Source organism: Vibrio sp. 2-Bac 85, assembly GCF_037546705.1.
Lineage (GTDB): Bacteria > Pseudomonadota > Gammaproteobacteria > Enterobacterales > Psychromonadaceae > Psychromonas.
Genome location: NZ_JALAAB010000013.1, coordinates 57,672 through 115,342, shown reverse-complemented (window position 1 = coordinate 115,342; position 57,671 = coordinate 57,672). Strand labels below are relative to the sequence as shown.

The 57,671-nt window shown below is 37.6% G+C and carries 44 protein-coding genes and 1 pseudogene (2 of these 45 cut by a window edge); 27 read left to right on the top strand and 18 right to left on the bottom strand.

The genetic code is table 11. The features are described from left to right. The 4 genes from MT390_RS13955 to MT390_RS13940 form a co-directional block, all read left to right on the top strand. On the top strand, positions 1 to 741 hold the 3' portion of the coding sequence (locus tag MT390_RS13955) for an alpha/beta fold hydrolase (protein WP_499441742.1). Its footprint begins 114 nt before the window's first position; only the last 741 of its 855 coding nucleotides appear in the window; its start codon lies beyond the left edge, outside the window; its stop codon occupies positions 739 to 741. A gap of 109 nt (positions 742 to 850) precedes the next feature. Continuing rightward, complete coding sequence (locus tag MT390_RS13950; protein WP_499441740.1) at positions 851 to 1,651, top strand: peroxiredoxin family protein; 801 nt, start codon at positions 851 to 853, stop codon at positions 1,649 to 1,651. Between the two features lie 271 nt (positions 1,652 to 1,922). Continuing rightward, complete coding sequence (locus tag MT390_RS13945; RefSeq protein WP_499441739.1) at positions 1,923 to 2,909, top strand: hypothetical protein; 987 nt, start codon at positions 1,923 to 1,925, stop codon at positions 2,907 to 2,909. 757 nt (positions 2,910 to 3,666) lie between these two features. Continuing rightward, entirely contained in the window at positions 3,667 to 3,918 is a 252-nt protein-coding gene (locus MT390_RS13940; protein WP_166372060.1) for a DUF2498 family protein, read from the top strand. Between the two features lie 231 nt (positions 3,919 to 4,149). Here MT390_RS13940 and MT390_RS13935 read toward each other — a convergent pair whose 3' ends face one another. After that, on the bottom strand, positions 4,150 to 4,401 hold the full coding sequence (locus tag MT390_RS13935) for a hypothetical protein (RefSeq protein ID WP_499441737.1): 252 nt from the start codon (positions 4,399 to 4,401) through the stop codon (positions 4,150 to 4,152). Positions 4,402 to 4,856: 455 nt separating this feature from the next. Between MT390_RS13935 and MT390_RS13930 the strand changes: the two genes are divergently transcribed. Beyond that, a complete protein-coding gene (locus MT390_RS13930) occupies positions 4,857 to 6,278 on the top strand; it encodes an MDR family MFS transporter (RefSeq protein ID WP_499441735.1) in 1,422 nt (473 codons plus the stop codon). A gap of 39 nt (positions 6,279 to 6,317) precedes the next feature. Here MT390_RS13930 and MT390_RS13925 read toward each other — a convergent pair whose 3' ends face one another. After that, positions 6,318 to 8,042, bottom strand: a complete 1,725-nt coding sequence (locus MT390_RS13925; protein ID WP_499441733.1) for a GGDEF domain-containing protein — start codon at positions 8,040 to 8,042, stop codon at positions 6,318 to 6,320. Between the two features lie 254 nt (positions 8,043 to 8,296). On the opposite strand from MT390_RS13925, the gene MT390_RS13920 reads away from it, so the two are divergent. Beyond that, on the top strand, positions 8,297 to 9,529 hold the full coding sequence (locus MT390_RS13920) for an Nramp family divalent metal transporter (protein ID WP_499441731.1): 1,233 nt from the start codon (positions 8,297 to 8,299) through the stop codon (positions 9,527 to 9,529). 169 nt (positions 9,530 to 9,698) lie between these two features. Here the strand turns inward: MT390_RS13920 and MT390_RS13915 are convergent, their stop codons facing one another. Further along, entirely contained in the window at positions 9,699 to 11,756 is a 2,058-nt protein-coding gene (locus tag MT390_RS13915; RefSeq protein ID WP_499441730.1) for a bifunctional 2',3'-cyclic-nucleotide 2'-phosphodiesterase/3'-nucleotidase, read from the bottom strand. A gap of 897 nt (positions 11,757 to 12,653) precedes the next feature. On the opposite strand from MT390_RS13915, the gene MT390_RS13910 reads away from it, so the two are divergent. From MT390_RS13910 to MT390_RS13900, 3 genes are all read left to right on the top strand, one after another. Continuing rightward, entirely contained in the window at positions 12,654 to 12,956 is a 303-nt protein-coding gene (locus MT390_RS13910; protein ID WP_499441728.1) for a hypothetical protein, read from the top strand. 59 nt (positions 12,957 to 13,015) lie between these two features. Next, complete coding sequence (locus tag MT390_RS13905) at positions 13,016 to 14,428, top strand: esterase-like activity of phytase family protein (protein WP_499441726.1); 1,413 nt, start codon at positions 13,016 to 13,018, stop codon at positions 14,426 to 14,428. A 1,071-nt stretch (positions 14,429 to 15,499) separates the two neighbouring features. Beyond that, a complete protein-coding gene (locus MT390_RS13900; RefSeq protein WP_499441725.1) occupies positions 15,500 to 16,210 on the top strand; it encodes a nitrate- and nitrite sensing domain-containing protein in 711 nt (236 codons plus the stop codon). Between the two features lie 49 nt (positions 16,211 to 16,259). Here the strand turns inward: MT390_RS13900 and MT390_RS13895 are convergent, their stop codons facing one another. From MT390_RS13895 to betI, 5 genes are all read right to left on the bottom strand, one after another. Then, entirely contained in the window at positions 16,260 to 16,739 is a 480-nt protein-coding gene (locus MT390_RS13895; protein ID WP_166372072.1) for a MarR family winged helix-turn-helix transcriptional regulator, read from the bottom strand. Positions 16,740 to 16,888: 149 nt separating this feature from the next. Next, entirely contained in the window at positions 16,889 to 18,106 is a 1,218-nt protein-coding gene (locus MT390_RS13890; RefSeq protein ID WP_499441723.1) for a BCCT family transporter, read from the bottom strand. Positions 18,107 to 18,375: 269 nt separating this feature from the next. Next, the gene (betA, locus tag MT390_RS13885) at positions 18,376 to 20,061 is read right to left on the bottom strand and encodes a choline dehydrogenase (RefSeq protein WP_499441721.1); all 1,686 of its coding nucleotides are present in this window, start codon (positions 20,059 to 20,061) and stop codon (positions 18,376 to 18,378) included. Positions 20,062 to 20,069: 8 nt separating this feature from the next. Then, a complete protein-coding gene (betB, locus tag MT390_RS13880) occupies positions 20,070 to 21,536 on the bottom strand; it encodes a betaine-aldehyde dehydrogenase (protein WP_166372075.1) in 1,467 nt (488 codons plus the stop codon). Beyond that, positions 21,524 to 22,132 carry a transcriptional regulator BetI gene (gene betI / locus MT390_RS13875; protein WP_499441719.1) on the bottom strand — a complete coding sequence of 203 codons (609 nt, stop codon included), beginning with the start codon at positions 22,130 to 22,132 and terminating at the stop codon, positions 21,524 to 21,526. Before betI ends, betB begins: the two co-directional genes overlap by 13 nt. Positions 22,133 to 22,860: 728 nt before the next feature. Between betI and glpT the strand changes: the two genes are divergently transcribed. After that, positions 22,861 to 24,231 (top strand): glycerol-3-phosphate transporter, encoded by a 1,371-nt coding sequence (gene glpT, locus MT390_RS13870; RefSeq protein ID WP_166372077.1) that lies wholly within the window; start codon positions 22,861 to 22,863, stop codon positions 24,229 to 24,231. Between the two features lie 377 nt (positions 24,232 to 24,608). Continuing rightward, entirely contained in the window at positions 24,609 to 25,688 is a 1,080-nt protein-coding gene (gene glpQ, locus MT390_RS13865) for a glycerophosphodiester phosphodiesterase (protein ID WP_499441718.1), read from the top strand. Positions 25,689 to 25,829: 141 nt separating this feature from the next. Here glpQ and MT390_RS13860 read toward each other — a convergent pair whose 3' ends face one another. From MT390_RS13860 to rhlB, 6 genes are all read right to left on the bottom strand, one after another. After that, on the bottom strand, positions 25,830 to 26,609 hold the full coding sequence (locus MT390_RS13860; protein ID WP_499441716.1) for a DeoR/GlpR family transcriptional regulator: 780 nt from the start codon (positions 26,607 to 26,609) through the stop codon (positions 25,830 to 25,832). A gap of 262 nt (positions 26,610 to 26,871) precedes the next feature. Then, the gene (glpK, locus tag MT390_RS13855; RefSeq protein ID WP_499441715.1) at positions 26,872 to 28,401 is read right to left on the bottom strand and encodes a glycerol kinase GlpK; all 1,530 of its coding nucleotides are present in this window, start codon (positions 28,399 to 28,401) and stop codon (positions 26,872 to 26,874) included. A 109-nt stretch (positions 28,402 to 28,510) separates the two neighbouring features. Further along, positions 28,511 to 29,329 carry an MIP/aquaporin family protein gene (locus MT390_RS13850; protein ID WP_499441713.1) on the bottom strand — a complete coding sequence of 273 codons (819 nt, stop codon included), beginning with the start codon at positions 29,327 to 29,329 and terminating at the stop codon, positions 28,511 to 28,513. Positions 29,330 to 29,998: 669 nt separating this feature from the next. Beyond that, positions 29,999 to 30,664, bottom strand: coding sequence for a DUF4136 domain-containing protein (locus MT390_RS13845; protein WP_499441711.1), 666 nt, complete (start codon positions 30,662 to 30,664; stop codon positions 29,999 to 30,001). 497 nt (positions 30,665 to 31,161) lie between these two features. Then, positions 31,162 to 32,076 carry a Ppx/GppA phosphatase family protein gene (locus MT390_RS13840; protein WP_499441709.1) on the bottom strand — a complete coding sequence of 305 codons (915 nt, stop codon included), beginning with the start codon at positions 32,074 to 32,076 and terminating at the stop codon, positions 31,162 to 31,164. 1 nt (position 32,077) lies between these two features. After that, positions 32,078 to 33,334, bottom strand: coding sequence for an ATP-dependent RNA helicase RhlB (gene rhlB / locus MT390_RS13835; protein WP_166372084.1), 1,257 nt, complete (start codon positions 33,332 to 33,334; stop codon positions 32,078 to 32,080). Between the two features lie 124 nt (positions 33,335 to 33,458). On the opposite strand from rhlB, the gene trxA reads away from it, so the two are divergent. The 7 genes and pseudogenes from trxA (at position 33,459) to polA (ending at position 43,363) form a co-directional block, all read left to right on the top strand. After that, complete coding sequence (trxA, locus tag MT390_RS13830; protein WP_025563658.1) at positions 33,459 to 33,785, top strand: thioredoxin TrxA; 327 nt, start codon at positions 33,459 to 33,461, stop codon at positions 33,783 to 33,785. A gap of 165 nt (positions 33,786 to 33,950) precedes the next feature. Next, the gene (gene rho, locus MT390_RS13825) at positions 33,951 to 35,219 is read left to right on the top strand and encodes a transcription termination factor Rho (protein ID WP_166372085.1); all 1,269 of its coding nucleotides are present in this window, start codon (positions 33,951 to 33,953) and stop codon (positions 35,217 to 35,219) included. A 248-nt stretch (positions 35,220 to 35,467) separates the two neighbouring features. After that, positions 35,468 to 36,907 (top strand): annotated as a pseudogene (ubiD, locus tag MT390_RS13820) (4-hydroxy-3-polyprenylbenzoate decarboxylase); the annotation flags it as partial. A gap of 147 nt (positions 36,908 to 37,054) precedes the next feature. Further along, entirely contained in the window at positions 37,055 to 37,750 is a 696-nt protein-coding gene (fre, locus tag MT390_RS13815) for an NAD(P)H-flavin reductase (RefSeq protein ID WP_166372087.1), read from the top strand. Between the two features lie 65 nt (positions 37,751 to 37,815). Further along, positions 37,816 to 39,000 (top strand): HDOD domain-containing protein, encoded by a 1,185-nt coding sequence (locus MT390_RS13810; RefSeq protein WP_499441707.1) that lies wholly within the window; start codon positions 37,816 to 37,818, stop codon positions 38,998 to 39,000. A gap of 73 nt (positions 39,001 to 39,073) precedes the next feature. After that, positions 39,074 to 40,183, top strand: coding sequence for a 1-acyl-sn-glycerol-3-phosphate acyltransferase (locus MT390_RS13805; protein ID WP_499441706.1), 1,110 nt, complete (start codon positions 39,074 to 39,076; stop codon positions 40,181 to 40,183). Positions 40,184 to 40,564: 381 nt separating this feature from the next. Continuing rightward, positions 40,565 to 43,363: a DNA polymerase I gene (polA, locus tag MT390_RS13800; RefSeq protein ID WP_499441704.1), complete on the top strand. Its 2,799-nt coding sequence runs from the start codon at positions 40,565 to 40,567 to the stop codon at positions 43,361 to 43,363. Between the two features lie 205 nt (positions 43,364 to 43,568). Here the strand turns inward: polA and MT390_RS13795 are convergent, their stop codons facing one another. The 3 genes from MT390_RS13795 to MT390_RS13785 all read right to left on the bottom strand — a co-directional run bounded on the left by MT390_RS13795 (position 43,569) and on the right by MT390_RS13785 (position 45,725). Further along, on the bottom strand, positions 43,569 to 44,039 hold the full coding sequence (locus tag MT390_RS13795) for a chemotaxis protein CheX (RefSeq protein WP_166372091.1): 471 nt from the start codon (positions 44,037 to 44,039) through the stop codon (positions 43,569 to 43,571). A gap of 48 nt (positions 44,040 to 44,087) precedes the next feature. Next, entirely contained in the window at positions 44,088 to 44,567 is a 480-nt protein-coding gene (locus MT390_RS13790; RefSeq protein WP_166372092.1) for a transcriptional repressor, read from the bottom strand. Positions 44,568 to 44,651: 84 nt separating this feature from the next. Then, positions 44,652 to 45,725 (bottom strand): helix-turn-helix domain-containing protein, encoded by a 1,074-nt coding sequence (locus MT390_RS13785; RefSeq protein WP_166372093.1) that lies wholly within the window; start codon positions 45,723 to 45,725, stop codon positions 44,652 to 44,654. Positions 45,726 to 45,883: 158 nt separating this feature from the next. On the opposite strand from MT390_RS13785, the gene MT390_RS13780 reads away from it, so the two are divergent. The 4 genes from MT390_RS13780 to MT390_RS13765 all read left to right on the top strand — a co-directional run bounded on the left by MT390_RS13780 (position 45,884) and on the right by MT390_RS13765 (position 50,662). Beyond that, the gene (locus tag MT390_RS13780) at positions 45,884 to 47,284 is read left to right on the top strand and encodes an ethanolamine ammonia-lyase subunit EutB (RefSeq protein ID WP_499441701.1); all 1,401 of its coding nucleotides are present in this window, start codon (positions 45,884 to 45,886) and stop codon (positions 47,282 to 47,284) included. Further along, positions 47,281 to 48,141 (top strand): ethanolamine ammonia-lyase subunit EutC, encoded by an 861-nt coding sequence (gene eutC / locus MT390_RS13775; RefSeq protein WP_499441699.1) that lies wholly within the window; start codon positions 47,281 to 47,283, stop codon positions 48,139 to 48,141. The genes MT390_RS13780 and eutC overlap by 4 nt, the downstream gene beginning before the upstream one ends. Before the next feature lie 29 nt (positions 48,142 to 48,170). After that, positions 48,171 to 49,562 carry an ethanolamine permease gene (eat, locus tag MT390_RS13770; RefSeq protein WP_499441697.1) on the top strand — a complete coding sequence of 464 codons (1,392 nt, stop codon included), beginning with the start codon at positions 48,171 to 48,173 and terminating at the stop codon, positions 49,560 to 49,562. Positions 49,563 to 49,894: 332 nt separating this feature from the next. Next, positions 49,895 to 50,662 (top strand): ferredoxin--NADP reductase, encoded by a 768-nt coding sequence (locus MT390_RS13765; RefSeq protein WP_499441695.1) that lies wholly within the window; start codon positions 49,895 to 49,897, stop codon positions 50,660 to 50,662. 151 nt (positions 50,663 to 50,813) lie between these two features. Here the strand turns inward: MT390_RS13765 and norR are convergent, their stop codons facing one another. Then, positions 50,814 to 52,370 carry a nitric oxide reductase transcriptional regulator NorR gene (gene norR / locus MT390_RS13760; protein ID WP_499441693.1) on the bottom strand — a complete coding sequence of 519 codons (1,557 nt, stop codon included), beginning with the start codon at positions 52,368 to 52,370 and terminating at the stop codon, positions 50,814 to 50,816. A gap of 193 nt (positions 52,371 to 52,563) precedes the next feature. On the opposite strand from norR, the gene norV reads away from it, so the two are divergent. The 5 genes from norV to MT390_RS13735 form a co-directional block, all read left to right on the top strand. After that, entirely contained in the window at positions 52,564 to 54,105 is a 1,542-nt protein-coding gene (norV, locus tag MT390_RS13755; protein WP_499441691.1) for an anaerobic nitric oxide reductase flavorubredoxin, read from the top strand. Next, on the top strand, positions 54,102 to 55,277 hold the full coding sequence (norW, locus tag MT390_RS13750; RefSeq protein ID WP_499441689.1) for an NADH:flavorubredoxin reductase NorW: 1,176 nt from the start codon (positions 54,102 to 54,104) through the stop codon (positions 55,275 to 55,277). The genes norV and norW overlap by 4 nt, the downstream gene beginning before the upstream one ends. Before the next feature lie 73 nt (positions 55,278 to 55,350). Further along, positions 55,351 to 55,686 (top strand): TehB family protein, encoded by a 336-nt coding sequence (locus tag MT390_RS13745; RefSeq protein WP_499441688.1) that lies wholly within the window; start codon positions 55,351 to 55,353, stop codon positions 55,684 to 55,686. Positions 55,687 to 55,914: 228 nt separating this feature from the next. Next, complete coding sequence (locus MT390_RS13740; RefSeq protein ID WP_499441686.1) at positions 55,915 to 57,405, top strand: RCC1 domain-containing protein; 1,491 nt, start codon at positions 55,915 to 55,917, stop codon at positions 57,403 to 57,405. Further along, positions 57,405 to 57,671: the 5' portion of a di-heme oxidoredictase family protein gene (locus MT390_RS13735; protein ID WP_499441684.1), read on the top strand. The gene runs 1,050 nt beyond the window's last position; the window shows 267 of its 1,317 coding nt (coding positions 1-267); its start codon is at positions 57,405 to 57,407; its stop codon lies beyond the right edge, outside the window. The genes MT390_RS13740 and MT390_RS13735 overlap by 1 nt, the downstream gene beginning before the upstream one ends.

Sequence of the window (57,671 nt, the reverse complement as noted above, 5' to 3'; positions counted from 1 at the left end):
GGTATTCCGGCGAATGCATTACTTTGGACTAAAACAATTGAAGCGTTATCAGCTCAAGGATACTTTGTTGTTGCTCCTGACTTGCCTGGTTTTGGTGAAACAAACGTTACTGATAACAGCCAGTATGGTATTCAAGCAAGTGCAAATTTACTCAATGACTGGATTGTTGTGCAAGGTTGGAAGGATATCTGGCTTGTCGCTCATGATATTGGTGGTGGTGTCGCTCAAGGTTTGATGGTAGCAAATGAAGCTGTCTTTCAAAAAGCAACAATATCCAACGCGATAACAGCAGATACGTGGCCAGTACCTGCAATGCAAGGTTTGATTGATGCGGCAAATGCACAGCAGTTTGAGATAGCAGCAGAAAGCGGAATGCTTGCAGAACAACTTGCCCCTTTGGTTCGTGCAACTTTTGTCAATCAACAACAGATAACTGATGAAGTATTGGAAACAGTATTTCTTGATTCAAAACTAAACACTGAAACGGGCCGTGTTAAATTTGCAAACCTGCTTCGTAGTTTAACTAAGGAAGATACGCTGGCGAACATGGAGGCTCTGAAAAAAGTAAACCTCCCCGTGCACCTTATCTGGGCGATGCAAGATCCAAATCAACCGTGGGAAGGTCCTGGTACAATCCTTTTAAATACATTTAAAAATGTGACGGTCGATAAAATCGAACAGGCGGGTCACTTCCTGCAAATTGATGCCGAAAAAGAGTACTTAACGTTACTACTTGGCTAGAGCTTTATAAAACTATGTTGTTAACGTTTAACTGGACGATAACTTCAATGATTTTATGTGGGAGTAAAGTATCACTCCCCATTGTTTATAATATTAGGACCATATAAATATGCTACTTTCTATCGTCAGTTTCGTTTTATTAAATATTGCATTGGTACATTACTTCTCTAAATTAAAACAGAATAAAGCAGCAAAGAATCCTGTTTTTCTTAATAGTGCAATGGCCATTAGCTCTTTATCGTCGGTGTGGACGATAAGTACACTTTTTACAACACCTACATCGGTGATTTCAACCGTTTTCATCATTCTCATCGCACTTTATGTATTATCAACCAGCGCGATGTTTACTTTTTTTCTTTCTACAGCAGAAACACCTATTGGCGATATTAAAATCGCGGTAGGCGATGATCTTTTAGCCTTTAACACTGAAAATTTTGACTCTAGCTCACTGGCAGGTAAGCGCACATTATTGAAATTCTATCGAGGTGCATGGTGCCCTTATTGTTCGGCAGAGTTGGTTATGTTTGAAGCGCTTAAACCTAAACTAGATAAATATAACATTCAAATAGTCGGTATTTCTAACGATACCGCTGAACAACAACAAAAGCACAAAATACGCGATAATATTAGCCACACTTTGGTGGCAGATCCTGAACTAAATATCATCCGACAATACGGCGTTGAACATCACAAAGCATTAGGCGCAACGTCGGAAAATCTGATTAGTATGTTTGGTATGTCTATGCCACTGCCTTGGAAAATGAAATATAAACCTATGTCTATTCCAACCTCGATATTAATCGATGACAGCGGGAAGATTGTATGGATTGACCAATCAGAGGATTATCGTTTACGCGCAAGTGAAGATGCGGTAATGGGTGCGATAAAAGCTAATTTTTCTAAAGGTTAATAACAAAAGTCATTAGCATATTAGCACGTATAATTATTGGAAAGGCACAATGAAAGACCTGACTCTCGGCTTTAGTTATTTTGCCCCAATATTCGTTAGAGTAAAAGCTCATACATATCCTATTAACAAACGGAGCTCATCCCTATTTAGTCGGTCAAGACGTTAAACAGTCGTGTGTTTTTAATCATTGACCAGTGGAAAGGGTGTGAAAATAGCGATAATATGAGAAAAATCATCGGTGAAACACGTCAATTTTTTAAAAGGAATTAACATGAGAAACAAATTGTTAGTGGTGGCGTCAACGCTAGTGCTTGCAGCATGTCAAACAACGGGAACGGACACTCAAAGCGGAAATGTTGAAGCAACAACTAGTTCGTCATTTAGCTTTTCTCAACCAGTAACAAAAATTGATGAAAGCCAGTGTAATGCGGCGGGATATGCAGCAATGCCGGGGCCTGAATTTTCATATATTGGGCAAGACAAATATTCAAAGCTCTATTTTAATGTAGCCTCAGACTCTTCAAATTATAAATATACCGACGCTGATTATGTACCGTTGATTGGCGCAAAATTTAAGTTCACTGGTATATTGGCCCCAAAAGAGTTTAAATCGCAAAATCCGTACAAAAAAGTAACCACCATTGACGACGTTTCGGTTGAATTTGAGTCAAACATAAAGAGCGCTATTATTACTGAATCTTGTCATGCTTATTGGTTTCGCGGCCATACTCACTATGGCTATGTAACAGGCGAGCAAGCGGGGACGCTTGAGAAGACAGATAAAACAAAAGTCACTGTAGAAGATTTTAAATTTGCCTACGGTCCTGATAATGTTAAAGCATATGAGCCCAAAGCAAAGATCGACGTCGACAAATTCGCGAAAACTGCGACTATCACAACTGAATATCAAGATTCGTTGATGCTACGCGCTTGGAGCGATAGCAATTTGTCTAAGATGCCGAAAGAAATTCAGATCTATACTGAAATTATGCTTTTAGACTGGGCTAATTTTGATAGAGCGATCAGTGACGATGGAAACAAAAGAACGCTAGTTCGAATTGATACAGACGTTAGAAACTGCGGTGGAATTATAGGCTGTCAGCTTTATGAAACGGTCGGAGTCTCTGTTCCGTTGAGTTATGTTAAGAAGAACAAAGACGGCTTCGAGGTCCAAGTATACGGACAACAAAAAAAGGTGATCAAGGTGCCTAAGTATCAAATCACATCGATGTTGGAAGCGATAAATAAAATTAAATAAGACTAGGGTCCGTAAGGGCCCTTTTCCTGTATAGGTAAATGAAGCTGTAGAGAATATTTAACAAGTAAGCGTGTGTCGCTTATTGCTGAGATCTAGGGAACACTACCGAAGTTTTTGCCATACATCCATTAATCTGAACTCCGCTCAATAGACTTATAACTCTAACTTTCTTCTGTCCAAAATCGAGTTAATGGTAGTAACGAGATGTTTCAAATCCAATCTGCATAATCTTGCTTTTTCTAATCAATTTTGGCAACGTAATGGTGCGGTAACAACGGTTAGCAATTAAGGTGAATTATTCAATCAAATATATTGTGGGTATAATCAGGGGTATGTTGATCACAGTTTTATATTAAGTTATTTAAAATCAATGCCTCGAGTTACGGTAGGCGGCATGATGTAGCCCAGTCTTAGTCTATTTTCTTTAATCATCTGGTGGCTTTTATTTAATGTAACCTTTTTGTTGTTTCGTTTGTTATGTAACTAATTGTATTTATTTTTCTTATTGGTTTTTTTCGAAGGTGCCTATCCCTCCCCTGTTCCATATCTTCAAAAATTTTACTCACTATTCAACTTTATTAGCTTTCTTAATTTATCTCCCAAAATTTATTAGTTTGAATTTCTAATTTATTAATATTCTTAAATTCGCATAATAATGGCAATCTCGATTATTTAACAGTTTGCTGCTTTAACTTGCGGTTTACCTGTGACTCTGGGTAATATATTACTCATAAGTATTCATTACAGGAATAAAGCAATGAGCAACGATAAACAAACAATTAATAGTGCTGACATTATTAAACTAGCCAATGCACAGTTACCAGAGCATGAAGATTTTATCGAAGGCATTAAGGTAGAAGCTGTGTCAGAACAACATGGTGTGATCACCTTTAAAGGGGAATCCTTTTTAGATGACGAGGGTCTACCAACAGCAAAAAGTATGACTGCATTCAACCTATACAAATGGCTCTGCCACCATTTCTCAAATAAATACACGTTAGTTGATTGAGAGCGTAATAACAAAATACTCCATTCTTCTTATCTTATGTGTCTACTTTTAGCAAAAAAATAAAGTAGGCAAATAAAAAGAACTAATCACAGAAATTTTCGCCATGAACTATTTGACAGGAGAAGGCCGTGGAGCAGATCTTTGTTTTTGCCTTTTTAACATTAATGAGGGCAGCGCTTATTGCTAATCCTCATTATTCCATTTTAAATATTTCTATTTAAATGCTCTGTGTTAATGCTGAGTAGGGCTGGTGCCATTGCGTACTAAATCTTGGCCTGTTTGAAAAACCTCTTCTGTAACCCAGCGTGAAAGCAGTAATTGATGCTTATCATCTAATACTGCGACGAAGCGGCGCCCGTCTTTATTATTTGTTGCTAATGCCACACCTTCGATGTTCGTAAGCCCTAGTCCACCGTTCTCAACGAGTTTTAAAAAATTTTCTAACTCTGTTAACGTTGAAATTATCTCTGCATTGTTATTCATATCGCTGTTCCTATTGTTATTCTTTTTGTTGCCAAATAAATTATTGTTGGAATGTTACGGTGTTTACTTTTTTAAGGCAATCTTTGGCTCAGAGAAGGGGCTTCTCTGCTATATAACTATTGATAATAATGCCTAGTTATAAAGTGAAATCTGCGTCATCCTTTTAGCCCTCTTAGGTTTTATAATTACTAAGCGAATTCTTTACACTGGGGGTTACTTTCACCTTAAGTTTAATTATGTCAGTTCTGTTGTGCTTATATCTGTAGCACTTTTACGATCAGAAATAGGTTGATGTGTCTTGGTAATCTGTCATTATTTAAGCTGTTAATTTTTAAACTGCTAATTTTTTGATTTGCTAACTATTATGCGAATCTAAGAAACGATTTGAAACTATTAATCATTAAAATAATGAGCGTCAACTTGAACCTATTATCTTCGTTATCTCTTCCAGTATCATGAATCAGCCTTTAACGCGACAAGCCTTTTTAGTGTTTTTTTCTGCGGTCTTTTTACCGATGTTTTTGGCTGCCGTGGATCAAACTATTTTGGCAACAGCGACACCTAGTATTGTCGGTGATCTTGGTCAGCTTCATTTATCTTCATGGATAGCGATTGGCTATCTACTTGCTACCGTGGCATCTGTTCCTATATATGGCTGGTTAGGAGACCGTTACGGGCGTCGTAATGTATTAGTCTGGGCATTGGGTATCTTTTGTATTGGTTCTATCGTTGGTGGGTTGGCTGAAAACATGTCGCATATGATCATCGGCCGTATTATTCAAGGTCTCGGTGGCGGTGGCTTGATGAGTCTTTCTCAAGCGCTGATCGGTGAACTCATTCCACCCAGACAGCGTGCTAAATACCAGGGTTATTTTGCCTCTATGTTTGCTTGTGCAAGTATTGGCGGACCGGTGATAGGTGGTTTAGTGGTCACCCATTATTCTTGGCATTGGTTATTTTGGGCGAACATTCCATTAGCTGCGATTGCCGCTTGGCGTTTAATGCGTTTAACATCTAAAGTGGATTTAGCACATCGCCATCGACCTATCGATTGGGTTGGGCTGATGACTTTTCCCATTTTATGTTGTTTATTTCTTTATTGGGTCTCGGTTGCAGGGCAAAGTTTTGAATGGTTATCTTTGAACAGTGCTTATTACCTTGTCCTCATTTTGTTATTAGCGGTTGTTTTTTATCGCAATCAAGTTCGCCATTCGACGCCATTTTTACCCAATGAGCTACTTAAAAATCGCGCTATCTATATTCCGTTAATCACTTCGATGTTGTTTGCTGCTTGTATGTTTGCATTGATTTTTTTCTTGCCTATTTATTTACAGTTAGGTTTAAAGACTAATGCTGCTACTTCGGGATTATTGTTATTACCGTTAACTGTTGGGCAAATTTCTGGCGCGTTGATCAGTGGACGTGTGATGGCTAAAACAGGTGTACCTAAATATATTCCAGTAGTGGGAATGAGCTTATCAACGGCTGGTTTTATTGCATTGGGAAGTATACCGCCTGAGCCTATGTTGATAGCAATACTAGGTATGTTTTGTGGGATTGGCTTTGGCACTGTTATGCCTACTACTCAATTAGTGATTCAAACTGTTGCTGGTAAAGCTAATATAGGCTCAGTGACTGCATTAGCGTCTTTGTCGCGTAATTTAGGTGCTGCGGTAGGTACTGCTTTATTTGGTGTTTTGATTTATACCTTGCTTCCAGAGTTTGATCATAATACCAGTATTGAGATGTTACGTAGTGGCCCACAGGAACCGATTATTAATGCATTTCAAACGGCTTTTTATGTTGCTGCTGTGATCACTACTTTGGCTGCGCTTAATGCTGCTCGTGCGCCTTTAATTTTACTCGCTAACGAATAAACATATGGAGTTCACTCAAAGCATTCAAGCAGCCTAAGGTTAATCAAAGGTAACTTGGTTTTTGCCGTTACCTTTGGAAACATACAAAAAGTTATCGATTCTTTTGAAGATTGAATCTTTATTATCTTGCTCTTTAATTTCAGTTAAACCGATGCTAAGCGTGACATTAGCCTTGTCTTGATAAGTCAGGCTTTCATTTATTATGATCCTGATTTTTTCAATCACGATTTTACTTTCTATCAAGGTTGTATTTGGGAAGATCACAATAAACTCTTCACCCCCTATTCTAAAAAGCATATCGTCATTTCTAATGCTGCACCTTAGCGTTTTGGTGATCGCTTTTAATACGCCATCTCCAAAGCTATGACCGTAAGTATCGTTTATCTCTTTAAAGTCGTCGGCATCAAAAATAGCTATGGAGAATGTTGTGCCATACCTTTTATATAAAGAGACTAATTCTTCAATTTTTTCATCGTAAGCTTTCCTATTTTTAACTTCGGTTAAGGGGTCGATATAGGATAGTTCTTTATTGATTCTAATTTGGTCATTTAACCTTGTTAACATACTGTTATAGCTATCGATTAGAATGCTGATATCTTTAATTGCCGATGTTTCATTTTCAATCATCTGATTGGTTTGAATCACCTTGGTGATAGAGGTGATTTTTGATGTTATTTCTCTCTCTTTAAACCACTCACAGAAAATTAACACCAGTAATACTAAAATAGTAATGAATAAAAAGGTACTCAGGTTATCGTTTAAACTTTTATCTAAAGGCTCCATAGGAAAAGACGTTTTGATAAATAATAAGGTGCCACTTTCATTGCCAAATAGTGAACTAGTCGCTGAGTAAAAGTTCATTGTATTTTCTGTTTTATCTACAAAACTTATTAATTCTTCATTCAATGGTATGATTTTTTGTAAGGCTTTATTTAAGCTGATGTCTCTGGTATCGACCTTGGCAAGATCAGCTAATCGTTGATCTTTTAGGGGAATGTTGATGTCTAATAAAAACTCATTGGTGATCTTTTTGCAATATTCATTATGCTCAAACTTAGAACTGAAATCTGTCGATTTTACGTTAATATCTTGAATAAAAAATTCAGTGGCTAGGTATAAATTAGTTTTGCTTGCGTCAGAGGTAAGGTAATGTAATTGCTTGTTTATTTCATTACTATAATCCAATGAAAAACCTATTTGAAGAATATATTTTCCATCATCGGATAATTTAATAAGGTATCTTTTGAGCCTTGAATCCATGTCGAGTTTAGGCGATGAGATATCAATGTTAATGGTTTTATTGAATATATCGTCAAATAGACTTTTGACGCTTTTGAATTGCCCCAGATTAAGCCCTATTTCTTTTTCATAAGAGGCTTTTTCAATAATGTACTCTTTATTGATCATGAATATTTCATACTGACCAAAATCTACATTTTTGTTTAATTCTCTTTCAATTTTTTTGAGGTCGAAGTCTTCTTTCTGGTTTTTATATAATTCGAATAACCGATCCAGTTTTGAAAGGTTTTCTGCTTCAGATTGAATGAATTGATACTCTAGTTTATCGAAGATTAATCTAAACTTTTCTCTTATTTCTAATGATTTGTTGTAGCTAGTATTTTTGAAGTTTGCAGAGGTGTTTTCATTAGATGAAGTATATTGGTAATAGAGACCAGAAAATATAACGATGAAAAGGCTGACGAAGACAAATACGTTAAAAGCTTTTAAGCTAGTTTTGTTACGGGTAGGGTCATATATCGGCATAATATTTCAAAATATTTGTCATTTTCATGATGATTTCACTTTATTGTATATTAATAAATGATATTACATGATTAGTTAACAAAATAAAGTAATTCACTATGAAATAGGTTACTAAGTAAACGCTTATGCCACTCTGCTCCTGAACCCACCAATTAGCGGGCTTTAAAGTTTTTAAAAATAGCAACTGACTCTTTTTTATTCGCATTAATTTCTGTATCTTAGCTGTCCATATTAATGCACATCTAGAGTTTTTCATGAATCAATCCGTATCAACCCTAAAATCACGTCTTAATGCTTTTGGCCCCGGTATATTAATGGCTACTGCTGCTATTGGTGGCTCTCATCTCGTTGCTTCTACACAAGCTGGTGCTATTTTTGGTTGGCAATTGTTATGGTTAATTGTTGCCGTTAACGTCCTTAAATATCCTTTCTTCCGGTTTGGTGTTGAATATACATTGGCCACAGGTAAAAGTTTAATCGAAGGTTATCAAAGTCGAGGCCCATGGTTTTTCTATAGCTTCATCGTACTCAATATAATCGCTGCGATAGTTAATACGGCAGGGGTGATTTTATTAACCGCTAGCCTGTTGCATTATGCCTTGCCCGTTAGTGTTTCTATTACTTTATTATGTTGGTTAATTTTAGCGGTCTGTTTAGTTATTTTATTACTTGGGCACTTTAAAGCGCTAGATAATGTCGCCAAAGTGATTATGGTGGTCCTGACTATTACTACAGTGATTGCTTTTATTATTGCCTTTAATAATGGTGCGATGGCACCTGCTGATTATGTTGGCCCATCTCCCTATGAATTAGTCATGCTAAGTTTTATGGTTGCGTTAATGGGGTGGATGCCAGCACCTATTGAAGTTTCTGCATTAAGCTCTTTATGGTTAAAGGAAAAGCAAACGCAACAGGTGATCACTAGAGAGCAAGGTTTACTCGACTTTAATGTAGGCTATTGGCTAACGGCTGGACTCGCGTTAGTCTTTTTTGGGTTAGGCGTATTAGTTCAATACGGACAAAGTAGTACGGTTGTATTAGGTGGTGTTGCATTTGCGAAACAACTTATTGATATGTATGCCATGACCATCGGTGAATGGGCACGTCCTTTAGTGTCTATTATTGCTTTCCTGTGTTTATTTGGTACGACCTTAACGGTACTTGATGGTTATGCTCGAACGCTTAATGAGTCTCATAAGTTGTTAGGTTTTAAGCAATCTAAGCATAGTTTGAATATTTGGTTATTATTGCAATCTTTTACAGGGATGGCGGTTATTTTATTCTTTAAATCATCGTTAGCCCCAATGCTAACCTTTGCTATGACACTGGCTTTTGTGACGACCCCTGTATTTGCTTGGCTTAATTTTAAGTTGGTTCGTTCTGAAGAAAGTATTAAACATGGTCCATTATTACGAAGCTTAAGTTGGTTAGGTTTATTGTATCTGGTTGGCTTTGCTGCCACCTTTGTTATCTGGAAAATGTTGTAACTTAATCTATTTTACTGGGCATTGGTTAGTGGGTAATGGTTAGTGCTTAGGGAATTAAAAAAGCTTGAAAGCAGACGCTTTCAAGCTTTTTGTTTGGCTCTTTTTACAGGCTAAAAATTGCCTGTTAAAGATTGGTTAGTAGTACACACTTTAATCTTGTTTAACTGTGTTATTTTATTGTAGGTGTTAAATCAATATTATAAACCGCAAATCCTAGTTCATCGCTATCAGCTCGTTTGGTTAATGAACGTTGTCCGTAGGTTGCAATAAAACTATCTGCTGTTTCACTATTTTGTGTTTCAAAACGAACATCTAATATCACTGAGGCATCAATATCTAGAAAATCCCAGTTATTATCTGCAGAAGGATTAACAGTTCCGTTAGCCTCTGTTTCAGAAGTTATGTAAGCCGCCAACACATCACGGTTAGTATCTGGTTGCTCCATCACCACATAATTACTACCTGTACCTGCAAACTTACCGCCGAATGCACGATAATTATTGGTCGCAATAATAAATTCTTGGGCTGCTAGCTCGTCGCCTGTGATTTCATTGTCTTGATCATCGGTATAGGTTAAATCAACAATACGTTGAGCATTAGGGTTAATAACGGCACAGTCACCATCAAATTTGCTGGCTTGAGTAACATCGACTTTGTAAGTGACTCCATCAATGACATCAAAGTTATAAGTACGGTGATCTTGCCAATTAATTAAGTATTGAGGTTCGGTACTATTTTTATCAATTTGATTAAACTGATTAACACTACACTCTAGCCAATCTTGTAATTGTGCGCCTGTCACTTTAAGTGCAACGACTGTATTTGGATAAAGGTATAAATCGGCTGCATTTTTGTAAGTTAGGTCGCCGCTCGGTACTTGAACATAAGAATCAGCATCTGAACCTGCACTATGTCGGCCACCTGCTTTAAAGGGAGCGGCAGCAGACAACACTGGTAATCCTTTGAGTGATTGGTTATCCGATGCTGCTACTTGATCTTTAACATATTGCATCTGTGCATTAGAAACAATCTGAACCGTTGGGTCGTCTTGTACCAAGGTTAAGTAACTGTACATATCACTATCAGCTTTACCGATTGGGGCATTTACAAAGTCTAAGGTTGCAGCGTGTTCGATAGCGACTGCATCTTGTATATCTTTATCTGCATCAACCACGGGTACGTTAATGTTTTCTTGATTGCGTGCATAGATTTGGCGTGACTCGGATGTGGCACTTTTTATTGTCCATTTTTGGTTGCTGTATGTTAAATCAAAATCGATAACGCCTAGGTTATCGCCCCATCGTCCAGGCATTACCGCAGGAATACCGTTAATTAATCCCTTTTTTATATCAACATTTGGGATATCGGCAAACTGTGCACTTGGGAAAACAGAATGGCTGTGGCCAAACATGATGGCGTCGATACCGTCAACGGTTGTTAACGCATAGGTGGCATTTTCTGCATTAACGTCGCTAGGGTTCTCACTTGATCCAATACCAGAGTGAGGAATCGCGATAATAATATCTGCGCCTGCCGCTTGCATTTCAGGGATAAATTTCTCAGCGGTTTCGACGATACCTTTAACGGTAACTTTTCCATCAAGATTTTGTTTATCCCACTGCAGGATTTGTGGTGGAACAAAACCAATATAACCAATATTAATACTACGTTCTTCACCATTGTTATCAGTTATTAGCGTTTTTTTAATTAAGTAAGGTGTGAATAAATTATCGCCTGCTTCTTTGTCATTCCAACAGTCTGCTTGACAGTAAACATTGGCGTTTATATAAGGGAAATTTGCACCGTTAATTGCTTTTTCAAGAAAACTTAGTCCGTAGTTGAATTCATGATTACCTATGTTGCCGACTTCGTAATCTAACAAATTCATCGCTTTATGCGTTGGATGAGTGGTGAACTCATTACCATCATTGAATTCACTTGCGATGTAGTCACCCATTGGGCTGCCCTGTAATAAATCTCCGTTATCAACAAGTAACGTATTATCAACCTCTGATCTAGCAATCTTGATCAAACTTGCTGTACGCGCAAGACCGATTGTGATGTCCATTTTTGTTTGGTAATAATCATAATCCATCACATTGGCATGAATATCTGATGTCTCAAGTACACGTAACTGGGCTGAAAAGGTGTCATCAGTATCGTTAGAGTTACAGCCTTGAAGACCGATTGCTGATGAAATTAACATGGCAAGAAGTGTTTTATTCAAAATATTGTTCCCTTATATTTATATTTAAGATCCGTTTTCAAAAAGTGGTTTAGCTTCAAGTCTGAGGCATCATTCTTCCAATTTTAATTGGCGATATGCATCACTACCGTTACAGGCTAAGGCGATATTATTAATCACGTTAGTTACACTTTTATGTTGGTGCTTATTTAGCCTAAGTAATCAAGACAACCTAAAGTGTGAGCTAGTTAATAGTAACGATGATTATTATTCTGAGGGTGTTATTCATTAACAAAATATGTTGTTTTTAGTGATTGCTGTACTTTTAAGGTTATGATTTTAAGGTGTTTTATTTTATTGAAATTGATGGGTGGAGTTTATTAGCCTATTTTTTTGAAGGCTTTAAAAGCATTGCTTAATTGTATTATTTAAAGTCTTTAGGCATTGGATAATGAATGAAAATAAGGAGTAGAAAGGATCAATAAATATTTTTAATTTACTTTTTTGAGCATTGTAAATACTAAGGGAGTTAGATATTAGAGGGCTATTTCTGCTTTGAACTTTAGGTCATTAAAGTATGACATAATAGCTGTTTTAAATAACACTTTTTAAGTCATCATGAACATTTTATTTTTTGTGTTTTTTATTAAAGCTTAGATTTAAATATTAAAAATTATTTTCAATGATCTGATCTCTGCAATATGAAATTATGACCGTATGTGATGAGAGTACTCATTTAGGGTGGGTAATTTTTGACGTTAATAATATCTATTTATATTAACTTTTACCTCGAATTAGGCTATTTTGCTGTATGCTATTTACTCTTATCCTTGATGTTTTCTATACAGATTCTACTTTTAAACCAATATAGGCATGTTATTAATGAATGTCATTTATTAGCAAAAGACTATCTTCATACTAATAATTAAAGAGGTGGGGATGAATGAAATGAAAAATACTGATAGCGTTAACGCACTCTCTTTTGTTTTTAAACATATCAAACACGTTCTTATTGCGTTGGTATTAATTGGTTTTTCTTTATTGTTATTGATTGGGTTGTTGCGGTTTATTGATCAAGAGATCACTTGGTTTATTTTTTATCCCGCAGTGATAGTCGCGATACTTTATGGTGGCATTGCCGCAGGCTTCATTACAACCTTACTGACTCCCTTCATGTTATTTTTTGCCTGGCCCTGGATCTCTACACACCCTTTCATTAATAGTATTTCTAACGTTCATTAAATCGTCATATTTATTGAGTACTTTTAGCGAATAAATAATAAATTGCTATAAGGTATCAAATGTTAATAAATAAAATTGGTTTAGTGAGTGTTGTTTCTGCATTAGTGTTATTTAGTGCTGCTAATCGTAGTGTAGCTGCGGATATGGATAGTATTTTAGATACCTTTCCTAAGCAGGGCAGTGATTTGCCCTATTCAGTGTTACGCGCAGACTTAAAAGATGCAAAAACGCTGCAGCCTTTTGAAATACGTAACGGTGGATATGGCTCAGCGATGACTTCTCATCCAACTCAAAAAAATCAATTTTATGCATTAACAGACCGCGGTCCTAATGCCAATCATCAAGGTGATTATGGTAAAGGGAAGAGTTTTCCCGTTGCTGATTACACTCCTCGTATTGGACTATTTGAAGTGAAATTGAATGGCGAAATTGTGCAGATAAAGGACATTTTATTAAAGCGTCCTGATGGCAGTGTCATTTCTGGTTTACCTAATAGCTCTGCGCTAGGAGGGACTGGTGAAACTCCTTATCATGCCGATGGAAGTCCCGTATTAGTGAATGACCAACTACCCTATAACGCTGCAACTAACCCTATTAAACTAGATGATTATGGATTAGATGGAGAGGGACTAGTGGCCTTGAAAGATGGAACATTTTGGGTGAGCGATGAATATGGTCCACATATTGTTCACTTTGACCGTGATGGCGAAGAGATTACACGTATTAATGCCTTTAAAGATGACACGCGTTCGTTGTTACATTTACCTGCTGTATTTCAACATCGTCGTGCTAATCGAGGCATGGAAGGTTTAGCGATCACACCGGATCAAACAACGCTGGTGGGTATTATGCAATCAAGCATGAAGAACCCTGATAAAGCTTCACAAAAGGGCGACCTTACTCGAATTGTTAGCGTCAATTTAACTAATGGTGAAACTGAACAATATCTTTATCGCCAAGAGAAAGCCGAAAATGCTAATTCAGAAATAGCGGCATTAACTGCCAATAAATTTTTAGTGGTTGAGCGAGATGGTAGCTTCCTTTTTGGTGGCCCTAAAAAAGCCAACCCTAATGCACAAAAGCAGGTATATCGAATTGATCTTACTTCTGGGACTGCGCTTTCTAGTGTGTCGTTATCCTCTTCTATGAAAGAAGATGAAAGCCATGGTTTACTGATTGATGGACTGACGTTAGAGCAATATGTGCAAAAGCATGGTTGGGATGCATTGGCGAAACAGGGCATTAAACCAGTCACCAAAAAATTGATCGTTGATATGGTCGAGGAGGTTGGTTATGCACACGATAAAATGGAAGGTTTGTGGGTCATTGATAATCAACATTTAGGCGTATTAAATGACGATGATTTTGCGACTTGGTCAACGGATGGAAAATTAGAGCAAAAGTATCTGGATAAAAACACCGTGGATGCTAACCGACTTTTCATTATTAAAAAGAATTTATTGGCAGAATAAAGCTTTATTCTTCAGGGGACTGTTGTAGCAGCTCCTTGAAGTAAAATCGCTATATACCTTTCAAGGTAATTAATTGTTCATCTTGAAAGGTATCTGCTTCATTATATTAATTTACCTATCAATTTACCTATCAATTTACCTATCAATTTACCTATCAATTTACCTATAAATCAATCAGCCTATTAATCTAATTATGCTTGCTGGTGAAAAACTTACTGTTAAAAAAGAGTATTACTGTACTACTTGCAATCGTAATAGTTAACTATTACCCAATCATGCCACTAATAATATCTTTTCTCTTCACAATAATTGTTTCTTGAATTCGAGTAATAATCGTCATTATATTAGTTAAGCACGCACTCATCTGATTCTTCATTTCAAAAAATGCACCATGGTATTGCACTTATTAATTCACAGCTCAGATGTTCTTTATTATTATCAGCAAGTTAAGTTTTGGTATGTTTTTTGTACCTAAATAATAATGATTAGAATTAATAAACAGGATTAATATTGAGCGAATAATATATCGACTGTTTTATTTACTTCTACAAAGGCTAATGCTGAAGATCATATTTATTCCATTAAGTATGTGTTCAAATATTGATTAGAAGCGATATATACCCGTTATCAATCGATATGCTTTATTCAGTCGTTAGCTTGGACAGCAAGGCAAGGCGTAACATGATGACCTATCGAGCGATTAACTACGTTAATCCTCTGCCGGTAGATGTAAAAACAAGTCTTTACATCTTAAATGGCTAGTCCTTATCGAATGTTGCAACGCTGAATTGCTTTTCGAGCTAACGACCCACAGGGCAAGTTGTGAGGCAAGCATCTTGAATGGTATTGGGTATAGGTTAACCAACAACAACGATCTGTTATTTAGAGGGATGGGCATAAGCCCAATGAAGTTGTTGAATAGCTAGAGGCAAAGTGAGGGCATGGATATGACAATCTATATCATTGTTTTATTACTGATGGTGTTGTGTTTGGTACTGTTACATCACTATAAAAATAAGCAAAAAAATATTACAAACACAGGGCCTAGCTAATATTACTTATTTAAAGTCGTTGATCGGAGCAGTACAAACTTATCGAGGTTTAAGCTCTGCTTGGTTAAACGGAGATCAAAGTAAAAAAGCGATGCTACTTACTTTTGAGCAACAAGCTAATAGTGATATTAAACACTTGCAACAATATATGCTATCCAATCAAGGTGGGCATTGGGATTCCTTTGTGGATCATTGGGGGCGTGTCAATCAGCCAGGTAATACTAATGATGCAGAGAACACCTTTAAACAACATACACAGATGATCGCTAACTTAATATACCTGTTGGAAGATGAAGCGGAGCATAAACATTTAAATGCTATGTCGTTAAAGCAATTAAGGCATATCGGGTTGGTGTGGAGAGAGTTGATAAGAGCAACTGAAACGATTGGGCAGTCTAGAGCCATTGGAGTCGGTGTTGCGACTAAAAAGCAGTGCTCTGATCTGGATAAAGTCCGTTTATCTTTTTTGCAGCAAAAAATGCAAAAAATAATCAATGATGTATTGCCAAAACTAGGTTCACTTGAGAGTGAAAAAGAACAGCATAAACTCTTATTAACGGCTGCGATATCAACAATATTGTGTTTAATGGAAGCAATTGAAAGTAAATTAATTGAAGCGGATAAAATAACCATCAGTCAGAAACAATATTTTACATTGGCTAGCAACAGCATCAAATCACTAGATGACATTTTCAAACATCAAATAGAACAAATAAAGCAGGTTATTTGACTAATATCGTACCTGTCTCTTTATTAAAGTTCTCTATTAAAGTGCTCCATTAAGATTCACCATCTTGGATAGTACCCACCAATAATACTGGTGCTGCATCCAGCTCAGTCGCATCCATCATTGATGCAATACGTTCTACTGCGGATAATAGTTGGCTTTGTTCCCACTCTTCAAGGTGCTGATAACGTTTAATGAAGTGTTCTTGCAAAGGTTGGGGTGACGAGCTGAGAACAATTTTTCCGGTTTCGCTTAATGATAAATGAACTTTACGTTTATCTGTTTTGCTACGCGTTCTGATCACGAAGTCGCGTGCTTCTAAGCGATCGATAATAGTGGTCACAGTGGCGGCACTGAGCGTTATTTCTTGGGCAATTTGTTTGGCAAGCGGCGCTTCTAGTTGAGCAATTTTTCTCATTACTAATAGCTGAGGTCCCGTTAACCCTGATTCTTTATTCAATTGACGAGAGTGAATACTGATCGCTCTGATCACTCGGCGTAAAGAAATTAATAATTGCTCGTGCTTTTCCATAAATTCAACCTTATTTTTTGCGTAGCATAACAAAAATAACCGTAACTCTCATATAAAAAAAGCAGAATAATGAAGGTCATTATTCTGCTTTTTTGATCATCTGCTTAATAATTAACGCAGAAGGTTAAACTTATAAAGTTCTGATGGTATTAATCCATTAACTCAATTTTAGTAAAGTCAATTTTGTTCTCTTTTGGAGAGCGTTCAATATCAGATACTTTACGGTAATGGCCTATCAAGATGTAACCAAAACAACCTAAAATTAAGCCAATTGCTAGCGCGCCTACCCATTGGATTTGTAAAAAATCTAATTTGAATAGTAAAGTTAAAGCGCTCAATAACGTAATGTTACCAACGATATAAGGAATTTTACCAAAGCGTTGTACGGTTAAGTTTAAGTTATCAGTGTATAAACGAACCAGTGAATCAAGTGAATTTATTACAAAGGTAATACCTACAATGACCATAGCTAAGTTATAAAATCCTGCTGTCGAGATTGCATTTGCACTGTAGTAGTAAAGTACAGTAAACCAAATCGCAATTGGGATAGAAGGGAATATCATCATTGCTGCTAGTACTTGATAAGTTCTCATACCACTTACAAAACGAGAGGTAAATTGACCAATCATGATGCTCCAAGCGAACCACCAGAAAAGGTAAAACTCATGGTAGTCATTAAGCGGTAAGACAAAATGATTTATATTAGCAAAGTAATCACCTATCAATCCAAAGGTAGTAAAGAACTCACCAACACTTGAGTTATCAGATAAGAAAGCGCCAGACCACATAATGAGGATTAGTGCAAAGAATAACCAGCTACTACCTAAACTTAAAATGCGTACATAACGAATACTTGTGCTTGAATATACAGCCGCTGCGATCGCTAAGAATACGATTAAGTAAAAGCTACCAACGATCGATTCACCATCACCAATACCTGGTAAATACCAAGGTAAGTTAGTTAATAGTAAGTATGCGGTAAAGGCACAGGTACCAATAATAACAACATTGTTAATAAACTTGATCAGCGGCACTTCGAAAAATTTAACTCTTGGCTCAATGACACAAAAGTAGAAACAAGTCACAAAGTAGAAAGCCCAAATCAAGAATGCCCAAAATCCAAACTCAATAGAGAGCGGATTAGTGAAGCCATATTCAGGACTTGTCGCTATATCCGCATAACCTGCAAACTCAGTGAGCGGGAACATGATCAAACCTACATCTAAACCAGAGGTAAATAAGATTGCGATAAAGGTAAATTTACGCACTGGCGTGACACCAATACATTGCATATTACCCCAACGATATAAGATAAAGGCAATGGCGGCAAAAACGAACAAAATGCCGGTTGATAACCAAAGAGTCATTATGTAGCCTCCCAGTGGATAGTGTTGATAAACATAGATAATTCCTTGTTTTATGTTTTAAAACGCTACGCCATTATTTTTAAGACAGTCTTGCCCTCAAACCTTAAGTATCGTATTGATAATGGATATCGGTCACGATAGTTAAACCCTGAAAAATAACGTAGTTTAATAGGTCATTTGCATTAATTGCTTAGGCTGACCTTTTACCTCGCTTTTGCCATCGTTTGTTGTAACGCATTTGATGACAAAAGATTAAAAGCTGGTGGCTATTAACTAGTTTTACGCTTTGGTGCGGTTAGTCGCTGACTAGTTTGCCAATCATCGGCTACGATTACTTTTGCCGTACTAGGCGCTAGTAATGTCTTCCCTAAAATAATATCTGCTGCTCGCTCTGCGACCATGATCGTTGGTGAGTTTAGGTTACCGTTAGGGATAGTTGGGAAAATCGATGAATCAACAACACGAAGTCCTTCGATGCCATGCACCTTAGTTTCTGAGTTAACTACTGCCATCTCATCTTCACCCATTTTGCATGAGCAAGAAGGATGGTAAGCACTTTCAACAGAGCTTCTGACAAACTCATCAATTTCTTCGTTTGTTTGTATTGTTAGTCCAGGTTGGATCTCTTCACCACGATATTCATCTAAACCCGGTTGATTAATAATTTCACGTGTTAAACGAACACAGGCTCTAAAGCCTTCAATATCATCTTGGTGTGATAAATAGTTGAATTGAATCTGTGGCGCTACATTGACATCACTTGAAACAACTTTGACTGCACCACGGCTTTTAGGCTTGTTATGGCCAATATGTACTTGGAAACCGTGCCCGGCAAACGCTTCTTTACCGTCATAACGCATTGCTGCAGGTAAAAAGTGATATTGAAGATCTGGCCATTCTAAACTCGCTTTAGATCGAATAAATCCACATGATTCAAAGTGATTGGTTGCACCTAAACCTGATTTATTTAAGATCCAACGAATACCAATTAATAATTTATTAAGCGGATCTATTTTACCGTTCAGTGAAATAGGCTTTAAACATTTGAACTGGAAGTAAAACTCAAGATGATCCTGCAGATTTTCACCGACACCAGGTAATTCATGTTGTTGCTCAATACCCGCTGCTTGTAATGTTTCTGCTTTACCGATACCTGATAATTGCAAAATATGTGGCGAGCCAATCGAGCCTGCGCTCAATAACACTTCTTTATTACAAAGCTGATCGATTATTTGTCCCTTCACTTCATAACGAACACCAACTGCTTTTTTATCTTCAAGCAATACTTTATGCACTAATGCGTGAGTCACGACGGTGAGGTTGTTACGTTTCATTGCAGGTCTTAAGTAAGCATTTGCAGTCGACCAACGCACACCATTTTTGACGGTCATGTGCATGGGGCCAAAACCCTCTTGTTGTTCCGCATTATAATCAGCAGTTGCTAAATAACCGGCATCTACACCGGCATCAACAAACGCTTGATATAATGGGTTTTTCATATTGTTGCCATTATTAGTGGCAAGTGGACCTGTGTCACCACGGTAATCATTACCGCCAAATGACCAAGTCTCTGCTTTCTTAAAATAAGGTAAGCAGTGAGCGTAATCCCAATTATCAGCACCTGCTTGCTGCCATTCATCGAAATCACGTGCATGGCCACGTACATAAACCATACCGTTGATTGATGATGAACCGCCTAATACTTTACCGCGAGGGCAATGCATACGACGATTATTCAAAAAGGGTTCAGCTTCAGTTTCAAACTGCCATGCATACTTTTTGGTGTTCATTGGAATCGAGAGGGCAGTTGGCATTTGAATAAAAATGCTCTTATCACTACCACCTGTTTCTAGTAGTAAAACTTGATTGTTTGCATCTTCTGATAAACGGTTTGCAAGTACGCAACCTGCGCTACCTGCACCCACAATAATATAATCATAATTTGTTGTAGTCATAGTCATCCTTAAAATGGGCTTTCAAGATTTTGCATACCAACATATACCGCTTTAATTTGGGTATAAGCTTTTAATGTTTCACTGCCATTCTCTCGGCCAATACCTGACATTTTGTAACCACCGACAGGCATTTCAGCAGGTGAAGCACCGTAAGCATTGATCCAGCAAATACCGGCTTTAATTTGGTGTATCACACGGTGAGCGCGGGTAATATCTTGGGTAAAGACGGCCGCTGCTAACCCTAGGTGAGTATCGTTTGCACGTTTCACAACTTCTTCTTCTTCAGAGAAGGTAAGTACAGACATAACAGGACCAAATATCTCTTCTTTAGCGATTGTCATTTGGTCTGTACAGTCAGTGAAAATTGTCGGTGCTACGAAATAACCGTGAGGGGCATTGTCTGGTTGTAATGCTGTACCGCCAGTCAATAACGTTGCGCCTTCTTTTTTACCTATTTCAATGTAATCCAATACTTTTTGCTGGTGGTCTTTTGAAATCAACGCACCGAAGTTTGTTTCCGGCTGCATTGGGTCACCACAAATAATATTTTGCTGTGTACGCTCAACCAGACGCTCAATGAATTGTGGGTAAATATCTTTTTGTACAAATACACGTGTACCATTGGTACATACTTCGCCCTGTGTATAGAAGTTGCCTAGCATTGCAGCAGAAACGGCATTTTCTATATCAGCATCATTAAAAATGATTAACGGTGATTTACCGCCTAATTCCATGGTCACTTCTTTCAGTGAGCTAGCGGCTGCTGCCATTACTTTTTTACCAGTACCCACTTCACCAGTGAAAGAAACTTTAGCGATATCTTCATTACCGGTTAACCAGGCACCAACGCGTCCATCACCCTGTACAACATTAAAAACACCATCTGGCACACCAGCTTCAGTAAAAATTTCTGCTAGGCGCATCGCCCCGCGTGGTGTTTCTTCTGAAGGTTTAAAGATCATTACATTGCCACAGGCTAAAGCAGGAGCTGCTTTCCAACAGGCAATTTGTATCGGATAGTTCCAAGCCCCAATACCGGCACAAATACCCAAAGGCTCACGACGGGTATAATAAAAATCGTCGCCGACGGTTTGTTGATTACCTTCAATACTTGGCGCGAGGCCTGCAAAAAATTCAATAGAATCAGCGCCTGTTACAACGTCAACTTCTGAAGCTTCTTGCCATGGTTTACCCGTATCTAATACTTCGCCTGCTGCAAGGTCATCATTGTTTTCACGTAATAAAGCCACTGCTTTAAGTAAAATTCGGCTTCGTTCTATTGCTGTCATTGCTGACCAAGTAGCAAACCCTGCTTTTGAGCTGGCGATCACTGCTTGTTGTACTGCTTCTGTCGCAGTTTCTACTAAGTAACTAACTTGCCCTGTTGCAGGGTTAATCACTTCAAATGTTTCACCGGTTCCGTTGGCGATATATTGGCCATGTACGTAATTTTGATAAACGATTAATGATGACATTGATTTTCTCCATACTGCTTAAGAACAGTATTAATAAAGGCTTTAGATAAAATTTGAGCTTGTTTGAAGTCTTCTTCTGGTGCGGGGCTTAACGCACTGCGAAGCCAGAAACCATCAATTACAGCGGCAGTTTGTTTGGCTGCGTCAATGGCTGCTGAAGTCGGTAATAACTGTTTAAAACAAAACAGTAAATTACTGTATAAACGCTGACTATTGATATTTTGCAATCTTGCTAAGCCTGGTTCATGCATCGCTTGAGACCAAAAACTTAACCAGGTTTTTGTTGCTGCACTTGAACGCTGTAATTCGGTAAAGTTTGCTTCGACGATCATTGCAAGGCGATCCACAGGGGATAACTGCTTATCTGAAATTCTGATTAATAATGCTTGTTTTAATTGATCGAGAAGATATCTGAGTGCGGCTTCTATTAAGCCCTGCTTACCACCGAAGTAATGACTAATAATGCCCGACGACATACCTGCTATGGCACTGATGGTATTGATAGTGGTGTGTTGTAAACCATGATGCTCAACTGACGTTAATGTGGCGTCGATCAGTTGCTGTTGTCGCACTTCTTTGACAGCCGGTCTGGCCATAAATAACTTCCCTTTTATTTATTATGAGTCATAAAACGTTATTAATTGAACGTTCAATTAATAACAATCCTAATGATTAGTGCACTAACTATCAAGGTCTAATTTGCATTCCCTTTACATTTTTTGTTAATGGAATGAGTGTTTTTTGTTGCTTTTAAATCTCTTTTTTTGTCATAAGTTATTGTTTAGCAATGATTTGGACCTGTATTTGTAAGCTAAATGTAAAAAAATAGTTGTAGTTAAAATAGTTCTTGTTGTAACTATTTTTTCTGTTTTATTTGTCGGATAGTACAAGTTGTATGTTTTTGTTAAGCGCGATCTTTGTTTGTTATTGGTTAAATTTTACTTAGAAAGGGGAGGAAATGATGTCGTGGGTGTTAATTAAATAGCTTGATTAATGGTATTCGTTTTCGAATACTTTCGAGTTTCATTTGGGGTGAAGGTAATAACTTAAAAATGCTATTGTCGCTTTATTTACTTTATTTACTTTATTTTTTTAATTTTTTAATCAATTTTTTCAAGGTATTACCGTGATTAGCATGTTATTGTGCTTTTTTTGTTGATTTGAATCATTTTGTTTTCGATTGTGATCCATTTGGCAGTATTTTATGTTCGTTCGAACTATATTGCGCTCATAAAGCAGTTGATGTCGCGAGAGGAATATTCTCTTGTATAAAAACTAGCCAATGATTCTTATACCGTCCTCATTTACCCAAGGAATACCCGTTATGTTAAACATTTTTCGGCCAATGGCGCATATTGATCGCCTGCCTGAAAACCAAGTAGATCCATTGTACAAACGCTTACGTTGGCAATTGTTCTTAAGTATCTTTATTGGTTACGCAGGTTATTATTTAGTACGTAAAAACTTCAGTTTGGCGATGCCTTTTTTGATTGAAGAATATGGTTATAGTCGCGGTGATCTTGGGGTTGCGCTGGCATCTGTTTCTATTGCCTATGGGTTATCTAAATTTTTAATGGGGAATATCTCAGATCGTTCTAATCCTCGTTATTTTTTGAGCGCCGGTTTGATGATGTCTGCTTTAGTGATGCTGTGTTTTGGTTTCATGCCTTGGGCAACCAGCAGTATTACCGCTATGTTTATCCTTTTATTCTTAAATGGATGGTTCCAAGGAATGGGGTGGCCTGCTTGTGGTCGAACCATGGTGCATTGGTGGTCGCATAAAGAACGTGGTGGCATAGTGTCGGTTTGGAATGTTGCACATAATGTTGGTGGTGGGTTAATTGGTCCATTATTCCTTTTAGGCTTATGGGCTTTTAATGATGATTGGCGTGCCGCTTTTTATGTTCCAGCTTTCTTTGCTTTATTAGTTGCTGTTTTTACTTTCTTAACAATGAAAGATACTCCACAGTCTTGTGGTTTACCGGCCATCGAAGAATACAAAGATGATTACCCTGATAACTATACAGAGTCTTTTGAAAAAGAGATGACAGCAAAAGAAATCTTCTTTAAGTACGTATTCAATAATAAATTATTATGGTTTATCGCGATCGCCAACGCATTTGTTTACTTAATTCGTTACGGTGTACTTGACTGGGCACCTGTTTATTTAAGTGAAGTAAAAGAGTTCTCTGTTGATAAATCTTCATGGGCTTACTTTTTATACGAGTGGGCTGGTATTCCTGGCACGTTATTGTGCGGTGTAATTTCTGATAAATTATTTAAAGGTCGTCGTGCACCAGCTGGTATTTTATTCATGCTATTAGTAACTATTGCTGTGTTAATTTATTGGTTCAACCCTGCTGGTAATCCAATGGTTGATATGGCTGCCTTAGTTGCGATTGGTTTCTTAATTTATGGTCCTGTTATGTTAATCGGTTTATACGCGCTGGAACTTGCGCCTAAAAAAGCAGCGGGTACAGCGGCTGGTTTAACTGGATTATTTGGTTACCTTGGTGGTGCGGTAGCGGCTAATGCATTATTAGGTTACACGGTAGATATATTCGGTTGGGATGGTGGATTCTTAGTCATCGTAATTGCATGTGGTTTATCTATATTCTTCTTAACGCTTGCTATGTTTGGCGAAAATAAGATCCATAAGCAACGTAAGTTAGATTTAGAAAGTAAAACCGTTTAAGTCTATGTAATTAAATGTTATACATATGAATTAAAACAATCTTAACTTATTGAAATTAAGACTAAAACCCGTATTGGTTCATCGCTAATACGGGTTTGTTTTTTTAACCATAGCAATCTATGAATGCTTAATTGCATTAAGGATTGGTAATAATACCAATACTGTTAAATAGCCGATCATTTTTGTTGGTTAGAATGCTTCACTTCTGCGTTAGAAGTTTTGCAAAGGGAATAACAGTTTAGCGCAATCTTTGCTTTAAACCTTTGCTTTAAATTGAAGCATTTTTCCTGCCCAATGATTGATCAAATAGTTAATAAAGTTGGTATAAGTCAGCCGTTATTTAGCGGTTACATTTTATGATAAGGATGGATCAAACGATGTTTACAAAATTACCCCGTTTTAAAAAATTATGCTTAGGAATAATTGTAGCACTACCTATTATCAGCAGTGCTTATGCAGATAAAATCGTGGTTGCCCATCGTGGTGCAAGTGGTTACTTACCTGAGCACAGCATGGCAGCAAAATCTATGGCTTATGCTATGGGCGTTGATTATATCGAACAAGATGTAGTGATGACTAAAGATAACGCGTTAGTTATTTTACATGATCATTATCTAGATGGTGTTACTAACGTTGCTGATGTTTACCCAGATCGTAAACGTGAAGATGGCCGTTATTACGCTATAGATTTCACCTTGGATGAAATTAAAAAGCTAAATATGACAGAAGCCTTTAAGATCAAAGATGGCAAAGCAACGGCTGTTTATCCTAAACGCTTCCCTCTTTGGAAATCGCAGTTCAAAGTACATACTTTAGAAAATGAAATTGAATTGATTCAAGGTTTGAATGCTAGCACAGGTAACAATGTAGGTATTTATGTTGAAGTGAAAGCGCCTTGGTTACATCGTCATGAAGGTAAGGATATTAGTGCAGCAGTATTAAAGGTCTTTAAAAAATATGGTTATACGAAAAAATCCGACTTAGCTTATTTTCAATCCTTTGATGCGAATGAATTAAAGCGTGTTAAAACGCAACTATTACCTGAATTAGGCTTGGATGTTAAATTGGTTCAATTGATGGCTGAAACCAGCTGGAATGAGACAATGGAATATCAAGATGGTAAGGCGCAACCTTATAATTATGATTGGATGTTCAAACCTGATGCAATGAAAAAGATTGCTGAATATGCTGATGGTGTGGGTCCATGGAAGCCAATGGTCGTTGCTCCTGAGTCCACTAAAGATGAGCTTGTATTCACTTCTTTAGTTAAGGATGCACATGATGCTGGTATGGAAGTTCATCCTTATACTTTCAGGTTGGATGAAGGAAGAATTCCTGCTTATGCAGAAAACTTTGAAGATTTATTAGATATTTTCTACAACAAAGCCAATGTTGATGGTGTCTTCACTGATTTCCCTGATCGTGCGGTTAACTTTTTAAAGCTAGATAAACAATAAATCGAGCGTCTTTCGCATGCTCAATGAAGTTTAATGTGAAAAAAGTCTAATCTGAAAAGCACTTAGCATGTTGTAAGTGCTTTTATTTTTTCCCTATATTCTTTCCTATAAAAGGATAAAATTAAGTCGTTTTTAGACCTATTAAAGCTTGGCTTTAGACGAAGTTACTTCCAAAGGAATGTTATGTTCTTTTAAGATGGCGACAATTTCATCTGGCGGTGTAAGGTCCGTTATTAACATATCTAACTCGCTGATATTTCCTAAGTTAACCATCGCATTACGGCCAAATTTAGTATGATCTACTGCCAAATAAATACGGCGGCTATTCTCTATAATCGCTTTTTTAACACGTACTTCATGGTAGTCAAAGTCTAATAAAGAACCGTCATAATCAATACCACTAATCCCGAGAATACCAAAATCTAGTCGAAACTGTTTAATGAAATCCAGTGTTGCCTCACCGACAATCCCACCATCCTTGTTGCGTACTTCGCCACCGGCGAGAATGACTTTAAAGTCTTCATTACCCATTAAAATACCGGCAACATTAATATTATTCGTTACAACACGTAAATCCTTGTGTTTTTTGACCAATTCTTTAGCAATTGATTCCGGTGTAGTACCAATATCAATAAATAAAGTAGCGCCATCGGGAATGTGTTTGACTAATGCCTCTGCAATGGAGTCTTTTTCATGTGATTGCATTACTTTACGAGCACTATAAGCGGTATTAACAGAGCTTTGTTGTGTTGTTGCTCCACCGTGATGACGGCGTATTTTATTCTCGTCTGCGAGTTCGTTAAGATCGCGTCGAATGGTTTGCGGGCTAACGTTGAAGTGTTCAACTAGATTATCAGTACTGATATATCCATTTTTTTGTACGAGTTTTATTATTTCCTTATGTCTTGTTGTCTGCTTCACGAATATTGTTCCTTGCGTTACTGGCTAAATTCAATAAAACAAGTTTACTGCGCCATCGGTGAATAGCAAGAAATTACAAAATTTATGAGTGCTAGGCAACGCTTTATTTTCGAATTAGAAATAAATCGTCTTTTGTTGCGTGTAATGATGCCCTTTTGAAAAGGGAAGAGGGGATTTATATCAAAAAGAGCATCCTAAGATGCTCTTTTTATTGTTAATTAGTCAATTTTCTCATTAATAAAATCAACTTTATATGTGTGACTTATGGTGTCTCTTCGTTGTTTTCGTTGTGAAGATCAGCCCATACCATGGCACATTTGATTGCTCGTTTCCAACCGTTGTAACGTTGCTGACGTTTTTCTTGCACGGCTTTAGGTTCAAATGAACGTTCTATAGTTGCTTTATCTTTTAGCTCTTCTAAACCATCCCAGAAACCAACAGCAATACCTGCAAGGTAGGCTGCACCCAGCGCTGTTACTTCAGTAACTGCAGGGCGATGAACCGCAGTATTTAGTACATCAGATTGGAACTGCATTAAGAAGTTATTTGCTACTGCACCACCATCAACTCGTAATGAAGCTAGCTGGATCTTTGAATCTGCTTGCATTGCGTCAAGCACATCACGTGTTTGATAAGCAATACTTTCTAATGTTGCTCGAATAATATGGTTAGAATTAGTGCCTCGATTTAAACCTACGATTGTTCCTCGAGCATACGGGTCCCAATATGGTGCGCCTAAACCTGTAAAGGCAGGGACTACATAAACGCCGTTAGAAGAGTCAACTTTAGTTGCAAAGTATTCAGAATCTTTTGCATCCGAGATTAACTTCAGTTCATCACGTAACCATTGGATTGAAGCGCCACCCATGAATACTGCACCTTCCAGTGCGTAAGCTGCTTCACCTCTAGGACCACAAGCTATTGTTGTTAATAGGCCATTTGCTGATGTTATTTTCTCTTTACCTGTATTCATTAACAAGAAACAACCTGTGCCGTAAGTGTTTTTTGCTTGGCCTTTTTCTACACACATGTGTCCGTACAATGCTGCCTGTTGGTCCCCAGCAATACCGGCAATAGGAATACGAGTTCCACCTTTACCACCAATGTTCGTTTTACCGTAAACTTCTGAAGAGCTTTTCACTTCAGCCATCATGGATCTTGGAATGCCGAAATCTTTTAATAGTTTCTCATCCCATTCTAATGTGTTGATGTTGAATAACATCGTACGTGATGCGTTGGTGTAGTCCGTTACATGTACTTTACCCTGTGTCATTTTCCAAATTAACCAAGTATCAACGGTACCAAATAATAATTTTCCAGCTTCAGCATCTTCACGAGCACCCTCTACATTGTCCAAAATCCATTTTATTTTGGTACCTGAGAAGTAAGGGTCAAGCATTAAGCCTGTGTTTTCACGCACGTATTCTTCTAACCCTTGTGCTTTTAATTCTTCACAAATAGCCGCTGTACGACGACATTGCCAAACAATCGCATTATAAACTGGCTTACCTGTTTCTTTGTTCCATACAATTGCAGTTTCACGTTGGTTAGTGATACCAATACCTGCGACTTGATCACTGCTAATACTTGCTTTTGCTAATGCTTCAGTTAGTACGCCACTTTGTGTCGCATAAATTTCCATAGGGTCATGCTCAACCCAGCCTGAATGTGGATAAATTTGTGTGAATTCACGCTGGGAAACACTGACAATGTTGGCATCGTGGTCAAGAATTACTGCGCGAGAGCTAGTTGTACCTGAGTCCAGCGCAACAATATATTTTTTATCTGTCATTATATTTTTCCTTTTTTCAGTTGGTTTGAGTAATATAATCACTCTTTAAAAATTTTATAGTTATCTATGTAAAGGTTTTGATCTTTACCTATTTGTATTTTATTGTTTTTTAATCACATTCATTTGGAATAGTGCAACCATGCCCTGTTTCTGGTAGGTAGGGAGAGATTACTTTCGGGTATACCCATGCACCAAAACAAGCACCGCAGATTGGACCTAAGATAGGCACTATAAAGTACGGTATGTCTTTAGCTCCGCTTAATGCAAAATCCCATCCTGCTAAATAAGCAAATAATTTTGGTCCGAAGTCACGCGCAGGGTTCATCGCAAAGCCCGTTAGCGGGCCTAAAGAACCACCAATGACGGCAATTAAAACACCGATCAATACAGGGTTTAGTGCGCCACGAGGTGCGCCATTGTTTTCATCACCTAATGCTAAAATTACGAACATTAGTACTGCCGTGATTACAAATTCAACAGAGAATGCACCAAATATAGATAATGATGGATGTGGATAAGTTGAGAAAATACCTGCGGTAGACAAAGCCGCTTCACTGCTGCGCAAGAAACCATGTGCGATTTCATAATCAGTAAACAGGTTGCTGTAAAGAGCGTAGATCAATGCTGCTGAACAAAATGCACCTAACAGTTGTGAGATAACATACGGTAATACTTTCTGTTTATCAAAACCATGAAATATAGCCAGTGCGATTGTTACTGCTGGATTAATATGTGCACCTGATACTCCCGCTGTACAGTAAATAGCAATTGCCACTCCCATACCCCACATGATGCTAATTTCCCATTGGCCAAAACTTGCACCGGCTAATACTAGCGCTGCAACGCATCCTACACCAAAAAATATTAATAGCCCTGTACCTATAAACTCTGCAATACATTGGCCTAGTAATGAATGTTGTTTACTCATTTTAACCCCTTCCCTTATCTCAATGTGTGAATGTGTTTTGATGTAAGCAAAGATACTTATGATTAACAAATTAGCTACATTTTCAATCATTTTTTGAGCGTTCGGTCGCGTTTTGTTCTAAATCGAGCTTTTTTATGCGCTTTCTGAGGTGAGGGTTGTTGCGTGGATGTAAAGCTTAAATTATTTATTTAGTGATTTTGGGCGCTTTTTTGCTGATTTAATTTGGTTTTTTAGAGGTTAATCTACTATTTTTGCTTATTGGGGAGGTGAGTGATTAATTAAATGATTGATCTATTACTCGGTTAAATAATGTTCGAATGTGCGCATTTTAAAGGGGCTTGAGTTATTTAAGCCATTTCAACAAATGAAAGAGAAAGGTTTTAATGTGTGCAGGGGAGACGTATTGATTGATGTCGTTGTTTAAATACCAAAGTTTATTAACATTCATACGCTCTTATCTATTTTGCCCGAGAACTATAATTTTAGGTAGTCTATGCCGCTCTAGGTGGTTTTAAATTGTCCTCTCTTGTTGTAGGTTAGGTGAGAGTGAAGAAAATCGCACAGCGTTAAACTGCAAAACTTAAAACTTAAAACTAAAATTTTCAAATTCAAGTGTAGATATAATGTTACTTTTCACTTTTATTATTTTTGTACTTGTTTAAGTAAAAATTAACATTCGCCCTCATAACGAATAGTTTGGGCTTTTGTTTTGCCATTTTCTCCTGGGAAGTCTTTAAACATAGCGGCTAATAATTGATCGAATACACCTGCAATAACATCGCACTCTCCGATGCTTTTCACTCGTGATTCATAGACTTTCTTTGCTTGATTTTTGTTGGCGACAGATGTGGAACTAGGTTTTAAAGATTCAGCTTCGACAATGTCTAATGCAAAAGAAATAGTGTACAGCGTAATTAAGTTAGCAGGTTTACTGGTTGCTGCGTATTGCGGCATGACATAACGACGACCAGGAAAGGCGCTTCGCTTGTCATCTTCATCTGTATAAAAGGCGTAGGGGCCAAAAATGGGTGTTAGCACAACGGAGGTTTTACCATTGTCTATTCCATAGGCGACAATAGCTATGTATTGGGCTGCGTTTGCATTGTTTACAATTGAATAACCCACCATTGCGAGTTGGGTTTCAATTTTCTTTTTATAATTCGCAAACTCTAATGAGTTGTTTTTATCAATATCCGCAGACACTACAAATATGTTACCTGAGCTATTGTAATTCTGTTGATAAAAAGCGGTCGTTTTAGTGTCAACCTTAAGCGTTGAACAGGCCGAAATAAAAAGTATTAATGAAAGTAGGACAAATCGTTGTAGGTATTCCATTATAAATCCTCATTAATAACTTAACATTTTATTCATAGCGTACGATTGATGACCCTTTGATTAATGTATTTCTACTCAGGATAAGCAAAGCGCTGATGAGACTATGTTGCAACTAAGTTTCAATTATATTTCAGCTTCGCACTTCATACATTCATGAATGAATAATCTAGCATAGTGTCTATGATGTAAAACATGATGACAGAAAAGACTGTTTGAACCGTGAGTTGGCTCTAATAGTCATATCAAATCATTAAACAATATTGTAATGATCAGAGATGATTTTTACCTTAAATATTTATTTTTAACACGGTTTTTAACTTTAATTTTAATGTTGATTTTTAACATAGGTTTTTAACATTGGTCTTTTTAATACTAATTTTTAATATGACGTGGAATTTAGCTTTGTATCGAATGAAGCGTATTGAGGTTGCTAGTTAACAACTCACTAGACCAATAAAAGTAAATCCTGCTTAGCAAAAAAGGGTGTTCACATTTGCTTAAAAATGCGTTTGTCCATTAAACATCATACTGATTAAACCTTCACGAAGTGCGCCATTGGAAAGATGCATTGACCGAATATTCAAGGATTCAAATAGTGCGATTAAAATAGCTAACCCACTAGCAAAAACAGGCATTCTGGATTCTTCTAAGCCAACAATATTGAGCCCTTGTATGGTGTGGCATTGTATACATTGTTGCTTAATGTTGTGTAGCAGTTGTAACGACAACTCTTGGCTTAAGTGCTGAGCTTGATTGACTTCATTAACCGCTTGAATAGTGCCTGATGCGCCTAACGTTAGTTGCCATTGGTGTGTTGTATATTGTGATTTGACAGTTGAAATCACCTGCTTTGCTGCATTTATTGCATTATTAAAATTATATTCACTTAACAAACCGTCAGCAAAATAATGATTTAACCAAGTAACACAGCCAATATCCAAACTATTAGCGACATGAATGTGGTTACCTTTTCCTAATACCAACTCAGTACTTGCGCCACCAATGTCGATCACTAACAGTTCTTTTTCAGTTTTTTCAGTAAAAGAAACGCCTTTAAAAATCGTTTCAGCTTCTTGAATACCTGAAATAAGATTAATAGGGTGGTTGAGAATATCTTGTGCAGTATTTAAGAAAAGTTGTTTATTAGTAGCAATGCGCAGGGCTGCGGTGGCAGTAATGAGAATACAGACAGGTTGAATCTCATCCAACAATAGTCTGAAGTCTTGTAGGCAAGCCCAACCTTTTTCCATGGTGGCTAAATCAAGTTGTTTTTGCCCATTTAACCCGGCAGCTAAGCGTACTTTTTGCTTATGCTTTGATACGACGTTAAAACCATTAGCTTGTTTGGTGACTGTAAGCATGTGGAAACTGTTCGAGCCTAAATCAATAATGGTATAACGCGCTGTTGCCATATTATCTTTTATGTGACCTATGATAGTTGTCTTTGCGATTATTTGGATGAACTTTATATTTAGTTACTTTCATCACTGGTAAAGAATCTAATAGTGAGTCTTTATCGTATTCGCTAACGGGAATATTATGCTTAATATACTCTTCAATGGCAGGTAAATTAAACACATATTTTTCACAGGCTAAACTTATCGCTAATCCTTTTTCACCCGCACGGCCAGTTCGACCAATTCGATGAACATAATCTTCACAGTCATCGGGTAAGTCAAAGTTAAAAACGTGTGATACTTTTGGGATGTGTAAACCACGTGCTGCAACATCCGTTGCGATCAGAATATCCACATCACCTTGAGTGAATTGTTCGAGAATATGCTCACGTTTTTTCTGCGGTACATCGCCAGTTAATAGGCCTGCACGGTGACCGTCACCCGCTAAATATCCCCATACTTTTTCACAAGCATGTTTAGTATTAGCGAAAACAATCGCTTTTTCTGGCCATTCATCTTCCATTAAACTAAGTAATAACAACATTTTATCTTCGTTTGATGGGTAAAATAGTTCTTCAGTGATATTAGCTGAAGTCATCACTTCAGGTTCAATTTGAACATGCTCTGGGCTGTTCATATGTTCAAATGCAAGCTCTTGTACTTTGTGTGACAAGGTAGCAGAAAATAATAGGTTTAAACGCTTATCAGCGGCTGGCATACGACGGAATAAATAACGAATATCTTTAATAAAGCCCAAATCGAACATACGATCTGCTTCATCTAGGACAACACTTTGTATCGAATCTAAGTTAATGACACCTTGTTTAACGAAGTCGATGATACGCCCCGTAGTGCCAATTAAGATATCAACGCCTTTTTCTAGTTTATTTTGTTGAATTTCAACTTTCTCGCCCCCATATGCTAAACCAAGGCGTAAAGAAGTTGACTCTGAAAGAGTAATTGCATCTTTATGTATTTGAATCGCAAGTTCACGTGTAGGTGCTAGAATAATAGCCCTAGGTTGGTTCTTACGGCGATTTTCAGGTACATCGTTAGTTAATAGGTGATGGAAAACGGCAGGTAGAAATGCCAAAGTTTTGCCTGTACCCGTCTGAGCTTGGCCTGCAATATCTTTACCTTGTAAGGTAATTGGCAGTGACAAAGCTTGAATCGGCGTACAGTATTCAAAACCTATAGCAGTTAAACCTGAAAGTAGACTTGGCTCTAGAGGCAAGTCTGAAAATTTTGTTTGAGTTAGGTGTGTTTTATTCATTTGCAGAGCATAGCAGTTTATACTTGCAATAAATATTGAGATCGATTCAAATATCAAAAAATATATTTTACCAGTGAGCATGTTATAATAACTTTCTACTAGTAAATCTTTTCTGGAGATAAAAATGAGCGAAAATATCGTAACTTTAAGTGATGCAAGTTTTGACACTGACGTTGTAAATGCAGCTGGTCCTGTTTTAGTGGACTTTTGGGCTGAATGGTGTGGTCCTTGTAAAATGATTGCACCAATTTTAAGTGAAGTCGCTGTTGAATATGCAGGGAAAGTAACTGTTGGTAAATTAAACATCGATCAAAACAGTGAAACACCACCAAAATTTGGTATTCGTGGTATCCCAACTTTATTATTATTTAAAGATGGAAAAGTGGCTGCAACTAAGGTTGGCGCACTTTCTAAATCACAACTTACAGAGTTTTTAGACGCTAACGTTTAAATACTCTACTCAGAATGAGGTTAAGTTAATCTAGCTTAATCTTCATTCTGGACAGTTCCAATTATTAATGCTACCTTTACGCTCAAATTATGAGCAATTCATATTTAAGCTATTCAAACACACGTTATCTACCCATTTAATCCATATTAAAACATCAAAAGAATTATGAATCTAACCGAATTAAAAAATACTCCCGTTCCTGAGCTTGTTGAGCTTGGAAGTTCTATGGGGCTTGAAAATTTAGCCCGCCTTAGAAAACAAGATATTATCTTCGCAATATTAAAAGCCCATGCTAAAAGTGGTGCTGATATTTTCGGTGCTGGTGTTTTAGAAATTTTACAAGATGGTTTTGGCTTCTTACGTAGCTCTGACAGCTCTTATTTAGCTGGCCCAGATGATATCTACATTTCTCCTAGTCAAATTCGTCGTTTCAATTTACGAACTGGTGACAGTGTTGAAGGTAAAATAAGACCGCCTAAAGAAGGCGAACGTTATTTTGCATTGCTGAAAATTATGCAAGTCAATTTCGACAAACCAGAAAGCTCCCGTAATAAAATCTTATTTGAAAACTTAACTCCTATCCATCCAGATGAGCGTTTCCGTTTAGAGAATGGTAGTGGTAGTACTGAAGATATTACTGCACGTATTTTAGATTTAGTTTCACCGATTGGTAAAGGTCAACGTGGTTTGATCGTGGCACCGCCAAAAGCCGGTAAAACGATGTTGCTACAAAATATCGCGCAAAGTATTTCAATTAATTATCCTGAAGCTGAACTGATTGTTTTATTAATCGATGAGCGCCCAGAAGAAGTAACTGAAATGCGTCGCTTAGTACGTGGTGAAGTAGTGGCATCAACATTTGATGAGCCTGCTAGTCGACACGTTCAAGTTGCTGAAATGGTTATCGAAAAAGCAAAACGTCTTGTTGAACATAAAAAAGACGTGGTTATTTTACTGGATTCAATTACACGTCTCGCACGTGCTTATAACACCGTTATTCCAAGCTCAGGTAAAGTACTAACAGGTGGTGTTGATGCCAATGCATTACATCGCCCTAAGCGTTTCTTTGGTGCTGCTCGTAATGTAGAAGAAGGTGGTAGTTTAACTATCCTTGCTACTGCACTTATCGATACGGGTTCTAAAATGGATGAAGTTATCTATGAAGAATTTAAAGGTACAGGTAACTCTGAAATTCATCTAAATCGTAAGTTAGCTGAAAAACGTGTTTATCCTGCGATTGATATCACTCGCTCTGGTACTCGTCGTGAAGAGTTATTGACTAAGTCTGACGAATTACAGCGTATGTGGATCCTGCGTAAGATTGTTCATCCTATGGGTGAAATTGGCGCAACTGAATTCATGATCGATAAGTTAGGCTTGAGTAAAACCAACGATAGCTTCTTTGATGCAATGAAAAATCAAAAAGCAAAATAATTGATTTTGTCTTATCGAATAATAACGCTACTTAGGTAGCGTTTTTTTTACTTTAAATTTTGTCTTGGATACTTATCGCAAGAGTATGGATAAGCAATTGAGTCGAATTATCAAGATTCTTCTATTCAATTAAGACATTACTTATTTTTATCAGTAAACTTGATCAGTTATTGACTATCTTTCGTATTAATCTTAGATAATGACTCACATAACAAGATGTAATCGTTCAATATAATAAGCAGGTGAATATGAAGTTTGATGATTTGCGTGATTTTTTAAATCAACTAGAAGAAAAAGGGCTATTAAAACGTATTAGCCAAGAAATAGACCCGAATTTAGAAATGACTGAAATATCCGACCGTACGCTACGTGCTGGCGGACCTGCTTTGTTGTTTGAAAATCCTAAAGGTTACGACACGCCTGTATTAACTAATCTCTTTGGTACCACTGAACGTGTTGCATTAGCAATGGGTAAAGAAAAAGTGAGTGAATTACGTGAAGTTGGTGAATGGCTTGCTTATTTAAAAGAGCCTGAGCCACCTAAAGGCTTAAAGGCGATGTGGGAAAAGTTACCTATTTTCAAACAAGTATTAAATATGCCAACCAAAAAGGTAAGTTCACCTGCTTGTCAAGAAGTTGTGATGCAAGGTGATGATGTTGATTTAACTAAACTACCTATTATGAAATGTTGGCCTGGTGATGTTGCTCCGTTAATCACTTGGGGGTTAACAATCACTAGAGGTCCTTATAAAAAACGCCAAAACCTCGGTATCTATCGTCAACAGTTGATCTCTAAAAATAAAATTATCATGCGTTGGTTATCACACCGTGGTGGTGCAATTGATTTTCGTGAATGGCAAGAAGCAAATCCGGGTAAACCGTTCCCCGTGAGTGTTGCTTTAGGAGCTGATCCTGCGACTATTTTAGGGGCTGTAACACCTGTTCCAGATACCTTATCTGAATATGCTTTTGCTGGTTTGTTACGTGGTTCCCGTACTAAAGTCGCTAGTTGTTTAAGCAATGATTTAGATGTGCCTGCTACGGCTGAAATGATTTTAGAAGGTTATTTGATGCCAGGTGAAGAAGCACCTGAAGGACCCTATGGCGATCATACTGGTTATTACAATGAAGTTGATGACTTTCAAGTGATGACAGTAACCCATGTTACAACTAGAAAAGACCCTATTTATCACAGTACTTATACTGGACGTCCGCCAGATGAACCAGCAATACTTGGCGTGGCGCTTAATGAAGTGTTTGTACCTATTATTAAAAAACAATTCCCTGAAATTGTTGATTTCTATTTGCCACCTGAAGGCTGTTCATACCGAATGGCTGTTGTATCGATGAAGAAAAGTTATCCTGGTCATGCGAAAAGGGTGATGTTAGGGATTTGGTCTTTCTTACGACAGTTTATGTACACTAAATTTATTATCGTATGTGATGATGATGTTAATGTTCGAGATTGGAATGATGTTATGTGGGCTGTGACCACACGGATGGATCCAAGTCGCGATACCACATTGATTGATAATACTCCTATCGATTATTTAGATTTTGCTTCTCCAGTATCTGGCTTAGGTTCAAAAATGGGCTTAGATGCAACTAACAAATGGCCTGGTGAAACTACCCGTGAATGGGGTACGCCTATTGTGATGGATGAAGCCGTAAAAGAAAAAATAGATGATCTTTGGAATGAGTTGGATATTTTGTCATAATATACTCATTATATATTGAATGATCACAAGTATAGATAGTTGATTAAATGTTAATGATATGATCAGCTATCATCACCCAAATCATCATTACCGCCAACACAATTAAAAGAGAAATTAATGCCACAAATTACTTGTAATGTTGCTTCGATTGAGAAGTTAAATGCGTTTTTATATCGTGTTTTTTTAGCGCCAACCAGTAGTGCACCTTTTAAAGCGGGTCAATATGTTTCAGTGGTAATGGGAGAAGGCGATAAACGCCATTTCTCAATTGCAAATACACCTTCAAGCGATTTAATTGAATTACATATCGGTGCCACTGAAGATAATAAATATGCAATGCAAGTTGTTGAGAAAATGCAGTCAGGTGAGTCATTAGAAGTTGAAATTGCTAACGGGGCAGCTTATTTACGTGAATCTTCAACTCGTCCTATTATCTTAATGGCAGGTGGAACGGGCTTCTCTTATGTGAAATCGATTTTAGAGCAAATTGTTGAATCTGAATTGAAGAATCCTGTTTACCTATACTGGGGAGTTAAGGAATATTCACATTTTTATTTTGAAGAGCAAGCTATCAACTGGTCTACCGAGCATAAAAATATCCATTTTCATCCCGTTGTTGAATTACCTGAAGCATTTTGGCAGGGTAAAAAAGGTTATGTTCATCAAGCAGTATTAGATGAATTTAGTGACTTGTCTGAGTTTGATATTTATATTGTAGGTCGCTTTGAAATGGCAAAAATTGCTCGTGAAGATTTCATTAAACAAGGTGCTTTAATCGATAATATCTATGGCGATGCGTTTGCATTCATTTAATGCTCCAGCAAGTGATAACGTTTGTTATCACTTGCTAACACCTACTACTGGGTTTAAATCGTTTGATGGTAAATAAAGTACTCTCTGCAGCAACAGATATCGATCAATTATTTCTTCGCTTCTTAGTCGGCAAAAGTAAAGTCTATAAAGAAGAGGACTATAATGACGGTCTAAATGAACAAGAAATTGATCAACAAGGTAGCGATCCTAATCAACCAAGTGGTTGGCATCAACGTACTTTATTAAGCGTTGAAAAAGAACGTAAAATGCGTGTGTTAGAGGAAAAAAAATTACAACAAAGACGTGAGGCATTATTAGTCCGTGATTTTCAGAAATTACTATTAACAACCATCGATGAAAAGCTGGGTAATACTCAACGTGTATTGTGTGAGCACTTACAAATGCATCAACAATGTGTTGATTTACTAACGGCACTGATTGCGAAAGAAACGCGATATTCAGTATTGGCTGAGTTATTAGATCGTAACCCATATGCGCGTAATCATGTGATTGGCCTTGTTTCTAGTCAAGATTTTATGGCTTTATTAGGCAGACAAAAACGTATTGTTCATGATGTGCAAACTGCTGTTGGCATGATTGGTACTAATGGATTACGGTATTTAATTCCTGCGTTGATGTTTAAACATCGTATTAATATTTATAATCAGCATAATCGTTTGTTTACCAAAAAATTGTGGCGCTATCAATTGACCTTAGGTCAAACTTGTACTTCGTTAATGTTAGAAGCGGGATACCGTCATCCCTATGAAGGGCAGATGTTATCTGCGATGCTCAATTTTGCTTATACTGCCGCTTTCCATCAATACCTCGTCTCATTTGAAAATGTCCGCTCGCGCTTTATTCTAGAAGCTCGTGAACAAGGTGAAAGTATGCGCCATGACTTTTTTCATGACCTCAAGTCTGATCTTGCCTCATTGCAGGCGTTATTGATCACTAAATCCGATCTAATTATGAGCGTTAAGCTTGCGACTCCAGTATTCTCCAAGGACTTTCCTCATTTAGTCACTGCATTAACTGAAGAAGTAGAAAATATCGATTTTGACTCTCGTTCTGTGTTGGGACAAATTCTATTTAAAGCCGTTTATTTTGCAAAATATGAGCAATTGCGTGCTTCTCGTTTATTCAAGAATGAGTGGTTAGCAAGTTATTTTAAAACTGCTCATATTGATCAAGCAACTTTTAAACTCTTGTCTAAACAAGAGTTATTTCGATTTAAGCCCGACTGGTAGATGTTTGAAATATACTCGCTGAAATAGTCAAAATCGTGTAAAATACGTCATCCATTTTATAGAGAATTAAAACATGCCAAGTAACGTCGATAAGTTTAGCGATATTCGTCCATATAATGACCAAGAGATACAGCCTGCTATCAAGCGTGTCATTAATAGCGAAGAGTTTATTGATGCGATATTAAGTTTTCGTTTTTCTAAGTTATCTAAGTTTTTAGGGTTTTTACTAAAACCATTAATACGTCGCTACTTTTTGTATAAGTGGGGCAATATCAATAGCATCGATCAAATGCAAAAAATCATGGGTCATTACGTGCAACGTATGATCGATTCTACGACCACTAATTTCACTTATTCTGGATTACAAAATCTAGACCCAAATAAAAACTATCTTTTTGTTTCAAATCATCGAGATATAGCAATGGATCCTTCTTTTGTAAACTGGGCTTTATATTCAGAAAACTTTAAAACAGTACGTATTGCGATAGGTGATAATTTACTTAGTAAACCATTTGTCGCAGATTTAATGCGCATGAATAAAAGTTTTGTTGTGAAACGTTCTGTGGTTGGTGTACGTGAAATGATGAAATCACTATCACATTTATCAGATTATATTTGTAGCTCATTAAAGGAAGATAGCAGTATTTGGATTGCACAAAAAGAAGGACGTGCAAAAGATGGTTTTGATAAAACTGATCCTGCAATCATTAAAATGTTTTATGTGAATGGTAAAAAACAGAAAATCCCTTTTGCTGAATATATTAATTCTTTGAATATTGTTCCTGTCGCTGTTTCTTACGAGTTGGATCCTTGCGATCAACAAAAAGCGCGTGAGTTATATGAAAAAGCAGAGTTTGGAGAATACAAAAAAACTGAATTTGAAGATATCGAAAGTATTGTTAGTGGCATTATAGGTCAAAAAGGCCATGTCCATGTCTCATTCGGTACCCCATTACAAAGTGAGTTTGAGAATGCGGATCAAGTAGCTGAAGAAATTGATACACAAATTTACCAGAACTACTTTTTACACCCTTCTAATTTGATTGCTGCAGAGCAAGATGTTGATAATATTTCAGCAGAAGAAATCGCTGCCTTTAAGGCGCGTATTCAAGCGATAAAACCAGAGTTACAGGATACCGTATTAAAAATGTACGCAAACCCTGTAGGGCATTACACAAGCTAATTTCTCCTAAATAACTGATTTACTCTATTTGTTATGCACATTCAACAAAATGTTGAATGTGCATTTTTCATTTTTATTTCATCTCTATCTAATTGAAAAATAAAGTTTAATTTCAATGTTTTGTGCTGCCTCAAATTTTCAACAAATTCATTAACAGAGTTATCCACAGATTGTTCCATGTTGAAAGTAAATGTTTATTTTTCACTAATACCTATTAATAGGTGATCATTAATCGTTAATTTCTACTATTGGTTGACACGTCACCTATTACCTTTATTTGATAACTTATGATTTGTCGAAGACAATATAATAAAACGTGATCACTATTTTATGTCGTGTAGGTATACTAGGTAACAATTTTATCTGATTGGTAGTTAATCTATGGCTGTAGTTCCTGAAAATCCCTTTGTACTTGTTGATGGGTCCTCTTATTTATATCGTGCTTTCTTTTCTCCACCACACTTAACTAATTCTGCAGGTGAAGCGACAGGGGCTGTTTACGGCGTTGTGAATATGCTGCAAAGTTTATTAAAGCAATTTAGCCCAACACATATTGTGGTTGTATTTGATGCGAAGGGAAAAACCTTTCGTGACGATATGTATGGTGAATACAAAGCCAATCGCCCGAGTATGCCTGATGATTTACGTAGCCAAATAGAACCGTTACATGCGGTGATCAAAGCAATGGGTTTGCCTATTTTAACTATTCCGGGTGTTGAAGCGGATGATGTGATCGGTACCTTAGCGTTACAAGCGAGTAAGATGGGAGTAAAGACTCTGATCAGTACTGGTGATAAAGATATGGCGCAATTAGTTGATGAACATACCTTCTTAATTAACACCATGACTAATACGACTTTAGATGTTGAAGGCGTTAAAGAAAAATTTGGTATTCCACCTGAAATGATCATTGATTATTTAGCATTAATGGGTGATAAGGTCGATAATATTCCTGGTGTACCAGGTGTGGGTGAAAAGACCGCATTAGCAATGTTACAAGGTTTAGGTAACATGGATTGTATCTATGAAAACTTAGATAAATTAGCTGATTTAGGCTTCCGTGGTAGTAAAACCATGGCTAAAAAGATGGCAGATAATGAAGCGATGGCGCGTTTATCTTACTTATTGGCTACCATTAAATTAGATGTTGAATTAGACCAAGGTTATGAAGATTTTAAACCTTCCCCACAAGATACTGATGAGCTAATTAAACTATTTGGAAAATTAGAATTTAAGCGTTGGTTAGCATCATTATTAGCAGGTGATAATTTAGTCGCTAAAGCTTCTTCATCTCAAGAAGGGCAGTTTGTTGCGCCTATAGAAGCCGCTAAATCAATGGTAGATCGTGATAGTTACAAAACAATTTATACAAAAGGCCAATTATTACAGTGGATTAAAAAATTAAAGCAAGCAGACGTATTCGCTTTTGATACTGAAACAACCAGCTTAGATTACATGCAAGCTAAAATCGTTGGATTATCTTTTGCTATTCAGACTAATGTGGGTGAAGAAGCCGCGCCTATTATTGAAGCCGCTTACCTACCATTAATGCATGATTACATTGATGCACCTACACAATTAGATTTTACTGAGACACTTGAATTGCTAACGCCTTTGTTAACCTCAGATGAACATAAAAAAGTAGGTCAAAATCTTAAATACGATCGCAGTGTCTTACTTAACCATGGTATTACATTAGGCGGTATCGCTTTTGATACTATGCTGGAGTCATATGTATTAGATAGTACCGGTAAGCATGATATGGATACCTTAGCGTTAAAATATCTAGGCCATAAATGTATCAGCTTTGAAGATATTGCTGGTAAAGGTAAGAAACAACTGACCTTTAATCAAATAGCGATTAAAGAAGCGGCTCCTTATGCAGCTGAAGACGCAGATATTACTTTGCGTTTACATCTTGAGTTACAAACACGCTTAAAAGAAACGCCTGAGTTATTGAAGGTATTAGATGAAATAGAAATGCCGCTATTAACTGTCTTATCTGACATAGAAAGAGGCGGCGTAGAAATTGATAGTAAATTACTGGGTGTGCAAAGTGTTGAAATTGCAAAACGTTTATTAGAGCTAGAAGAATTAGCTTATGAAGAAGCTGGTAAACCTTTTAACTTGAGTTCACCGAAGCAATTACAGACTATTTTATTTGAAGAGCTCAATATTCCTGTTATTAAGAAAACACCTAAAGGTGCCCCTTCTACAGCAGAAGAAGTGCTTCAAGAGTTAGCGTTAACTTACCCGTTACCTAAGTTGATTATTGAGCACCGTGGTTTAAGTAAATTAAAATCGACTTATACTGATAAATTGCCATTAATGGTCAATGAACAAACAGGTCGAGTACATACTTCTTACCATCAAGCGGTCACAGTGACTGGTCGTCTATCATCAAGCGATCCAAATTTACAAAATATTCCAATCCGTAGTGCAGAAGGTCGTCGTATTCGCCAAGCGTTTATTGCACAACCGGGATATAAAATTGTCGCTGCCGATTACAGCCAAATTGAATTACGTATTATGGCGCATTTGTCTCAAGATGATGGCCTATTAACGGCTTTCTCAGCGGGTAAAGATATCCATAAGGCAACTGCTGCAGAAGTATTCTCTGTATCACTTGATGAAGTGACGGTTGATCAGCGTCGTAGTGCAAAAGCCATTAACTTTGGCTTGATTTACGGTATGAGCGCATTCGGCTTAGCAAAACAGTTAAATATTGGTCGTCAAGAAGCACAAACTTACATGGATCGTTATTTTAGTCGCTACCCAGCAGTATTAACTTACATGGAAGATACGCGTTTGTTAGCGAATGAAAAAGCCTATGTAGAGACTGTCTTTGGACGTCGCCTACAGTTACCTAATATCAATGCTAAAAATGGTATGTTGAAGAAAGCGGCAGAACGCGCAGCTATCAATGCGCCGATGCAAGGTACCGCTGCTGATATTATCAAAAAAGCGATGATCAAAATGGCAGAGTGGGTGAAACAAAAGCCGGCTGGTAGCGTTCAAATACTCATGCAAGTACACGATGAATTAGTGTTTGCGATTAAAGAAGAATGCGTCGAAGAGTATACAAAAGAGATTCAAGCCATTATGGCGAATGCAGCTGATTTAGCTGTGCCATTAATTGCTGACGCAGATGTTGGTAATAATTGGGATGAAGCGCATTAATTTTGAACTTAATTAAAAATAATAGGACAAATAATATGAAGATATAACATTGTCCATGCTTTCTTCTCATTCCCCTCAATATGTGTTGCGTGTATTGAGGGTTTTTTTTGGCTATTTTTTTAGATGTTTTCTGGGAGTGGATTTGCACTAGAGGTTAACTTTAGGGAGTTAACTTAAAGGAAGTTAACGTAAAGCTTGAAAGGGATTAATTAGGTTTAGTAAAACAAATCTCGATATAGGCATTACCTTTATCTGATTTAAAAGGCATTAATACTTTAGAACCATTAACTTGATGGCTAATTGAATGGTTTTCACCGGTAACAACAATAGGTGTTGCCATGTCAAATTCAAAGCCTTTTTCACCGAGTTGACGCTTGGCACCACCTGCGACCATGTTAGTGATTTCACCCACCATATCCGTAATATCATCAGAGATATCCTCGATTTTTTCACCTACCATCATTTCAAATACATTTAATGCTAATTTTTTCTCAAAACTAATTGAAAATGATCCTGAAGTAGTTGGGCCAACCATACCAATTAATCCTGAAACATCACCACGTGCGACGGTATCTTTTTTTAGGCTTGGACGCCCTGGTTTAATATCCAACATCGCCATGGTTTTTAAAACATTAATAAATGAGGATAAAAACGGGTTAACAAATTCTGCATTCATAGTTTAATTACTGCTCATAATGATTAAGTGGGTTAATTTTTTATGAGACTAATTATAGAGGCAGGTTTCACAAATTCCATGCGCTTCTAACACTTTATTGGTAATTTTAAAGCCAAACTGTGAAGCTTTCGCAGAAAATGCCTCATCAATAACAGGATCACTTAATTCAATGACCTTTTTACACTTATTACAGATCAACAATTGCATCGCATGTTCGCAACCTAAATGACAGCACATTAAATAAGAATTCAAAGATTCTATACGATGAATAAAGTGGTTTTCTAGCAGAAACTCTAATGCACGATAGATAGTCGGTGGCTTAGCTTTGCTATCAAATACTTGTAATTGCTCTAATAACTCATATGCCGTGATCGCGCCTTTATGTTCAGCCATTAAAGTGAAAACTTGTTGTCGTACTGCTGTAAAACGTACGTTGTTAGCTTTGCAGATATCGATAGCACGAGCAAGTAGTGGAGATGGCTTTATTGGTGGTATTGTTAGCGGCGTTGTTGACTGCGTTATTGACATAGTTACGTACTTTTTTCAGTGAAAGAATCAAGATAATAACATAGCAGTAGCAGATTAAAGAGCGCAATTCATATACGTTAATACTTACTTATCAATAATTGAGGGCTTTAATGTATTTTTGCTGATATTGGCATCCTGGTAGCGTTCTGAACGTTGCAATGTTTGAGTCGGCGTTTCTGCAAATAATTGTTTATATTGCGCATTAAAAGTACCAAGGTGAAAAAATCCAAAATTTAATGCAAGATCAGCGATTGTATTCTGCTGACCACTACCTAATAAAACGCGCCTTATTTCGTTGAGACGACATTCTCTTATATATTGTATGGGTGAGATACCTAAACCTTGTTCAAAACAATACTGTAATGCTCTCCTGCTGACATGAGCAATTTGGCATAATTCAGTGATTGTTAATGGGTAATGATTGGTCTGCTTAATATAGTTGGTGATCTCTGTAATCACTCTTTGTGTTGTTTGGTAGTGACCAAAATGTTGTTCATTTGTATATTCAGTTTGTGCCAGTAGGTCGGCAACTTTAGATGTGATCAATGGCTTTAACGTGGTTAAGCGAGACAGGTTGTGTTCATTGATAATGCTATTTTTACCACTTGGTGAGTTGTTATTATTGAGGAGTAAACTGATTAGCTTAGCGAGTTCATAACTTACGTAATGATTGGGTGCAGAAGCTTGCATTGTATTATCTCGGTTTTCCCATAATGCTTGGTCAGGACCAACCATTTCTTGGCTTATGCTGTCTTTATTCACAACTAAACCATAAATATGAAAGTCGGCAGGAGTAAGCAACTCAAACTCAACGCCCGATGGGCGTGTCATTATCTGACCTGCTTCTATTTGATAATTATTAATTTTTGGACGCTGCGTTTGCAACGAAAAACCTAACCATAAATTATCGTCTTTTACTGCACATTGTTGTAGTAATGTTTGATTGGTGAATTCTTCAAAAAAATGGATACCCGCTAACTTCAATTCATCTAAATAACCGCTAAAAGTCCCACTACTATGTTGGTTATAGCGCTGTTCCCATTGCACCAAGCTTTCGGCTTGTTGGTTCACATCAAAAGTAAATGATTTGCACCTATCTAGTGCAGAGGTAGTACTACCTTGGTGCTGCTCTAAAAATTTTAAATTTTCACTTTTCATCTCGATGCCTTAATTTGATGCAATGCAAATATAACTTTATGTTTTAAAAGTATTTTATTGTTTGCGCAATAGCGTCACTCAGTTGGAATGATCCTCGCTAATTATTACTTATCTAGTTTGCAATGTTTGCGCCCAATTTTATGTTTGAGGTCTTGTATATGTCCAATTACCGTTATCAGCTTGGTAGCCATGTTTATAAATTTAATGATCTTGCGGATTTGATGGCCAAAGCATCACCAATGCGCTCGGGCGATCAACTAGCCGGTGTAGCAGCACTTTCATCGGAGCAACGTGTTGTCGCGCAAATGTTATTAGCAGACTTACCATTAAGTACATTTTTACAAGAAACATTAATCCCCTATGAAAGTGATGAAATCACGCGTCTTATTATTGATGAACACGATGCTAATGCATTTGCAGAAATCGCTCATTTGACGGTAGGTGATTTTCGCAATTGGTTATTACAAGAAACAACCACTGAAGTTGATTTCAAACGTATACGCGCGGGTATCACACCTGAAATGGTGGCCGCGGTCAGTAAGATAATGCGTAATCAAGACCTTATTTTAGTCGCTAAAAAGTGCAATATTACGACGCAATTTCGCAACACGATTGGTCTACCGGGACACCTTTCTACGCGTTTACAGCCTAATCACCCTACGGATGACGTTAATGGGATTGCCGCCACTATTTTTGATGGCTTAATGTATGGCAGTGGCGATGCAGTTTTAGGGATTAACCCTGCGACAGACAGTGTGTCACAAGCGGTTAAATTAATGAAGTTGATGGATGACGTTATTCAACATTATGAAATACCAACACAGTCTTGTGTATTAACGCATGTTACTAACACCATCGAAGCAATAGAACTTGGCGCGCCTGTGGATCTGGTTTTTCAGTCGATTGGTGGTACTGAAGCCACCAATCAAGGATTTGGTGTAAATCTCAACGTATTAAATGAAGCGCATCAAGCCGCATTAGAGTTAAAGCGCGGGACTGTCGGTAATAATGTGATGTATTTTGAAACCGGACAGGGAAGCGCTCTTTCTGCTAACGGCCATCATGGTGTTGACCAGCAAACTTGTGAAACCCGTGCCTATGCGGTTGCACGTAAATTTAAACCTTTATTAGTGAATACTGTGGTTGGCTTTATAGGTCCTGAATACCTTTTTGATGGGAAACAAATTATTCGAGCAGGTTTAGAAGATCATTTCTGTGGGAAGTTATTAGGTTTACCGATGGGGTGTGATATTTGTTATACCAACCACGCCTACGCCGATCAAAATGATATGGACAACTTACTAACGCTATTAGGGGTTGCAGAGTGTTCATTTATCATGGGCATTCCCGGCTCTGATGACATCATGCTTAACTATCAAACAACGTCTTTCCATGATGCACTTTATGCGCGTCAAGTATTAGGGCTGCGTCCTGCACCAGAGTTTGACCAGTGGCTTAAAAAAATGCAATTGGCACCCGCTGATAACCTTACCCAATTAAGTAACACATTACCTGAACGCTTTGCTCATCCATTAAATATGATCAAGGAGCTTTTATGAGTGACATTAAACCCAACGACTCGAAAATAATACATAAAGACCCTTGGGAAAAGTTACGTCAGTTTACTAATGCTCGTATTGGATTAGGTCGCGTTGGTACAAGTCTTCCAACATCTGAACTACTGCGTTTTCAGCTTTCTCATGCGCAAGCTATTGATGCGGTTCATGTGCCACTTGATATCGATAAATTATGTGAACAATTTGCAGAATCTGAAGTATTAACGCCTTACTTACCAATACAGAAGTTACATAGCAAAGCACGTGACCGTATGGAATATCTGCAACGTCCCGATTTAGGGCGTCAATTGGATGAAAAGTCTATTTCTTCTTTACAACCTACATCAGGTGAACGCTACGATTTAGTGTTTGTGCTTGCTGATGGTTTATCTTCTTACGCAATTAGCCACCATGCTAAAAACTTTGTTGAGCTTTTTATTCGTCGTCTCAATGAAGAGTCCAACAAAAAATTAAATATCGCTCCTATCTGCGTTGTTCAACAAGGTCGTGTTGCTGTGGGAGACGATGTTTGTGAAGCCTTGAATGCTAAACAAGTTGTACTTCTGATTGGTGAACGTCCGGGATTAAGTTCACCTGACAGTATGGGGATGTATTTAACATGGAATGCTAAACGCGGTATTGAAGATTCATTACGTAATTGCATTTCAAATATTCGCCCTGAAGGCTTGAAGTACCAAGCTGCGGTACATAAAGGGCATTATTTACTCACTGAGTCCCTTCGTCTTGAATTAACAGGTGTGAATTTAAAAGATCGCTCTGAAGATTCATTACTTGATAACACTGAGCAACAGCATTTCTGTTTGACCAGTGGTAACCACAATTTACTGTTTAATCATTAATTATCTAACCACAATAAAAAGGAAGTCTTATGTCTACTAATAAAGAGTATCTTGCTCAAAGACAATTAAAAAAGGGAGCTGCGGGTTGGATCTTACTTGCGGGCCTAGGTGTTTCATATGTTATTTCTGGTGATTTTGCCGGATGGAACTTTGGTATCGCACAAGCTGGGTGGGGTGGTTTTGTTATTGCTGCTGTTTTGATGGGCGTAATGTATTTAACCTTAGTTTTATCATTAGCAGAAATGTCCTCTGCCATTCCTGCCGCGGGTGGTGGTTATAGTTTTGCACGTCAAGCAATGGGACCTGTTGGTGGTTATCTTACAGGGTTGGCTGTATTAATTGAATATACACTTGCGCCTGCTGCGATTGTTATTTTTATTGGTTCTGCTGTGAATGAACTAATAGGTATGGATGGACCCATTGTTTACGCTGTTTTTTATCTGATTTTTGTAGGTATCCATATTTTTGGTGCTGGCGAAGCCTTAAAAGTAATGATGGTGATCAGTGCATTAGCGGTGGTTGCTATTATTGCTACTGGCGTGGTTTTATTACCTGCTTTTAATACGGAAAATTTATTTGATGTTGCACCACTTGCCAATGGCAGTGAATTTTTACCGATGGGGTATTACGGTGTTTGGGCTGCTTTGCCTTTTGCAATGTGGTTATTCTTAGCTGTGGAAGGCGTACCGCTAGCTGCAGAAGAAGCAAAAGATCCTGCTAAAGATGTGCCTAAAGGAATTATTGCAGCTATGATTTTTTTATTAGGGACTGCGACATTAGTCGTCGTACTGGTGGCAGGCGCTGCTGGTGCAAAAGCGACGGGCTCAAGTGCGGTACCGTTGGTAGATGCATTGAATATGACTGGGAATACTAACCTTGCAACCGTTGTTAACGTGTTAGGTTTAGCGGGCTTAGTTGCGTCGTTTTTCTCAATTATTTACGGTTATAGCCGCTTGGTATTTGCATTATCTCGTGCCGGCTATTTACCACAAAAATTATCATTAACTAGTAAACGTAAAGTGCCCGTTCGCTCATTAATTTTCCCTGGTATTTTAGGCTTCCTATTATCATTAACTGGTGAAGGTGACTTGATGTTATCAATGGCTGTCGTAGGGGCAACGGTATCGTATGCCATGATGTCGGGCAGCCATATATTGTTACGCATTAAACAACCTAATTTAAATCGTCCTTATAAAACTCCAGGTGGTGTAGTGACTTCAAGTATTTCATTTGTATTGTCTTTACTTGCACTAACCGGTGTCTATGCCTATGACGTAAGAGCTTTTTATTTTACATTGGCATTATTTGCTGTGGGCATGCTGTATTACGTATTAATTGGTCGTAATAATTTAGTGGCGAATTCTGCAGAAGAGGAGTTTGCTTTATTATCTCAGGCTGAAGGAGAGCTGGCTGTCAGTTAGTACTTTTTCTTTTATCATAAAACTTAAAGCTTGCATTATTGAGTGAGCTTTAAGTTTAGCATATCTTCCCTTTCACTATTCTTTTCTCTCTTTCTTATTGGATTTTTTAATTGATAGTCAGCTTGTAAAAAAATATTCATTGGTGGCGGTTATATTATTGCTAGACTTGTGATAATGCTTGTTTTCTACAAAGCCTTCATCGCGTAACTTTATCTACAATATTAAAATAAACACAATCTAATTTTCTCATTGCTTGATAATTTTTCTGGGTATAACCTGTATATGTAATGCATGTCATGGTTAACCTTGGATTTTAATCTTGGAGAAACACTATGGATAATAATTCTATTCCCCAGCGTTTAATTGAAGGCACTGTTGTTGGTCGAACTGATTGGACAGAAAAACTTTTCAGTTTAAAAATACAGGCTTCAATGATGCCCTTTAAAGCAGGGCAATTCACTAAGCTAGCACTCCCGACACCTGAAGGAGAGTGGCAGCGTAGAGCCTATTCAATGATCAATGCTCCTAATGAAAAAATACTAGAGTTTTTGTTAGTGACGGTACCAGAAGGGGACTTATCGCCTCGACTAGATATTTTACAACCGGGAGATAAGCTCTATGTTGGCGAAGATCCCGCGGGATTTATGACATTGGATGAGATCCCTGAAACCGCTCGTGATTTGTGGTTGTTATCTACTGGCACTGCCATTGGTCCTTTCCTATCGATACTTGCCGATCCGGCTTCTCAACAACAATTTGAGCGAGTGGTATTAGTACATGCAGTTCGTAAAGAAGAAGAGTTAGTATATCGCGAACGAATAGCGGAAATACAACAACGCTTTGGTGATCGCTTTCATTATATTCCAGTCGTTTCACGTGAAAAAGTATCCTATGCTCTGAGTGGTAGGATCCCTCAATTATTATCATCCGGTGCTTTATCTGAATTTGCAGGGGTTGAACTGGACCCTATTAATAGCTTCTTTTTACTCTGTGGCAATCCTGAAATGGTTCATGACAGCCGTGATACATTACAAGAAATGGGTTATAAAAAGCATTTACGCCGTGAAGTGGGACAGTTCACTTCTGAAAATTATTGGTAATAGGTAATCATTAATAAATAACCGTTTTATTGCTAATTGAGCTTGTAACAAAGCACTACGATTTTTTACAAGCTCTTCAATGCTAAATTGTGCTGATCATTATATGTAAAGGCGAATAATCTAAAGCCTTCCACATAATAAGCAATGAACTTTATTTCAAATTAAGTCGTTTAGCTAAACGATGGAGATTACCGGTATCCAGCTTAAGTTGCTTTGCTGTTGCTACCCAGTTGTTAGCATTTTCTTGGTATGCCTGTTTAATGATAGTCGCTTGAAAGTCATTGGTTGCTTCGCGTAATCCTTGATCATCTGTAGTGCAAAATAGTTTACTATTTTCAGTCGATGTTGTATTTGTTAATGATTGATCCTGTGTGAGCAGATGTTCTGCATTGAGTTGAAAGTGGCTTGCTTTTAATTGTAGGTATGAATCTGCAGCTTGTGATTTTGCAATCACCGCCGCACGATTGATGGCATGCTCTAACTCTCGCACATTACCCGGCCACGAATATTGTTGTAAAATATTGATAGCAGCGGGGTCAATGGTCAAACGTTTAAAACCTAATTTTGCACGGCATCGTTCAGCAAAGAACCCTGATAATAATACGACATCATTATCTCGCTCTCTCAGTGGGGGAACATGTACAGGGAATACATTCAATCGATGGTAAAGATCAGCACGAAAACGTCCTGCTTTCACTTCCTTATGCAATGTACGATTAGTTGCTGCGACAATTCGTGTATTTACTTTTAAACTCTTTTCGTCACCAACACGTTGTATATCGCCGTATTGTAAAGCACGAAGCAGTTTTGCTTGTAACGATAGCGGCAACTCCCCAACTTCGTCTAGAAAAAGTGTGCTGTTATTGGCAAGTTCAAATTTACCTTTACGATCACTTATTGCTCCAGTAAATGCCCCCTTCACATGTCCAAATAGTTCACTTTCTGCGACCGATTCTGGCAATGCTGCACAGTTTAAATAGATCAGGTTATTATCGCAACGTGTAGACTGTTGATGGATGGAAGAGGCTACTAGCTCTTTACCCACACCTGTTTCACCAGTGATCAAAACCGACAATTCAGTGTCAGCTACTGCTTTAATTTGTGATTTAAGATCTAAAATTCCCTGTGATTGACCAATCATGCCGCTTGCCTGTTGCGTAAATGCGTCAAGTGGGTCGCTATTACTGAATACGCCTGCTTGGTTTTCTAACTTCTCCATTAACAGTGAAGTATGCAAGCTTGCTGCGGCTAGAGCACTGATAATACGTAGGTCATCATTACTAAATTGATCAAATTGGTGAGGGTCGAAAGCATCGATTGTTAATGCACCAATTAAACTATCGTTAGCAAGTAATGGTAGCCCGATACAAGAATGAACATTTAACTCTCCATGATGATTCGGAATAAGCCCATCATAGGGGTCGGGTAATGTGCTGTCAGCAGGAAAGCGAACAACATCGCCTGCTCTAGCAATTGCTTCTAATCTTGGATGTTCTTGAATATTAAAGCGTCGTCCCAACACTTCATCATATAGACCATTAATCGCTAGTGGGGAAAATTGTTGGTGCTGAAAAGCTAATAATGCTGAAGCATTACAATTAAATAGCTTACGGATAACTGACAGCAGACGATCAAATCTATCCTGACTAGAAACGCTGACCGTTAGATCAATCGCTAATTGTGTTAATGCCTGGTATTTATTACTCATGTTAAACCTAATATAAAGTGATTCACTATTGTCATTATGACACTTTTATTGTTTAAATGACATTGTTTAAATAGTGTCATAATGACAATTTAAAGCTATAAATGTCATTAAATCAGTGATTTATGTTTTGGCATGTAATCTGCAATATAGGAGATAACTTTTTAAATCTTTTATAAATTATGCAGGTATAAATATGACTATTCACATTAAAAATAACATTCATTGGGTTGGACAACGTGATTGGGAAGTAGAAAACTTCCATGGTATGGAATTTAAATTAACAAAAGGTACCAGCTATAACAGTTATTTGATCCGTGAACAAAAAAATGTATTGATTGATACGGTTGATCATCGTTTTAGCTTACAGTTTGTGCAAAATTTAGAGATGGAAATTGATCTAAATGAGATTGATTTTATTGTTATTAATCATGCGGAAGAAGATCACTCAGGTGCATTACCCGCGCTAATGGCAAAAATTCCTAATACCCCTATTTACTGTACAGAAAATGCAATTGATTCAATTACAGGTCAGCATCATCATCCTGAATGGAATTTTAATATCGTAAAAACCGGTGACGCATTGGATATTGGTAACGGCAAACAATTGATATTTGTAGAAACGCCAATGTTGCACTGGCCAGATAGTATGATGACTTACCTGACCGATGATGCCGTGCTGTTTAGTAATGATGCATTTGGTCAACATTATTGTGATGAGCATTTGTTTAATGACGAAGTTGATCAAAATGAATTAAAAGAACAATGTTTACGTTATTACGCAAATATTTTAACGCCTTTTAGCTCGCTCGTGACTGCTAAGATTAAAGAGGTACTTAGCTTCAACCTACCTGTTGATATGATTGCAACTGCTCATGGTGTTATTTGGCGCGATGACCCTACGCAAATTATTCATCAATACCTAGAGTGGGCAGATAATTATCAAGAAGACCGCATCACTATTTTTTACGACTCTATGTCTAACAATACACGCATGATGGCTGACGCCATGGCACAGGGGATTCATGACGTTGACCCAGGTGTTGCGGTTAAGGTATTCAATGTTTCACGCCAAGATAAAAACGAAATATTATCTAATGTATTCCGTTCTAAGGGCGTATTAGTGGGATCACCAAGCATGAACAACGTGATGATGCCGCAAATCGCTGCGATGTTAGAAGAGATAACAGGATTACGTTTTAAAGATAAAAAAGCCGCAGCATTTGGTAGTTATGGTTGGAATGGCGGTGCCGTTGACCGTATTAATATACGTTTAATGGATGCAGGTTTTGAAACTGCTGACAGCTTAAAAACAAAATGGCGACCTGATGGTAAAGCAATGAACGAATGTCGTGAATATGGCCGCGGCATTGCAAAAAGCTGGGCATTACATGATATCAGTAATATTCAGTCTATCACTGCTAACCAACCTATGACTATCAAACCTATTATTGCAGAGCCTATTGTAAAGGCTAATGTACAGGGCGATCCTGCACCTCAAGTAGCACCTTCTACAGCTCAAGCAGCACCTTCTAAAACTGAAGCCTTTCAAGTTGATGATGCTCAAGATATGTTATGTACGGTTTGTAACTGGGTTTATGAACCTGCTATTGGTGAGCCAAATCAAGATGTTGCAGCTGGTACTGCTTGGAACGATGTGCCGGACTTCTTCCTTTGTCCTGAATGTGGATTAGGTAAAGATGTATTTGTTGCGGTTGCACAGAGCAAAGCATCATGAGTGCACCGATCATTATTATTGGTAGCGGCTTTGCCGCTTACCAATTAATCAAAATCATCAGACGCACGGATCAAACGATAGCAATTTCTGTTTTTACCCTTGATGCAGGCGATGATTACAACAAACCAGATTTAAGTCATGTATTTACTAACGGACAGAGTAGCGCAGACCTTATCCGACTAACTGGAGAAGCCTTTGCCACTGAATTTAATGTTGATTTACATGCATTTACTGAAGTGGAGCAGATCAATTGCGAACACCAAGAAATTTTAGTCGCAGGTGTTGCGTATCCTTATTCAAAATTAGTTTTAGCGACGGGAGCGCGGGCCTTTATTCCGACCATGTTAGGCGATGCAACTGACAAAGTGATCACGCTTAATAGTTTACGTGAGTTTGAAAGTGCACAACAACAGTTGCAGCAAGCTCAACGTGTTTTAGTTATTGGTGCAGGGTTGATTGGCACTGAGATTGCGATGGATCTATCGAGTAGCGGTAAAAAGGTGCTGGTGGTTGATCCTAGTAAAGGTTTGATGGCAAATATGCTACCAGACTTGGTCGCGAATCAACTTCGCAATAAAATGACTGACGCAGGTGTTGTGTTTGAATTGGGAAAAACCGTCCATTCATTGAATAACTGTTTATCAGACAAAAGCGCATTAAATACAAACAAAACAGGTATTTGTGTCACGCTTAGCTCAGGTGAAACACAGATTGTTGATTGTGTTATTTCTGCGGCAGGTTTAAAAGCAAATACAGGCTTAGCACGAAAATCAGGTATCAACGTCAACAATGGTTTAGTTGTTAATTTGCAGTTACAAACATCTGTCAACAATATTTATGCCTTGGGAGATTGTGCTGAGATAAATGGCAAGGTGATGTCGTACTTACAACCCATAATGTTAAGTGCGAATGCGTTAGCTAAAACATTATTGGGGCAAGCTACTGAGGTCACATTACCGGCGATGTTAGTTAAAGTAAAAACACCGAAAATGCCAATGCAGTTAGGTGGCAACATGGTAAACGGTGTCACTTCTTGGCAAGCGGATATCGATACCGAGGGGTGCTCAGTAAAGGCGTATAACGAAGACAAAAAAATGGTTGGATTTATCGTAACAGAAGGGCACATGAAAAAAGCTTTTCCATTACTAAGAGAATTACCTGCGGCACTTTGATCTTTATTCGATGGAAATCTAGGTTTAGGTTAGTTAGATCAAATCTGCCATATTATAAAATTAGGAGAATATTATGAGTCATTTACGAATTCCAACAAATTGGACAATTCAACGCTCCACCCCTTTTTTCACTGTTGATACTGTGCCAAAAGCATTATTAACTCATCATAATACGGCGGCAGATGTTTTCGGACAATTATGTGTCATGGAAGGCGTTGTCACTTATTTTGGTTTTGCAGATAGTGAAGCGACTGAGCCAGAAGTAACAGTGGTTATTAAAGCCGGGCAATTTGCTACGAGTCCTCCACAATATTGGCATAGAATAGAGTTAAGTAAAGATGCACAGTTCAATATTAATTTCTGGTCAGACCAAGATAAAACAGGACAAGCGCTATACAATAAAAAATAAAGAGCTATTTTTACTGATCGCTTATACCCGATATTTACTCATTACGTTGTTTGTTGATCGTGATGAATGATAGCGGGTATTTGCTTTTATGATCGTTAAACTAAACTAATAAATTTTATAATAAGCAGAGCAAATTTTATAACTTACTAGAATAAAAGAGCTTGAAATCATCAATCTTTGGATCAATAATGATATTCATTATCATTAAATTAGCCATTGGAAGGTTGCATGAAGTTACAACATAGTTTTTTATCGGTTTGCATTTTAACATTTATTGCTGGGTGCGATTCTAACGATAGCCCTGCTTCTGCGGAAGTTAATAAAGATACGACAGAACCTGAGATCACATTATCTACACTCGCCGCTAATCGCAGCATATATTCCTCCACTTATTCTATTAACGGTACCGTTACTGACAATCAAGAGGTAACTTCTTTACAGTTGAAAGTTAACGATCTAACCAAAAACGTAACTTTTAATGGAGGGGATTTTGATGTTTCTTTTGTTTTAACACCTGGATTAAACAATTATGAATTAATCGCCTTAGATGCTGCCGGTAATGGAGCATCTATGACTGATAGTATTTATTTTGGACAACAAGTTGCAGCTGGAGGTGCTCACTCTGGGGCCATTATAGATGGTCAGATTTGGACATGGGGTAGGAATAACCTTGGTCAAACCGGAGTAGGGTTTACTAGTAAATTAAATACAGATGAAAATCATCCAACCACGCCGCAAAAAATTGAAGTCTTAGATAACGAAGAACTAGTTACTTTTACTTCTTTAGCATTTAACCAAAATACATCCATCGCATTGGATAATGAAGGTGATGTATGGGCTTGGGGAGATGGTGATGGCGGTCAATTAGGGTTAGGAGATCAAGATAGTGTAGTTTTAGATGTTGATTATTATACACCTCAAAAAATTAACGCCCTTAAAGACATTGTTTCAATCACTCGTGGTTATGACCATACCGTTGCATTAGATAAAAATGGCCAAGTTTTTACATTTGGTGAGAATGATAAAGGCCAATTAGGCAATAGCTCTAACGAAGACGCTGACTATCCTCAACTTGTTACGTTAACTAATATTGTTCTAATCACTGCCGCTTCAGATTCCACTTACGCTATCGATTCAGATGGTATTCTTTGGGGATGGGGGGAAAATGATAATGGTCAATTAGGCCAAGGTAGTGATGATACAAACGATTATAATACGCCAGTACAAATTCCTTTACTCGAAAAAGTTATTTCTGTTGCAGCAGGTAAAGCACATGTTCTTGCGCTAGGTGAAAGTGGAAAAGTCTACGGTTGGGGATTAAATGCGAGTAATCAAATAGGCAACACAGTTGAAGATACATGGCCTGATGAAATCTACGAAGCAGTTGAATTACCTTGGATAACACAAGCTAAGGCGGTTTGGGCAAATGGCAATCAAAGTTTCGTAGAAAAAAGCGATCAATTAATTTATCCATGGGGTTTTAATGGAACAGGGACATTAGGCCTTGAATTAGATCAAGACCCGATCTCTCCAACTGTCGCAATAGCCGATCTTAATAATGTGCAGGATATTGCACCTGGCGCATTACATACCATCGCCCTACGTAAAGATCGCTCTATATTTAGTTGGGGATGGAGCTTCGAAGGATCGTTAGGAATTAAAGAACCAATCAACATCTGGGGATACACTGTTCCACAAAAAGTAGAGTTTAATCAGTAATGAAAAGTAAATTATATTTATTACTTAATATCTTATTGGTGGGCTGTGGTGGTTCGGATGGGGCTTCTGACTCTGTCGTTGATAACACCTTAGTACTTGGAGCTACTGGGGGAGTTGCAACGGTAGAATATCAAGAAAATAATGGTTTTTTACAGTTCATTCCTGACCTTGATATTCAAGAATATAATGGGGCTTCCCAAGGCCGAGAGTTATTTATCGCTACTTGGGGCCCTGCTCCTGGGGCGCGAGATCTACTTGATGGTTAT

Bases quoted from the DNA above. Each gene is read 5' to 3' on its own strand.
- betA (WP_499441721.1), bottom strand. From the start codon at position 20,061: ATGACTACAACAAATTATGATTATATTATTGTGGGTGCAGGTAGCGCA.
- MT390_RS13765 (WP_499441695.1), top strand. From the start codon at position 49,895: ATGGATAATAATTCTATTCCCCAGCGTTTAATTGAAGGCACTGTTGTT.
- MT390_RS13745 (WP_499441688.1), top strand. From the start codon at position 55,351: ATGAGTCATTTACGAATTCCAACAAATTGGACAATTCAACGCTCCACC.
- MT390_RS13790 (WP_166372092.1), bottom strand. From the start codon at position 44,567: ATGTCAATAACGCAGTCAACAACGCCGCTAACAATACCACCAATAAAG.
- MT390_RS13795 (WP_166372091.1), bottom strand. From the start codon at position 44,039: ATGAATGCAGAATTTGTTAACCCGTTTTTATCCTCATTTATTAATGTT.
- MT390_RS13785 (WP_166372093.1), bottom strand. From the start codon at position 45,725: ATGAAAAGTGAAAATTTAAAATTTTTAGAGCAGCACCAAGGTAGTACT.
- glpK (WP_499441715.1), bottom strand. From the start codon at position 28,401: ATGACAGATAAAAAATATATTGTTGCGCTGGACTCAGGTACAACTAGC.
- MT390_RS13895 (WP_166372072.1), bottom strand. From the start codon at position 16,739: ATGGAAAAGCACGAGCAATTATTAATTTCTTTACGCCGAGTGATCAGA.
- norR (WP_499441693.1), bottom strand. From the start codon at position 52,370: ATGAGTAATAAATACCAGGCATTAACACAATTAGCGATTGATCTAACG.
- MT390_RS13810 (WP_499441707.1), top strand. From the start codon at position 37,816: ATGGTAAATAAAGTACTCTCTGCAGCAACAGATATCGATCAATTATTT.
- MT390_RS13740 (WP_499441686.1), top strand. From the start codon at position 55,915: ATGAAGTTACAACATAGTTTTTTATCGGTTTGCATTTTAACATTTATT.
- norW (WP_499441689.1), top strand. From the start codon at position 54,102: ATGAGTGCACCGATCATTATTATTGGTAGCGGCTTTGCCGCTTACCAA.
- MT390_RS13840 (WP_499441709.1), bottom strand. From the start codon at position 32,076: ATGGCAACAGCGCGTTATACCATTATTGATTTAGGCTCGAACAGTTTC.
- MT390_RS13950 (WP_499441740.1), top strand. From the start codon at position 851: ATGCTACTTTCTATCGTCAGTTTCGTTTTATTAAATATTGCATTGGTA.
- MT390_RS13940 (WP_166372060.1), top strand. From the start codon at position 3,667: ATGAGCAACGATAAACAAACAATTAATAGTGCTGACATTATTAAACTA.
- MT390_RS13905 (WP_499441726.1), top strand. From the start codon at position 13,016: ATGTTAATAAATAAAATTGGTTTAGTGAGTGTTGTTTCTGCATTAGTG.
- norV (WP_499441691.1), top strand. From the start codon at position 52,564: ATGACTATTCACATTAAAAATAACATTCATTGGGTTGGACAACGTGAT.
- MT390_RS13890 (WP_499441723.1), bottom strand. From the start codon at position 18,106: ATGACTCTTTGGTTATCAACCGGCATTTTGTTCGTTTTTGCCGCCATT.
- MT390_RS13850 (WP_499441713.1), bottom strand. From the start codon at position 29,329: ATGAGTAAACAACATTCATTACTAGGCCAATGTATTGCAGAGTTTATA.
- trxA (WP_025563658.1), top strand. From the start codon at position 33,459: ATGAGCGAAAATATCGTAACTTTAAGTGATGCAAGTTTTGACACTGAC.
- MT390_RS13780 (WP_499441701.1), top strand. From the start codon at position 45,884: ATGTCCAATTACCGTTATCAGCTTGGTAGCCATGTTTATAAATTTAAT.
- MT390_RS13920 (WP_499441731.1), top strand. From the start codon at position 8,297: ATGAATCAATCCGTATCAACCCTAAAATCACGTCTTAATGCTTTTGGC.
- MT390_RS13805 (WP_499441706.1), top strand. From the start codon at position 39,074: ATGCCAAGTAACGTCGATAAGTTTAGCGATATTCGTCCATATAATGAC.
- eat (WP_499441697.1), top strand. From the start codon at position 48,171: ATGTCTACTAATAAAGAGTATCTTGCTCAAAGACAATTAAAAAAGGGA.
- glpT (WP_166372077.1), top strand. From the start codon at position 22,861: ATGTTAAACATTTTTCGGCCAATGGCGCATATTGATCGCCTGCCTGAA.
- MT390_RS13935 (WP_499441737.1), bottom strand. From the start codon at position 4,401: ATGAATAACAATGCAGAGATAATTTCAACGTTAACAGAGTTAGAAAAT.
- betI (WP_499441719.1), bottom strand. From the start codon at position 22,132: ATGGCCAGACCGGCTGTCAAAGAAGTGCGACAACAGCAACTGATCGAC.
- MT390_RS13845 (WP_499441711.1), bottom strand. From the start codon at position 30,664: ATGGAATACCTACAACGATTTGTCCTACTTTCATTAATACTTTTTATT.
- rho (WP_166372085.1), top strand. From the start codon at position 33,951: ATGAATCTAACCGAATTAAAAAATACTCCCGTTCCTGAGCTTGTTGAG.
- betB (WP_166372075.1), bottom strand. From the start codon at position 21,536: ATGTCATCATTAATCGTTTATCAAAATTACGTACATGGCCAATATATC.
- rhlB (WP_166372084.1), bottom strand. From the start codon at position 33,334: ATGAATAAAACACACCTAACTCAAACAAAATTTTCAGACTTGCCTCTA.
- polA (WP_499441704.1), top strand. From the start codon at position 40,565: ATGGCTGTAGTTCCTGAAAATCCCTTTGTACTTGTTGATGGGTCCTCT.
- MT390_RS13930 (WP_499441735.1), top strand. From the start codon at position 4,857: ATGAATCAGCCTTTAACGCGACAAGCCTTTTTAGTGTTTTTTTCTGCG.
- MT390_RS13910 (WP_499441728.1), top strand. From the start codon at position 12,654: ATGAATGAAATGAAAAATACTGATAGCGTTAACGCACTCTCTTTTGTT.
- fre (WP_166372087.1), top strand. From the start codon at position 37,055: ATGCCACAAATTACTTGTAATGTTGCTTCGATTGAGAAGTTAAATGCG.
- MT390_RS13925 (WP_499441733.1), bottom strand. From the start codon at position 8,042: ATGCCGATATATGACCCTACCCGTAACAAAACTAGCTTAAAAGCTTTT.
- eutC (WP_499441699.1), top strand. From the start codon at position 47,281: ATGAGTGACATTAAACCCAACGACTCGAAAATAATACATAAAGACCCT.
- MT390_RS13945 (WP_499441739.1), top strand. From the start codon at position 1,923: ATGAGAAACAAATTGTTAGTGGTGGCGTCAACGCTAGTGCTTGCAGCA.
- glpQ (WP_499441718.1), top strand. From the start codon at position 24,609: ATGTTTACAAAATTACCCCGTTTTAAAAAATTATGCTTAGGAATAATT.